Annotated in this window: 40 protein-coding genes, 1 tRNA gene and 1 pseudogene; 20 read left to right on the top strand and 22 right to left on the bottom strand. The window is 40.0% G+C overall.

Annotated elements, in window-relative coordinates:
- From ACTH6U_RS15265 to ACTH6U_RS15240, 6 genes are all read left to right on the top strand, one after another.
- A partial coding sequence (locus tag ACTH6U_RS15265) for a hypothetical protein (RefSeq protein WP_441832549.1) occupies positions 1 to 209 on the top strand: 209 nt, incomplete at its 5' end.
- Between the two features lie 36 nt (positions 210 to 245).
- Positions 246 to 2,120 (top strand): molecular chaperone HtpG, encoded by a 1,875-nt coding sequence (gene htpG, locus ACTH6U_RS15260; protein ID WP_294104850.1) that lies wholly within the window; start codon positions 246 to 248, stop codon positions 2,118 to 2,120.
- A 191-nt stretch (positions 2,121 to 2,311) separates the two neighbouring features.
- A complete protein-coding gene (gene adk / locus ACTH6U_RS15255) occupies positions 2,312 to 2,956 on the top strand; it encodes an adenylate kinase (protein WP_294104849.1) in 645 nt (214 codons plus the stop codon).
- A 125-nt stretch (positions 2,957 to 3,081) separates the two neighbouring features.
- The gene (gene hemH / locus ACTH6U_RS15250) at positions 3,082 to 4,047 is read left to right on the top strand and encodes a ferrochelatase (RefSeq protein ID WP_294104847.1); all 966 of its coding nucleotides are present in this window, start codon (positions 3,082 to 3,084) and stop codon (positions 4,045 to 4,047) included.
- 120 nt (positions 4,048 to 4,167) lie between these two features.
- A complete protein-coding gene (gene wzz(fepE), locus ACTH6U_RS15245) occupies positions 4,168 to 5,289 on the top strand; it encodes an LPS O-antigen length regulator Wzz(fepE) (RefSeq protein ID WP_441832548.1) in 1,122 nt (373 codons plus the stop codon).
- Between the two features lie 108 nt (positions 5,290 to 5,397).
- The gene (locus ACTH6U_RS15240; protein WP_434719541.1) at positions 5,398 to 6,711 is read left to right on the top strand and encodes an inosine/guanosine kinase; all 1,314 of its coding nucleotides are present in this window, start codon (positions 5,398 to 5,400) and stop codon (positions 6,709 to 6,711) included.
- 471 nt (positions 6,712 to 7,182) lie between these two features.
- Here the strand turns inward: ACTH6U_RS15240 and ybaL are convergent, their stop codons facing one another.
- Both ybaL and ACTH6U_RS15230 read right to left on the bottom strand, forming a co-directional pair.
- A complete protein-coding gene (gene ybaL / locus ACTH6U_RS15235) occupies positions 7,183 to 8,934 on the bottom strand; it encodes a YbaL family putative K(+) efflux transporter (protein ID WP_441832547.1) in 1,752 nt (583 codons plus the stop codon).
- 295 nt (positions 8,935 to 9,229) lie between these two features.
- Entirely contained in the window at positions 9,230 to 10,453 is a 1,224-nt protein-coding gene (locus ACTH6U_RS15230; protein ID WP_294104825.1) for an MFS transporter, read from the bottom strand.
- Positions 10,454 to 10,783: 330 nt separating this feature from the next.
- On the opposite strand from ACTH6U_RS15230, the gene ushA reads away from it, so the two are divergent.
- A complete protein-coding gene (gene ushA, locus ACTH6U_RS15225) occupies positions 10,784 to 12,454 on the top strand; it encodes a bifunctional UDP-sugar hydrolase/5'-nucleotidase UshA (RefSeq protein WP_294104823.1) in 1,671 nt (556 codons plus the stop codon).
- Between the two features lie 53 nt (positions 12,455 to 12,507).
- Here ushA and ybaK read toward each other — a convergent pair whose 3' ends face one another.
- From ybaK to ACTH6U_RS15210, 3 genes are all read right to left on the bottom strand, one after another.
- Positions 12,508 to 12,984, bottom strand: coding sequence for a Cys-tRNA(Pro)/Cys-tRNA(Cys) deacylase YbaK (gene ybaK / locus ACTH6U_RS15220; protein ID WP_294104821.1), 477 nt, complete (start codon positions 12,982 to 12,984; stop codon positions 12,508 to 12,510).
- Between the two features lie 26 nt (positions 12,985 to 13,010).
- Positions 13,011 to 13,811 carry a TraB/GumN family protein gene (locus tag ACTH6U_RS15215; protein ID WP_294104819.1) on the bottom strand — a complete coding sequence of 267 codons (801 nt, stop codon included), beginning with the start codon at positions 13,809 to 13,811 and terminating at the stop codon, positions 13,011 to 13,013.
- Positions 13,812 to 13,924: 113 nt separating this feature from the next.
- Positions 13,925 to 14,800, bottom strand: coding sequence for a hypothetical protein (locus tag ACTH6U_RS15210; protein ID WP_336429616.1), 876 nt, complete (start codon positions 14,798 to 14,800; stop codon positions 13,925 to 13,927).
- A 215-nt stretch (positions 14,801 to 15,015) separates the two neighbouring features.
- Here ACTH6U_RS15210 and celB point away from each other — a divergent pair, with 215 nt between their 5' ends.
- The 5 genes from celB to ACTH6U_RS15185 are packed head-to-tail and all read left to right on the top strand — an operon-like array spanning position 15,016 to position 19,400.
- Positions 15,016 to 16,299 (top strand): PTS cellobiose transporter subunit IIC, encoded by a 1,284-nt coding sequence (gene celB / locus ACTH6U_RS15205; RefSeq protein ID WP_294104815.1) that lies wholly within the window; start codon positions 15,016 to 15,018, stop codon positions 16,297 to 16,299.
- Between the two features lie 33 nt (positions 16,300 to 16,332).
- Complete coding sequence (locus tag ACTH6U_RS15200) at positions 16,333 to 17,301, top strand: N(4)-(beta-N-acetylglucosaminyl)-L-asparaginase (RefSeq protein WP_441832546.1); 969 nt, start codon at positions 16,333 to 16,335, stop codon at positions 17,299 to 17,301.
- On the top strand, positions 17,294 to 18,766 hold the full coding sequence (locus tag ACTH6U_RS15195; RefSeq protein ID WP_441832555.1) for a leucyl aminopeptidase family protein: 1,473 nt from the start codon (positions 17,294 to 17,296) through the stop codon (positions 18,764 to 18,766). The genes ACTH6U_RS15200 and ACTH6U_RS15195 overlap by 8 nt, the downstream gene beginning before the upstream one ends.
- 1 nt (position 18,767) lies before the next feature.
- A complete protein-coding gene (locus ACTH6U_RS15190; protein ID WP_294104808.1) occupies positions 18,768 to 19,073 on the top strand; it encodes a PTS sugar transporter subunit IIB in 306 nt (101 codons plus the stop codon).
- A gap of 9 nt (positions 19,074 to 19,082) precedes the next feature.
- Positions 19,083 to 19,400: a PTS lactose/cellobiose transporter subunit IIA gene (locus ACTH6U_RS15185; RefSeq protein ID WP_434719531.1), complete on the top strand. Its 318-nt coding sequence runs from the start codon at positions 19,083 to 19,085 to the stop codon at positions 19,398 to 19,400.
- Between the two features lie 108 nt (positions 19,401 to 19,508).
- Here ACTH6U_RS15185 and ACTH6U_RS15180 read toward each other — a convergent pair.
- Positions 19,509 to 19,892 (bottom strand): annotated as a pseudogene (locus ACTH6U_RS15180) (cation transporter); the annotation flags it as partial.
- 362 nt (positions 19,893 to 20,254) lie between these two features.
- On the opposite strand from ACTH6U_RS15180, the gene cueR reads away from it, so the two are divergent.
- Positions 20,255 to 20,665: a Cu(I)-responsive transcriptional regulator gene (cueR, locus tag ACTH6U_RS15175; RefSeq protein WP_294104803.1), complete on the top strand. Its 411-nt coding sequence runs from the start codon at positions 20,255 to 20,257 to the stop codon at positions 20,663 to 20,665.
- Here cueR and ACTH6U_RS15170 read toward each other — a convergent pair.
- The 5 genes from ACTH6U_RS15170 to tesA form a co-directional block, all read right to left on the bottom strand.
- Positions 20,619 to 21,098: an NfeD family protein gene (locus tag ACTH6U_RS15170; RefSeq protein WP_434719530.1), complete on the bottom strand. Its 480-nt coding sequence runs from the start codon at positions 21,096 to 21,098 to the stop codon at positions 20,619 to 20,621. The two genes, cueR and ACTH6U_RS15170, sit on opposite strands and share 47 nt — an antisense overlap.
- On the bottom strand, positions 21,095 to 22,039 hold the full coding sequence (locus ACTH6U_RS15165; protein ID WP_336429610.1) for an SPFH domain-containing protein: 945 nt from the start codon (positions 22,037 to 22,039) through the stop codon (positions 21,095 to 21,097). The genes ACTH6U_RS15170 and ACTH6U_RS15165 overlap by 4 nt, the downstream gene beginning before the upstream one ends.
- Positions 22,040 to 22,052: 13 nt before the next feature.
- Positions 22,053 to 22,910: a co-chaperone YbbN gene (locus ACTH6U_RS15160; protein WP_294104798.1), complete on the bottom strand. Its 858-nt coding sequence runs from the start codon at positions 22,908 to 22,910 to the stop codon at positions 22,053 to 22,055.
- Between the two features lie 71 nt (positions 22,911 to 22,981).
- On the bottom strand, positions 22,982 to 23,767 hold the full coding sequence (locus ACTH6U_RS15155) for an SDR family oxidoreductase (RefSeq protein ID WP_441832545.1): 786 nt from the start codon (positions 23,765 to 23,767) through the stop codon (positions 22,982 to 22,984).
- 192 nt (positions 23,768 to 23,959) lie between these two features.
- Entirely contained in the window at positions 23,960 to 24,598 is a 639-nt protein-coding gene (gene tesA / locus ACTH6U_RS15150) for a multifunctional acyl-CoA thioesterase I/protease I/lysophospholipase L1 (protein WP_336429606.1), read from the bottom strand.
- Between tesA and ybbA the strand changes: the two genes are divergently transcribed.
- The 3 genes from ybbA (at position 24,569) to ACTH6U_RS15135 (ending at position 29,248) form a co-directional block, all read left to right on the top strand.
- Positions 24,569 to 25,255 carry a putative ABC transporter ATP-binding protein YbbA gene (gene ybbA, locus ACTH6U_RS15145; RefSeq protein ID WP_434719528.1) on the top strand — a complete coding sequence of 229 codons (687 nt, stop codon included), beginning with the start codon at positions 24,569 to 24,571 and terminating at the stop codon, positions 25,253 to 25,255. The genes tesA and ybbA overlap by 30 nt on opposite strands.
- A complete protein-coding gene (gene ybbP, locus ACTH6U_RS15140; protein WP_434719527.1) occupies positions 25,252 to 27,699 on the top strand; it encodes a putative ABC transporter permease subunit YbbP in 2,448 nt (815 codons plus the stop codon). Before ybbA ends, ybbP begins: the two co-directional genes overlap by 4 nt.
- A gap of 190 nt (positions 27,700 to 27,889) precedes the next feature.
- Positions 27,890 to 29,248: an esterase-like activity of phytase family protein gene (locus tag ACTH6U_RS15135; RefSeq protein ID WP_294104788.1), complete on the top strand. Its 1,359-nt coding sequence runs from the start codon at positions 27,890 to 27,892 to the stop codon at positions 29,246 to 29,248.
- A 256-nt stretch (positions 29,249 to 29,504) separates the two neighbouring features.
- Here the strand turns inward: ACTH6U_RS15135 and ACTH6U_RS15130 are convergent, their stop codons facing one another.
- The 5 genes from ACTH6U_RS15130 to ppiB all read right to left on the bottom strand — a co-directional run bounded on the left by ACTH6U_RS15130 (position 29,505) and on the right by ppiB (position 33,866).
- Complete coding sequence (locus ACTH6U_RS15130) at positions 29,505 to 30,761, bottom strand: MFS transporter (protein WP_441828801.1); 1,257 nt, start codon at positions 30,759 to 30,761, stop codon at positions 29,505 to 29,507.
- 123 nt (positions 30,762 to 30,884) lie between these two features.
- Positions 30,885 to 31,967, bottom strand: coding sequence for a 5-(carboxyamino)imidazole ribonucleotide synthase (purK, locus tag ACTH6U_RS15125; RefSeq protein ID WP_441832544.1), 1,083 nt, complete (start codon positions 31,965 to 31,967; stop codon positions 30,885 to 30,887).
- Entirely contained in the window at positions 31,967 to 32,482 is a 516-nt protein-coding gene (gene purE, locus ACTH6U_RS15120; RefSeq protein ID WP_441832543.1) for a 5-(carboxyamino)imidazole ribonucleotide mutase, read from the bottom strand. The genes purK and purE overlap by 1 nt, the downstream gene beginning before the upstream one ends.
- A gap of 155 nt (positions 32,483 to 32,637) precedes the next feature.
- Entirely contained in the window at positions 32,638 to 33,360 is a 723-nt protein-coding gene (gene lpxH, locus ACTH6U_RS15115) for a UDP-2,3-diacylglucosamine diphosphatase (protein ID WP_336429595.1), read from the bottom strand.
- A gap of 11 nt (positions 33,361 to 33,371) precedes the next feature.
- Complete coding sequence (ppiB, locus tag ACTH6U_RS15110; RefSeq protein ID WP_294104757.1) at positions 33,372 to 33,866, bottom strand: peptidylprolyl isomerase B; 495 nt, start codon at positions 33,864 to 33,866, stop codon at positions 33,372 to 33,374.
- 374 nt (positions 33,867 to 34,240) lie between these two features.
- On the opposite strand from ppiB, the gene cysS reads away from it, so the two are divergent.
- The 3 genes from cysS (at position 34,241) to ACTH6U_RS15095 (ending at position 38,521) form a co-directional block, all read left to right on the top strand.
- On the top strand, positions 34,241 to 35,629 hold the full coding sequence (cysS, locus tag ACTH6U_RS15105; protein WP_294104756.1) for a cysteine--tRNA ligase: 1,389 nt from the start codon (positions 34,241 to 34,243) through the stop codon (positions 35,627 to 35,629).
- A 561-nt stretch (positions 35,630 to 36,190) separates the two neighbouring features.
- Positions 36,191 to 37,057 carry a hypothetical protein gene (locus ACTH6U_RS15100; protein ID WP_441832542.1) on the top strand — a complete coding sequence of 289 codons (867 nt, stop codon included), beginning with the start codon at positions 36,191 to 36,193 and terminating at the stop codon, positions 37,055 to 37,057.
- A 252-nt stretch (positions 37,058 to 37,309) separates the two neighbouring features.
- Positions 37,310 to 38,521: a protein-tyrosine phosphatase family protein gene (locus ACTH6U_RS15095; RefSeq protein ID WP_441832541.1), complete on the top strand. Its 1,212-nt coding sequence runs from the start codon at positions 37,310 to 37,312 to the stop codon at positions 38,519 to 38,521.
- Between the two features lie 69 nt (positions 38,522 to 38,590).
- Here ACTH6U_RS15095 and fruA read toward each other — a convergent pair whose 3' ends face one another.
- The 5 genes from fruA to folD form a co-directional block, all read right to left on the bottom strand.
- The gene (gene fruA / locus ACTH6U_RS15090) at positions 38,591 to 40,282 is read right to left on the bottom strand and encodes a PTS fructose transporter subunit IIBC (protein WP_434719522.1); all 1,692 of its coding nucleotides are present in this window, start codon (positions 40,280 to 40,282) and stop codon (positions 38,591 to 38,593) included.
- Between the two features lie 14 nt (positions 40,283 to 40,296).
- On the bottom strand, positions 40,297 to 41,238 hold the full coding sequence (fruK, locus tag ACTH6U_RS15085; RefSeq protein WP_294104749.1) for a 1-phosphofructokinase: 942 nt from the start codon (positions 41,236 to 41,238) through the stop codon (positions 40,297 to 40,299).
- Positions 41,235 to 42,389: a fused PTS fructose transporter subunit IIA/HPr protein gene (gene fruB, locus ACTH6U_RS15080; RefSeq protein ID WP_441832540.1), complete on the bottom strand. Its 1,155-nt coding sequence runs from the start codon at positions 42,387 to 42,389 to the stop codon at positions 41,235 to 41,237. The genes fruK and fruB overlap by 4 nt, the downstream gene beginning before the upstream one ends.
- A gap of 526 nt (positions 42,390 to 42,915) precedes the next feature.
- Positions 42,916 to 43,128: a ribosome-associated protein YbcJ gene (gene ybcJ / locus ACTH6U_RS15075; protein WP_294104745.1), complete on the bottom strand. Its 213-nt coding sequence runs from the start codon at positions 43,126 to 43,128 to the stop codon at positions 42,916 to 42,918.
- Between the two features lie 17 nt (positions 43,129 to 43,145).
- A complete protein-coding gene (gene folD / locus ACTH6U_RS15070) occupies positions 43,146 to 44,003 on the bottom strand; it encodes a bifunctional methylenetetrahydrofolate dehydrogenase/methenyltetrahydrofolate cyclohydrolase FolD (RefSeq protein ID WP_294104743.1) in 858 nt (285 codons plus the stop codon).
- A gap of 187 nt (positions 44,004 to 44,190) precedes the next feature.
- Here folD and ACTH6U_RS15065 point away from each other — a divergent pair.
- Positions 44,191 to 44,267 (top strand) — tRNA-Arg (locus ACTH6U_RS15065).
- A gap of 21 nt (positions 44,268 to 44,288) precedes the next feature.
- Here ACTH6U_RS15065 and ACTH6U_RS15060 read toward each other — a convergent pair.
- Positions 44,289 to 45,446 carry a tyrosine-type recombinase/integrase gene (locus ACTH6U_RS15060; protein ID WP_441832539.1) on the bottom strand — a complete coding sequence of 386 codons (1,158 nt, stop codon included), beginning with the start codon at positions 45,444 to 45,446 and terminating at the stop codon, positions 44,289 to 44,291.
- Positions 45,447 to 45,745: the final 299 nt, after the last annotated feature.

Raw genomic sequence — 45,745 nt, 5'->3', positions numbered from 1 at the left:
TTCAAAAATTTCAAAAATTTCAAAAATTTCAAAAATTTCAAAAATTTCAAAAATTTCAAAAATTTCAAAAACATCAAAATTTTAAAAACCGTCAAAGCTTATCTTGTTATTTTAGCTCTCTGCTTTTTATTGTGATTTGTATGATTTTTTATATGGTGAGCTTGAATTCTCATTTTATGCCCCCAACTATTGGACTATCGATAAGTTAAAACTCTTCAATTAGATTAAAGATATAGAGGCCATTAATGAGTATGAAAGGACAGGAAACTCGCGGTTTCCAATCAGAAGTTAAACAACTGCTGCAATTGATGATCCACTCGCTTTATTCAAATAAAGAAATCTTTTTGCGTGAGCTTATATCAAATGCGTCAGACGCCGCAGATAAGCTGCGTTTTCGTGCACTTTCAAAACCTGAACTGTATGAAAATGATGGTGAATTGCATGTGCGCATCAGTGCCGATAAAGATAAAGGAACGTTAACAATCAGTGATAACGGTATCGGGATGAGCCGTGAAGAGGTGATTGATAATTTAGGGACTATTGCAAAATCGGGTACTAAATCATTTTTAGAATCATTAGGTAGTGACCAAGCCAAAGATAGCCAAATGATTGGGCAGTTTGGTGTTGGTTTCTATTCTGCGTTCATTGTGGCTGATAAAGTGACTGTACGCACCCGTGCGGCAGGTTCAGCCCCTGACCAAGGTGTTTTTTGGGAATCTGTTGGTGAAGGTGACTACACCATCGCTGATATCGAAAAAGAACAACGTGGTACAGAAATTACTTTGCATCTTCGAGAAGATGAAAAAGAATATTTAGATAACTGGCGCTTACGTTCAGTGATTAGCAAATATTCTGACCATATCGCATTGCCTGTTGAGATTGAAGATAAAAATGAAGAAGATGGTACAGTCACTTGGGAAAAAATTAACCAAGCAAAAGCACTGTGGACGCGTAATAAATCTGAAATTTCAGATGAGGAATATGTCGAATTCTATAAACATATTTCTCATGACTATGCTGACCCGTTGAGTTGGACCCATAATCGCGTTGAAGGTAAACAAGAATATACCAGCTTGCTGTATATCCCATCGAAAGCGCCATTTGATTTATGGAATCGTGACCAACAGCATGGCTTAAAACTGTATGTACAGCGTGTCTTTATTATGGATGATGCTGAACAGTTTATGCCTAATTACCTACGTTTTGTACGCGGTGTGCTTGACTCGAACGATTTGCCACTGAATGTCTCTCGCGAAATTTTGCAAGATAGCGCACTAACACGTAATTTACGTAGCGCGTTGACTAAACGTGTCTTGCAAATGTTAGAGAAAATGGCAAAAAATGATCCTGAAAAATACCAAGCTTTCTGGCAACAATTTGGCTTAGTCATGAAAGAAGGGCCTGCGGAAGATACAAGCAATGGTGAAGCGATTGCTAAACTTCTGCGCTTTGCGACAACGCACTCAGAAAGTAGTGTGCAAAATGTCTCTTTGGAAGACTATATAAGCCGTATGGTTGAAGGGCAGGACAAAATATACTTTATTACTGCTGATAGTTACGCTGCTGCGAAAGGAAGTCCACATTTAGAGTTATTCCGTAATAAAGGAATTGAGGTTCTGCTGCTATCTGATCGTATTGATGAATGGATGATGAATTACCTATCTGAATTTGATGGTAAACAGTTCCAGTCAGTTAGTAAAGCTGATGAGTCATTAGATAAATTAGCCGATGAAAATAAAGCAGAGTTAGAAGAAGCGGATAAACAATTAGCACCATTTGTAGAGCGTGTAAAAACCTTTTTAGGTGAACGCGTTAATGATGTGAAACTAACTCATCGTTTAACTGATACGCCAGCAATTGTAACGACTAATGCAGATGAAATGAGTACGCAGATGGCCAAACTATTTGCGGCAGCAGGGCAAGCAGCGCCTGAAGTTAAATATAACTTCGAGTTAAACCCAGCACATCCATTAGTTAAAAAGGCATCAGAAGTGACTGATGAATCTGTTTTCTCTGATTGGGTTGATGTACTTTTGGATCAAGCACTACTTGCTGAACGTGGCACGTTAGAAGATCCAAACTTATTCATTCGCAAAATCAATGAATTACTTTTGAAATAATTAAGTGACTCATTTTCGTTTTTGAACATAAACCACGTTTTAGCTTGTGCTTTAGCGTGGTTTTTTTCTTTTGCGAAGAAAGTTAAATGCGAAAACGTTTACGTGTCTTCTTGAGTCGAGCGCTATGCTAATGGTATGGTAGCTTGTTTTCTTTTCAAATTATAAAAAACTAAAAGCAAGGGGTTTACGCAATGCGTATCATTCTGCTCGGCGCTCCAGGCGCAGGCAAGGGCACTCAAGCTCAATTTATTATGGAGAAATTTGGGATCCCACAAATTTCAACTGGTGACATGTTACGTGCCGCTGTTAAATCAGGAAGCGAGTTAGGTAAACAAGCTAAAGATCTGATGGATAACGGCAAGTTAGTAACTGATGAATTAGTTATCGCGTTGGTTAAAGAGCGTATCAAACAAGATGACTGTCGTAACGGCTTCTTGTTGGATGGGTTCCCACGTACAATTCCTCAAGCTGATGCAATGAAAGAAGCAGGTATCACGGTTGATAGCGTTCTGGAATTTGCTGTACCTGATGATATTATTGTTGAACGCATTATAGGTCGTCGTGTACATGCACCATCAGGTCGTGTTTATCATGTTAATTTCAACCCACCAAAAGTTGAGAATAAAGATGATGTTACCGGTGAAGAATTAACAATTCGTAAAGATGACCAAGAAGATACCGTACGTAAGCGTTTAGTTGAGTATCATGATTTGACCGCACCTTTAATTGCTTATTATCAAAAAGAAGCCAAAGCGGGTAATACTCAATACTTTAAATTAGATGGCACGCGTAAAGTTTCAGAAGTGAGCGAAGAATTAGCTAAAATTCTCGGTTAATTTTAGAATTGATTATTAATAAAGGCAGCGATAACCGCTGCCTTTATTTTTGTGCCACTTGGTGTCAAAAATAGTTATTTATCTGTGATAAAGTTGGGAATGATTATCAATTAGGAGTAATTATAATGTTAGAAAAAAAAACCGGAATTCTGTTAGTTAATTTAGGCACTCCAGATGCCCCAACAACATCCGCAGTTAAACGTTATTTGGCCGAATTTTTGAGTGATATTCGTGTTATTGATCTTCCTCGCATTATTTGGAAACCCATTTTGCATGGTGCAATTTTACCTTTGCGTTCGTCTAAAGTGGCGAAACTATATCAATCAATTTGGCAAGAAGAGGGTTCTCCTTTATTAGTTTACTCTTTGCGTCAGAAAGAAAAATTAGCGCAATGTTTTCCTGAGATACCGGTTGAATTAGGCATGAGTTATGGTTCACCTTCAGTGAAAAGTGCGATAGATAATTTAATGAGCCAAAATGTTACTGATTTAATCGTATTACCGTTATATCCTCAGTATTCATGTACTACAACAGCGGCCGTCTATGATGCTGTGACGAAAGTATTTCAGAGGATGAGGACTATCCCATCTCTACAGTTTATTCGTAGCTATGCGACGCATCCTGCGTATATTCAAGCATTGGTTTCTTCTATTGAAAGCAGTTTTTCTGAACATGGTGAGCCTGATAGATTAGTGCTGTCTTTTCATGGCATCCCTCAGCGTTATTGTGATACAGGCGATATTTATCAGCAAGAATGTGAAAAAACGGCACAATTACTGAGAGAAGCTTTAGATTTTCCAAGTGAAAAAGTGTTATTAACTTATCAGTCTCGTTTTGGTCGTGAGCCATGGTTAACGCCTTATATGGATAAAACTATGCAGCAATTACCCGCAAAAGGCGTAAAATCCGTTCAGGTAATTTGTCCAGGATTTTCAGTGGATTGCTTAGAGACATTAGAGGAAATCAGCGAGCAAAATAAAGAATTTTTTATCAATAACGGCGGTACTAATTATCATTACATTCCTGCGTTAAATGATAGTCAAAATAGTATTGACATGCTTAAATTAATTATAAAAGGTGTAATTAAATAATCTATGGCTTAAATTAATACAATAATCTGCTGTTATCGATATATCAAAAATTTCAAAATTGACTATAATACTTATCTATAACTTAATTATATAAAATATTATATGTCATTTGGAATTAATATGAGCAATGGTAAAGAATCACAAGGTGGCTTAAAACAGGCACTAGTGCAAAGTCCGCAATTCAATATGCAACCAAGTGATGAAATTGACTTAATGGCATTATTAGCAGTTTTGCTGAGGCATAAATTTCTAATAATTGCTTTTACAGTTGTAATGACAATTATAAGTATTGTTGTCGTCAGTTATTTACCACAAAAGTGGACGAGCACAGCCGTTGTGATCCCTCCAACGTCTGAAGAGATTCAAGAGATTAGTTCAATTGGCGCACAATTGAGTGTATTAGATATTAATATTGATTTAGGCGCACAACGTATATTCAATGTTTTCATTGATCAGTTTCGTTCGAAAGTAAATCAAGAAGCCTATGTGAGAAGTACTGATTATTATAAAAAGCTTTCACAAAAAATAGATTCAAAAGAAGAAGTGCTTAGCCAGCAAAGATTGGTTAATCAAATCATTGAGAATGGTATTCAACTTAAAGATAAATCAAAAGAGAAAAACAGTGATTCTACTGATATTGTTTTAACTTTTACTGCCCCTCAACCTATTGAAGCTCAAGACTTACTTGAAGGCTATGTTCGTTATACGGCTTCAAAAGTCAGAACGCAAATCAAAATAGAAATTGAAAATGCCATTGCTCGCCAATTGGTATATGCAACGGAATCTTTCAAGCAGGAAATTACTAAAATTCGTACTAAGTATGATGTTAAAGTTGAAAGATTAAAACGCGCTATTGATATTGCGAAAGCAGCGGGCGTGACAAAACCGATTTCGAGTGAAGCGGCTTCTATTATTGATGATCCTGATTATCCAATTGCATTGGGAACTGAAGCGCTAGAGCAAAAATTACTGATTGAAACACAAAGTCGAGATATTGAATTAATGAGTGAAGACTTACAAAATCGTCAACACTATATTAATAATTTGAATGAGTTAACGAGCCAAGAATTAAATTTTACACCAGTGAAATTTATTCTAACGCCAGATTTACCGCTACGTAAAGACTCACCTAAATCTTCATTGATTGTTGCATTGAGTGCAATACTTGGATTTATTCTTAGCTGTGCTTTTGTGTTAAGTCGTGAATTGTTTCGTGATTACAACAAACAAAATACACATTAAGTAAATTGCTAAATAATTAATAATGAAGCCAGCACCTTGAGACAAGGGTGCTGGTTTTCTTTTATCGTGCTAGAATAGACCAATGTTCCTTTTCTGATTTTTTTCATTATGAAATTCCCCGGTCAACGCAAATCAAAACACTATTTCCCTGTCAGCCTCAGAGATCCTCTTTTGCAACCAATTAAAGAGAGAATGAGCGAAGACGAAAATTGTAAATCTTATATTGTTGGTATCGATCAAACATTAGTGGATATAGAAGCTAAAGTTGATGATGAATTTATTCAGCGTTATCAATTAAGTAAAGGTCATTCATTAGTTATTGAAGACGATTCAGCTGAATCGCTTTATAAAGAGCTTACAGACAACGCATTGATTACTCATGAGTTTGCCGGTGGCACTATTGGTAATACACTACATAACTATTCTGTACTGGCTGATGATAAATCTGTATTGCTTGGAACTATGTGTAATAACATAGGGATAGGTAGTTATTCATATCGTTATTTGTGCCATACCTCTAGCCGCGTTAATCTTAACTATTTACAAGGTGTTGATGGACCTATTGGCCGCTGTTTTACGTTAATAACAGAAAATGGTGAGCGGACTTTTGCCATTAGCCCTGGTCATATGAATCGTTTGCACCCTGATAGTATTCCAGAAGATATTATCGCAAATGCATCTGCTTTGGTTTTAACAGCGTATTTAGTGCGTTGTAAGCCGGGTGAAACGATGCCTGAAGCCACAATGCAAGCAATCACCTATGCTAAAAAACATAATGTTCCTGTCGTGTTAACCTTGGGGACTAAGTTTGTTATTGCTCAAGATCCTCAATTTTGGCGTGACTTCCTAACAGAACATATATCTGTCGTGGCAATGAATGAGGACGAAGCATTAGAATTGACAGGCTTTAGTGACCCTTTGCTTGCTTCTAATATGGCATTAGATTGGGTTGACCTTGTTTTATGCACCGCGGGCCCTTCAGGGCTATATATGGCGGGTTATACTGAAGAAGCCGTCAAACGGGTGACTCAACATCCATTATTACCCGGTGCGATTGCTGAGTTTAATTTGTATGAGTTTAGCCGCGCTATGCGCCAGCAAGATTGCAAAGTCCCATTGAAAATCTTTTCTCATATTGAGCCTTATATGGGTGGGCCAGAGAAAATAATGAATACGAATGGTGCAGGGGATGGGGCTTTATCTGCATTGCTTCATGATATTACGGCGAACTCCTACCACCGCTCTAATGTGCCAAATTCAAGTAAGCATGAGCGCCAATACTTAACTTACTCATCATTAGCGCAAGTGTGCAAATATGCAAACCGTGTCAGTTATCAGGTTTTAACCCAACACTCGCCACGATTGACTCGTGGTTTACCTGAGAAAGAAGATAGCTTAGAAGAATCTTATTGGGAAAGATAAATTTATTATCGTGAGTGATTATTAGATGAGTAAATACTATTGAGTGTAATTGAATGCCCCAATGTTTAAATCAACATTGGGGCATTCAAGTTAATCACTATACTATTGCTACTAGATTAGGTATTAACAAAAATACTTATTTGAAGGCTAAAATAGCCACTTAAGTTAGTTGAAATTAAATTAATCAAAAAAACCGTATTATTGTTGAATAATTTTTAGTCATATTTGGATGGTGATATCAAATATGAGTGTTTATAAAAATTGATTATAAAATTTAACTTTAATGCGCCTATTTTTGATAATTAAAATTCGAGCATATTATTTATAGTTGATAAGTATTATTAATGTATTTAATTTTGTTTAGTGAGTAATTGTGGTTTAAGAAGACTGAGTGAATTTCAAGATAAAAAAAGGAAGCCAAATGGCTTCCTTTTTTGTATTTTACTGTTTGTTTTTTAAACCAAGAAGTAATTAATGAGATGGTTTTAGATACTCATCTAAATTTTTTCCTTCATTTTTTCCATCATGGTTACTATCCGAATTGTCATCAATTGAGCAGCCAAATTCTTCGACATCGTTACACATGAAGGTTGCCATTGATTTAGCAATTTCATGTTCACCGATAATAATATGGTCCGCTCCACGTTCTTTTATGAAGCTAACTTCATCATCGTAGTGAGCACGGACAATCACGATAACATTAGGGTTTAGTTCTTTAGCTGTTGCCACAATTTCACCAGCTTCATAACCATTAGGAATGGTCACAAGTAAGGTCTTCGCACATTCAATACGCGCTAAGCTAATGGTTTCTTTGTTTGCTCCATTACCTAAGATTGCGCTAAATCCATTTTCGGCAAGACCTTCAAATCTAGCTCGAGTGTCCTCAACGACAACCAGTGGGATATTTTTTCTACGTAGTTTGTCCGCTAGCATCCCACCGACACGTCCATAACCAACAATAATGGCGTGACCACAGATATCGACAGGAACTTGAGTTTCATCTTCTAAGGTTTCTTCAAGAAGCTGCTCTTCGATAGTTTCTGTTCTTTCAAGATACTTATCTAATAAGGTAAATAAGATAGGGTTAAGCATGATAGAGACAATTGCACCTGCTAATACAAGGTTTTGAGCGTCTTTATCCATCACACCGAGTGCTAATCCCATACCTGCTAAGATAAAGGCAAACTCACCGATTTGTGCAAGACTGACTGATATGGTTAGTGCTGTTCGCCGTGAATGACCAAACATGCGTACAAGCACCAATGCTGCGGCTGACTTACCGATAATGATAATCGCAAGTACACCTAAAATACCCAGCGGTTGCTGTAATAGTACCATTGGGTCAAATAGCATACCGACAGAAACGAAAAACAGTACGGCAAATGCATCGCGTAGCGGTAAGGTATCTTGAGCAGCACGATGGCTAAGCTCAGATTCATTCAATACCATTCCGGCAAAGAAAGCACCAAGGGCAAATGAGGCATCAAATATTGCCACCGCCGCATAAGCTATACCTAATGCAAGAACAAGGACGGCTAAGGTAAAGAGCTCGCGGGAACCCGTTGAAGCAGTGCGCGATAAAATCCATGGGATCACTTTACGGCCAATAACAACCATAAGAACAATAAAGGCAACAACTTTACCAACTGTCCAAGCAAGTCCGAGGATAAGCTCGCTAAAGCTTGCGTCATCGGTATTCATGATGGCAGCAGCAGCAGGTAATAGTACAAGAGCTAGCACCATGGCTAAATCTTCAACTATTAACCAACCAATGGCAATTTGTCCGCGCTGACTTTCTATTAGTTGTCGTTCTTCTAAGGCTCGAAGTAGTACAACGGTACTGGCGGTAGACAAACAGAGTCCAAAAACAATACCAGTAAATATTCCCCAGCCAAATAACATGGAAAGGCCGAGGCCTAATATCGTTGCGACCGCTATTTGTGCCACTGCGCCGGGGATGGCAATCGCTTTAACTGCGAGCAAATCTTTAAGTGAAAAGTGAAGGCCAACCCCAAACATTAATAGGATAACACCTATTTCAGCGAGCTCTGGTGCCAGGGTGGTGTCGGCGACGAATCCAGGTGTAAAAGGACCGGCTAGTACACCAGCCGCTAAATAACCAACTAAAGGGGAAATTTTTAATCGTTGAGCTATCATTCCTAACAAATATGCAAGGGCGAGACCACCAACAATGGTTGTAATTAAGGGCGTTGAATGCTCCATTTAGTCTCCTCTGGGTCGTGAATAAAAAAGGTGGGTACATGCCTTTGACTTTTAAAATGACGGTGATGCATTGACTATCATTTTGAAATACAAATTTCATGTTTAGGTATTTTATCTTTTTTTGAGATAAATTGCCTTAAAAAAATGCAATGTTTTTAAAAAAAAAGCGGACTAGAGGTGATAAATAGTTTAAAGGTTTTAGTTTTTGAGATTTAGGGCTGATATTTGAGTCAAATATAGCTGTAGTAACCCATACTTATGTTTTGATAAGTATGGGTAAAATAAGAAAATAAAACTATTTATTACCAATATTTGGTAGTAACACTGTGAAAATACCAAGTAATGGTAGAAAGGCGCAATATTGATAAACTTGTTCAATACTGGTTTGGTCTGCAACATATCCGAGTACTGCTGCGCCAACACCACCCATGCCAAAGGCTAGTCCAAAAAAGAGGCCTGAAACCATTCCTGTTTTACCGGGGATCAGGTCTTGGGCATAAACTAGGATCGCTGAAAAAGCAGATGCTAATATCAAGCCAATGATCACAGTGAGTACGCCTGTCCAATAGAGCGATACGTGAGGTAAAATTAAGGTAAATGGCGCAACACCAAGTATAGAAAACCAAATAACATACTTACGACCAATTTTGTCACCGATAGGGCCACCAATCATAGTGCCTGCAGCAACAGCAAATAAAAATACAAAGAGGTGAATTTGGGCATTTTGAACCGAAACACCGAATTTATCGATTAAATAGAATGTGTAATAGCTGCTAATGCTCGCTAAATAAAAGTATTTAGAAAAGATTAATACCAGCAGGACAGCCAAAGAGCCGATTACTGCCTTGCGCGGTAAAACTTTAATATTAGCGTCATAAGTGCTCTTTTTATTTGCTGTGCGGTGTTGTTGCTTATACCAGCTACTAACCTGTAATAGAATGACAATCGCCAGTAGTGCGGCAAGCGAAAACCAACCAATATTGCCTTTGCCGTAAGGTTCAATAATCAGCGCTGCAAGTAATGGGCCTAATGAAGCCCCTAAATTTCCCCCAACTTGAAAAAACGACTGGGCAAGACCGTGACGTCCACCAGATGCCATACGTGCGACGCGAGACGATTCAGGGTGAAATACGGATGATCCAGTTCCCACTAGCGCCGCCGCTAATAAAATCATGGGGAAAGTTTCAGCCATCGCTAGTAGTATTAATCCTGAAAGGGTGAAGGTCATGCCAATAGGTAAGGAATAGGGCTGTGGGTGCTTATCCGTGTAATAACCAATTATTGGCTGTAGTAATGATGCCGTAATTTGATAAGTTAGGGTTATCATTCCTATTTGAACAAAACTCAGCGAGAAATCAGCTTGCAACAATGGATAAATCGCTAGGATTAGCGATTGGATCATGTCATTTAACAGGTGAGAAAAACTGATTGCGGTGAGAATACTAAAAACAGTTTTCCCTGTTTTGCTCGACGGTTTCGGTGGACTGATGTTGTTTGGTGTTGTGGTCTGCTCACTCATAATTATCAACTTATTATTGTGTTATATAATTGTTATCAATATATCCGATATTCTTGGCATACTTCAAGTTAGTGGTTATATTCAATCTCGATCATCTACAGCTTGTCTATAATTCGCCGTATTTCACCTATATTTAAATGAAGAAATAAGAAGTTTCAAAAAGCATAACAATGAATTATTTGAAGTAGATCTCATTTTTATGAAACGAATTTCTTATTATGCAAGAGGTATCAAATCTTGCTCAAATTTTTATGCTATAAAACAGAACTCGATTACTCACTATAATCTACACACACTGTAGAAAATTCCTATATCAGCAGGGAGAAATGTATGAAGTTTACATTTAAGGCATCAGTATGTGCGTTAACTGTGTCTTTGGCGCTATTACCAGCGGCATTGGCAAACGCATGGGAAAAAGATAAAGCCTATAATATTACTATTTTACATACGAATGACCATCACGGGCACTTTTGGCACAATGATAATGGAGAGTATGGTTTAGCGGCACAAAAAACGGTTGTTGATGAAATCCGTGATGAAGTTGCTAAACAAGGCGGCAGTGTATTACTGCTATCTGGTGGTGATATTAATACAGGTGTCCCTGAGTCTGATCTGCAAGATGCAGAACCTGACTTTAAAGGGATGAATTTAGTGGGTTATGATGCAATGGCACTGGGCAACCATGAATTTGATAATCCACTTGAAATATTGCGCCAACAAGAAAAATGGGCTACTTTCCCATTCCTTTCCGCTAATATTTATCAAACTAGTACCGGTAAACGTCTATTTAAGCCTTATCAAATTTTTGATAAGCAAGGTGTGAAAATTGCGGTGATGGGGCTGACAACGGATGATACTGTTCGAATTGGTAATCCGGCTAATTTCCCTGATGTTGAATTTCGTGTTCCAGCAGAAGAAGCCAAAAAAGTTGTTGATGAGCTTCGTGAAACTGAAAAACCAGATATTATCATTGCGGCAACCCATATGGGACATTATGACAATGGTAATCACGGTTCAAATGCACCCGGTGATGTGGAAATGGCGCGTAGTTTACCTGCGGGCTATTTAGATATGATTGTGGGTGGACACTCACAAGATCCTGTTTGTATGTCAAAAGAAAATAAAGATTACAAACAAGCTGATTATGTACCGGGAACACCTTGTGCACCTGATAACCAAAATGGCACTTGGATTGTTCAAGCCCATGAATGGGGTAAATATGTAGGCCGTGCTGATTTTGAATTTAAAAATGGCAAATTCACACTAAAACATTATCAATTGATCCCTGTAAATTTAAAGAAAAAAGTTACTAAAGAAGATGGGACGACTGAGCGCGTCTATTACACTCAAGAAATTGCACATAATCCTGAAATGACTAAATTGTTGACGCCTTATCAAGAAAAAGGTGACACACAACTTGGCGTGAAAGTAGGTTCAGTTGACGGTAAATTAGAAGGTGATCGTAGTAAAGTTCGTTTTGTCCAAACTAACATGGGTCATTTGTTGTTAGCGGCACAAAAAGAGCGTGCGGGTGCTGACTTTGCCATTATGAGCGGTGGTGGTGTTCGTGATTCAATTGAAGCCGGTGAGATAACATATAAAGATGTGCTGAAAGTTCAGCCATTTGCCAATGAATTGGTGTATGTTGATTTTAAAGGTGATGAAGTCATTCCTTATCTGCAAGCGGTTGCCAATATGAAACCTGACGCGGGCGCTTATGGACAATTTTATAATGTTAATCTGACATTAAATGCAGATGGCACTATTAGCGATGTTAAAATTGATGGTAAACCTGTAGATACATCAAAAACTTATCGCATGGCGACATTGAACTTTAATGCTATCGGTGGCGATGGTTACCCTAAAATTGATAATCATCCAAACTATGTAAATACCGGTTTTGTTGATGCAGAAGTGCTTAAAGGCTACATTGAGAAACATTCTCCATTGAAAGCTTCTGATTATGAGCCGAAAGGTGAGATTGTTTATAAAAATAAATAATCAGCAGTAATAGATTGATATTCAAAGCCCCAGAGATGGGGCTTTTTGCTAGGTTAGTCTTTTTTTATCTCCGCAAAAGTCGCGTTTAATACCTCAGCAAGGGCATTTGGCGCTAATTCAATGTCAAGTCCGCGTTTTCCACCTGAAATAAACATCGTGTCATATTGTTTGGCCTGGCTATCAATAACGGTAGGCAGACGTTTTTTCTGACCAAGAGGGCTGATCCCACCGAGTAAATAGCCCGTTGTTTTTTGTGCTATTTGCGGGTCGGCCATTTCGACTTTTTTTACTTTGAAGACTTTAGCTACCAGTTTTAAGTCCAATTGGCCAGAAACCGGTGTGACTGCGACTGCCAGCGTTTTTTGATCGCCATTTAATGCCACTAACAAGGTTTTAAATACCTGTTTAGCATCTAACCCTAATTTATTGACGGCCTCATCACCAAAGTTATGCTCATTTGGGTCATGGTCGTAAGGGTGTAAGATAAATTGAATTTTATGTTTTTCGAGTAATTTTACTGCGGGTGTCATATTTATACCTGCTATTTTCTAATCAACTACTTACGTAAATAATCAACAAGGCTGCCTTCACCAAATAGGTGCAAAGCACCAACAGCCACCACATAGTTTCCATCTGGTAGTGCTTTTAATTTTTCACTCCAAGCTTGGTTGCGCTTAACCATTAAGGCTTGGTAAACATCTTCACTGAAGGTATTGGGCAATGTCGCACAATGATTAGGTTGATAATCAAGCCACCAGCTAATCATGGTTTGCAAAGAGCGTGCATTCGCTCGCCAATGGACAAGGGAGTCTTGTAATAGCGCTAAACCTTGATTAGGTAGCTTGAGCAGTAGCTCAATTTGCGAATCAGTTCCTTCAAGTTCAATCATTTCTTTTTGTTGCGATTGAGCGCTGCGTAAGAGTTGATAGTCAATGCCATAGTAACCCCTTAAACCCAGTTCTTGAGCTTGAGTCGCCTGCAAAATTAGTGCAATTTGCCAAGCGGGCAGTCTATCGAATTGGCTTGGTTCTTGGCGAATTTCCTGACAATACTGTAAAAACAACGCATACTCTTCTTTGGTAAGTCGTTCTTCTACCTTCACCTGTGCTGCGGCTTGTGAGGGGAAGGGGGAATAATTATCGGTAATATCTGCTTCTACAATCAACGCATCCGCTTGGTTGAGTTTTTCTAAAAGTACCGCAGATAAAGGAAACATGTTTTCTGTTCCCATATGAATACTACCGACAATATGCAGTTTTAGTTTTTTTGATAAACGAATATCAGCAGCAGGATAGGGATATACTGGTGCGACTTCAGTATGTAGCCAATTTTTCAAATTTTCGAGTAGCTTTCCCATGTGTAACCCACCGACTTTAAGTTTCAGTTGCTTAGGTTAAACAATCTTGGGTGGATTTGCGAATAACTCAAGGGATTATTTCCTTTCTTTACGTGTTGTTCTGTTTACTATAATCATAAGTGGCTATTTTGACGCCAGAACTCTGCTGGTGTTAAACCGCCCAATTTCTTTTGAGGCCAGTGCGCGTTATGGTGAAGGATAACGCTTGATAAAAACTCGGCTACCGTTAGGTTTTGTGCCGCAGGTATTAGCGTAGAAAATGGTATTTCAAGTCGTATTGATGCCTCATTTTCAACATCAAAATAACTTAAGTTGAGATTCTGTTGGCTACACCATTGTTGCAATGGGTGCTCTTCAAATACAGATTCTAAAAATAGCGTTTTATTTTCAGTCTCAAGACTTTGTATAGCAGCCGGTAAGCTGGGTTGTATTTCATTTAACCAATTGACGACGAGTTGTGCAGATATTCCTTGAAAGATTGCGATGCACAAATAGCCGCTGACCTGTTCTTCTAACCAGAGTAAATGAAGTTGCCCATCATCTTGAGGTAGTAAATTCAATCGACGATAGCGTAATTTCAATGTTCCGCAATGCAGGCCACTGTTCAAGGCTTTTTTCCCTTTTAAAACTCGGGTGCCAAGAATATTCATATGAACCATATTCCCCTTTTTCAGCATCCTATCTAAACTTGCCCGTGAAATAGCTTGTCCCATGCCATCATTAACATAAGTGATGAGCTCATCCAGAGGTAAAACAAAGTGTGTTCTTAGCCAAAGGGCTAGATTAATTTGTTCTTGTCTCATTACCTTGTGTACATTTCGTGGGGTGGATTTCTGATCCTCAACATCTTGCCTTATGCGCCAACGTCGTACGGTAGAAACCGAAATACCTAGTTCTTTAGCAAGCTCGCGGTCACTTTTGTCTGACTGTTGCAGGTAGCGGCGAACTCGAGGTGTCGTTGTCGCGTTAGCATGTAATTTTATTTCCATCTCAAACTCCTCTTCTAAATGAGGTTGTATTCAATCTTATGAGACTAGTTTATTTGGTACTAAATACTGTGACGTATCGCAACTTTATTTAAATTGCCTTAGGCAATAATCAAAACGCTGGCAAATAGACAGATAATTAACCAAAACAACGTAACTAAAATGCTCAATAACTTTCGTCTGTTATATCCAATATCGCCTTTTATGGGAGATTTACCATGAGTAAGGTACTTGATTACTTAGAAGCTAAGCTGATGCCGTTAGCTGCAAAAGCTGCATCACAACGGCATTTATGCGCAATTCGCGGGGCTTATGTCTCTTTTATGCCATTTATCATCGTCGGCTCGGTGATGCTAATTATTTCGTCCTTTCCGAATCAGGCCTATCAACAATTTATGAGTGGTATTTTTGGCGAGAGCTGGACCAGTATTGTTGAAATCCCTTTTAATGCCGTATTTTCGACTATGTCGTTATTTATCAGCTTTATGGTCGCGTACCGTTTAGCTGAGCATTATGAGGAAGACCAAGTTTCTTGTGGAATTTTGGGTTTGATCTGTTTTTTAATTTTGACCCCTTTTTTAAAAGCAGAATCATTAGGGAATGTCACTGTAATCTCGACTGAATGGATTGGTAGTAAAGGTCTGTTTGTAGCGATGATTGGTTCATTAATATGGACTGAACTTTTTTGCTATATCAAACGCAAAAAATGGGTGATCAAAATGCCAGAAGGCGTTCCACCTGCTGTTCAAGAATCTTTTGCGGCACTGATCCCTGCATTATTGGTGGTGATTTTAGTGTTAGCAATCCGTACTTTAGTTGCCCAAACCAGCTATGAAACAGTTCATCAGTTTATTTATCAAACGCTTGCAACACCGATGCGCCACTTTGGGACTTCATATTTTGGTGCGCTGTTAACTGGGTTGAGTATTACTTTGTTATGGTCTGTAGGAATAAATTCAGGATCGATGGTCAACGGTATTATTCGTCCACTTTGGATGGAAAATCAGACAGACAATATTGCCGCTATTCAAGCTGGTGTAACACCTCCTCATGTTATTACAGAACAATTTTTTGACATGGTTTGGATGGGCGGGGCAGGAGCGACCTTATCTTTAGTGATTGCAATGCTGATTTTTGCGCGTAGTAAAAGTATTCGTGAAGTTGGACGAATAGGGGCTGGCGCTTCAATTTTCAACATTAATGAGCCGATCCTCTTCGGGCTACCTATCATTATGAACCCGATTATGTTGATCCCATTCAATCTCGTCCCACTTGTGCTCATCACGACGCAATATATCGCAATGAGCCTAGGAGCCGTGGCTTCGACGACCGGGGTGTTTATTCCATGGACATTGCCACCGGTAATTAGTGGTTTCATTGTCACGGGGCATATAAGCGGCAGTATTATGCAAATTATTAATTTATTGATTGGCGCGATGATCTATTTACCCTTCTTGCGCATCATTGATAAACAGTATTTAGCCACTGAACAGAAAGTATAATTTGTTGTTTTATTAGAAATTCAAGGAGCTGTTATGTGGGGAATTATAGCAACATGGCGTATGGCCTTAGAAGGTGTCACTCGAGCGACAGGCATGTTGAACCATGGTGAAAGCGCATCCCACGCTGTCGTAGAGGCAGTCTCTGATGTTGAGGATTTTCCTTTATATAAATCGGTCGGTTATGGCGGATTACCCAGTGAAAACTGTGAAGTTGAGTTAGATGCAGCTTTTATGGATGGCGATTCTCTCGCATTTGGTGCAGTCGGTAATTTGATCGATATTGCGAATCCCGTACGTGTCGCACATGCATTAAGTCGAGAACGATTTAATTCGCTATTAGTTGGACGTGGAGCCAGAGAGTGGGCTATCGAGCAAGGTTTTGCGCAGAAAAAAATGCTAACGCAAAGATCAATTGCACATTATAAAAAGCGTTGTAGAGAGACCATTGATAAAGGATTGAGCCCATATGATGGCCACGATACTGTCGGTATGGTCGGGTTAGATTTACAAGGCAGTATGAGCGTAGCAACTTCTACTAGTGGGCTATTTATGAAACGTAGAGGCCGAGTCGGGGATTCACCAATAATTGGTTCTGGTTTTTATTGTGATAGCGAAATTGGCGGTGCTACCGCAACGGGTGTTGGTGAAGATCTAATGAAAGGCTGTACGAGCTATGAGATTGTTCGACGTATGGCTGCCGGTTTAACTCCACAACAGGCCGCGGATTCAGTGGTACTTGAGCTAGAAGATAAATTAATGAAGCGATTTGGCCGTTGTGGTGATTTATCTGTGGTGTGTATGAATGCACTGGGTGAATTTGGCGTGGCTACGAATATCAAAACTTTCTCATTTGTTGTGGCGACCGCCAATATGTCACCAACCGTTTATTTAGCGGATCGCCATGATGAGCACACGACCTATAGGCTAGCCGATAGCGATTGGTTACAAGATTATGAAACGCGGATCAGAGAGCCTATCGATGGAGCGTTACATTATGATTAATTATCAAATTATTATTGAGAGCAAAGCGTTTACTCAGGCACTTTCTACGACACAAGTTATTACTTATCCGCAAAGTGACTTGTTAAAACAATTAGGTCTCCGTAGTCCATTAGTGGAACAGCTTAATAATTACAGCGCGAATGGACAAATTGCCGATTGCCAATTTGGCTGTGAGCCCGTGGGGCGTTTGACGCTAATTCCTGAAAATCATTGGTTATCATGGCCTGAAGGGCAATTACTTACAGATATTCGTTCTTTGGTTAAAGCGCCACTAGCCAATGTATGCGTAGATTGTCGGTTATTTGACCTTAGCCAAGCGAAACATCGTGGTGCCTGCCAGCAGCTATTGATTTTACTATTTAATCAAAGTTATAGCCTTGATGATCAACAATTTAAAACCACTCAAACTGTGACTCAGAAAATTAAAAATTTGATTTTTTATAGTCATGTTGAGCAAGTAGATGAGTTAAATAAATTAGCACAACACGCCTTTTGTGTGAGTAAAGGTATGATTGATGCACGGCAATTAGCGGATATCCCGAGTGATATTTGTACGCCTGCTTTTGTGGCAGACACAGTGACTTCTGTGATTGCTAACTATCCTTCACTTTCTGCCTCAATCTTAGATGAAAAAGAAGTCAAAGCCCAAGGATTTGGTTTGCTTCATGCTGTTGGTAAGGGCGCTAAGAATCCGCCTCGCATTGTTATTATTCGTTATCAAGGTAGCGATGATGCTAATAATCGTTGCCGTGCATATGTCGGGAAAGGTGTGACCTATGATACTGGTGGTTATTGGTTAAAAAGTGGTGATGGCATGTATACCATGAAATATGACATGTGCGGTGCTGCTAACGTTTTTGGTTTACTCGTTGCCGCAGCAGAAATGAAATTGCCAGTTAATCTTGTTGGGATCTTGATGCTGGCGGAGAACATGATAGGCCCAGAGGCTATGCGTCCGAGTGAAATTGCGACGAGTTACTCAGGTTTAACCGTAGAAATTAATAATACAGATGCAGAAGGTCGACTGGTATTGGCTGATGGGATTGCTTACGCCAGCACATTACAGCCAAAATATATTATTGACGTGGCGACGTTAACCGGAGCCGTTGTGAAAGCATTGGGTTATGACTTAACCGGACTCATGTCCTCAGATATGGCATTGAGTGCCGATTTGCATCAGGCAGGTCTGGATAGTCGTGATGAGATTTGGGCATTGCCCTTGGATAAACGTCTTGCAGGACAGGTGAAAAGTCATATTGCGGATGCGTGTAATACACCGAGTAACAATGCGGCAATCAGTGCATCAGCTGCTTACTTTTTAAGTCTATTTTGCCCCACCGATTTACCTTGGGCACATTTAGATGTTAGTGGAACAGCATTATGGCGTGAGAATGGTTATAGCACAGCATCTGGTCGACCGATTCCGCTTTTAATTCAGCATATTATGAATGACTTGGAGAAATAATATGAAAAAGATTTTATTGATTTGTGATTTAGGAATGTCCACAAGTCTGATGGTTAAAAAAATGCAAGAAGCGGCTAAAACACGTGGTATTGACGCTGAAATTACGGCAAAGTCGGTGCGTGATTATAAAGCCTGTGTAAATGATTTTGATGTTGCGCTTTTAGGCCCACAAATTCGTTACAAACTAGCAGAATGTCAAAAAATTGCCGACGCAGCAGGTAAAAAAGTTGAGTGCATCGATATGATGGCCTATGGAACCCTGAAAGGGGATAAAGTATTAGACCAAGCATTAGCGCTGATTGATTAAGGAGTCAGTATGGATCTCGAAAATGAAGTCATGGAGCTGATTACTAATGCAGGTTATGCACGAAGCTTAGTTTTTCAAGCCATTGCGGTTGCACGTGAAGATAATGATTTTGCTGAAGCGGAAAGTTTAATGCAACAGGCTCAAGATGCATTATCCATTGCGCATCACACTCAAACACGATTAATTGAAATGGATGAAGGAACTGGTAAAGTTCCCGTTCATATCATCATGGTTCATGCTCAAGACCACCTAATGAATGCGATTATGTTGACTGAATTAGGGCGTGAAATCATCATGTTGCATAAAAAAGTGGCAGAGAAAAACTAAAGAGTAAAAATTTGATTCTAAATTGAAAATAGCCCGATATCGAACTAGGGCTATTTTCATTTAATATTGGCGTACTTTAATGCAAAACAACAATATTTAGATTGCGTTCGCTTGATAACCCGCTTGCTCAACCGCTTTAATCAAGCTGTCAGTTGAAGCTTTGCCATAAATTTTAGCGCGTTCAGTATCAACAATAGCGCCAGCAACGCCTTCAACAGCCTCAAGTGCTTGTTGCGTTTTACCCGCACATTTCATACAACTCAAACCTGACAATTGCAACTCAACATCCGGCGTTGTAGCAACAGCCGCCTGATATCCATCTTGTTCAATAGTTGCAATTAATGCATCAGCACTAGCACTACCCTCAACAACAGCATACTCAAGAGTGACTTTAGCACTTTCAACATCATCACGAGCTTGTAGTACTTTAGTCACGGAGCCCACACAGTGGCTGCAAGTGAGTCCTTGTAGGGAAAGTATTATCTTATTCATTTTATTCTCCATTTTACCCGTCATTCTTCGAGCTACAGGGGTGTTGGCTGCGTTCAACTCCCCGAATCACATACTTGTGTATGTTCATCGGGATAGTTTCACTTGCCGCCTACCTGTAACTCGAATAATTTAGGGTAAATTTCAAGTATACATTGCGGTATACATTGGATTTCCTGTCATTCTTCGAGCTACAGGGGTGTTGGCTGTGTAAAACTTTCAGTCATAGCCATAAAACTTTGGCTTTACCGACAACCTATCTGCATTCGAATGGTTTAGGGTGTATAATTAGGCATCAACTTAATCTATCATTTAACTATTAGTAGAGGTTAAACCTTCCTTCAAGGTTAAGGTCAAGGAAAATTATGAATATTAGTGAAATTGCGAAAAAAACAGGTTTGACCGCAAAAGCGATTCGCTTTTATGAAGATAAAGGCTTAATTACTCCTCCTTTACGCGGTGATAATAGTTATCGCTATTATCAAGATAGACACTTTGATGAGCTGGTGTTATTAAAACAAGCTAAAGATGTTGGGTTTACCCTCGATGAATGCGGTGAATTACTGGGATTATTTCGAAATCCAACCAGACATAGCTCGGATGTGAAAACGACGACTATTGCGAAAGTGCAAGAAATAGAGCAGACAATGGTGAAATTGTCTGCCATACGAGATACGTTGCAAAAATTAGTGGATGAATGTCCCGGTGATGATGGTGCAGACTGCCCGATTATTGACCATCTTGCTCGTGGTTGCTGTCATCAGAGTAAGGCTTAACTTTTAACGTGATACCGTCGACAGCAATAACAACCACTTCGGTATCCGCTAAAAGTGGGATATCTGAATAGATACGCCAGCTTCCGTCGGCCAAACGTACACGGCTGAAACCTTCTTCGGTATCCGTAAGTAAACGTGCCTTAATACCTATTAGCTGGTGGCTAATTTGGTTTACATCGTCAGCTTTAGTGTTTTGCCGCCCACTAAGCCATTTTCGCCATAACACAGCAGAAACAATGGTAAAAATAGCGAACAAAATACCTTGCCATTCCCAACCGAGAAATGGCAATACGAGGGCGATAAAACCGACCAGCACGGCAGCAATACCGGTCCATAATAGGTAGCCGCCAGTCCCAATGAGTTCACCAATCAGCAATAAACCACCGAGACATAGCCAAAACCATGCGGGCTGAGTGCTGATGAGTTCTATCATTTGTTTACCTGCTTCTTATCAGCTCTAGCTTTAGTACTGTCGCCAATAAGTTCAGTGATACCACCGATTGCTCCCATTAAACTACTTGCCTCTAGTGGCATCATGATCACTTTACTATTTTCAGCAGAACCAATACTAATTAGAGCATCGGTATATTTTTGTGCTACGAAATAGTTAATCGCTTGCATGTCACCAACTGCAATAGCTTCTGATACCATTTGAGTGGCTTTAGCCTCCGCTTCTGCCGCTCTTTCACGAGCTTCTGCTTGTAAAAATGCAGATTGGCGTTCACCTTCTGCTTTTAGAATTTGAGATTGCTTCTCACCTTCTGCTTTTAGGATGGCGGCTTGTCGAATACCTTCAGCTTCAAGAATATCGGCACGTTTAGTCCGCTCAGCTTTCATTTGAGCATTCATCGCGCTAATCAATTCTTTCGGGGGTTTTACATCACGAATTTCAATACGAGTAATCTTCACGCCCCAAGGGTTGGTCGCTTCATCAACAACATGCAGTAAGCGGTTATTGATGGAATCACGCTGGGAAAGCATTTCATCTAATTCCATTGAACCCAATACGGTACGAATATTGGTCATGGTTAAATTAAGTACAGATAACTCAAGATTACTGACTTCATAAGCAGCGCGAACCGGGTCAACCACTTGAATAAAGCACACAGCATCAATAGTGACGTTGGCGTTATCTCGTGAAATGACTTCTTGGGATGGAATATCAAGGACTTGTTCCATCACATTGATGCGACGGCCTATTTTATCCATAAATGGAACGATAAAATGCAAACCCGGTTGTAACGTTCGAGTGTAACGACCAAAACGTTCAACAGTCCATTGGAATCCTTGCGGCACTGTTTTTACACAGGTAAAAACAATAACAATGGCGAAAAAGATAATAATCGGTATAGCACCAAACGCGAACAAGTCCATATTAAGCCCTTAATTAGTAAAGTAATGAATAAACTTGTCTGCGGTATTTACTGGCTAATGAATCGCCGGTACCCATTGCTGACATGATATCCATCATTGTTTTCTTAACTGCACCGTCTCCGGCATTTAAATCTTTTTTCAAGAATGCCAGTAGCAGTTCTAGTGCTTCTTCATTACGGTTTACTTCATGTAGTTTTAGGGCAAGCTGCACAGCAAGGGTGGTATCTGCTGGGTTTTGATTAAATTCTTGCTGCAATTGCTGAATTTCAGGCGTATCAGCAGCTTGCTTTAATAAATCGATTTGTGCAATTAACCCTTGATAGCGGCTATCTTTGTCTTGCATCGGTACAGTGGCAAGGGTGATTTGTGCATCATCAGTCAAATTCAAATTAATTTGTGTTTCTGCTAATAACAGCGTGATATCACTATTTTTAGGATTGATTTGATTAGCTTCTTTTAGCAGCGGCAGGGCTTCTTGAGCTTTACCTTCTGCGAGTAATTCAGCGGCTTGTGCAGCTTTTAGCTCTTCAGGGCTTGGCAGTACGCGAGAAAGCATTTCCAGCACAACCTCCTCTGGTTGCGGGCCTTCAAAGCCATCAACAGGACGACCATTTTGCAATATATAGACGGTTGGGATCGCTTTTAGGCCAAATTGGCTGGCGACCATTTGCTCTTCATCACAGTTAACTTTAGCTAAAATAAATAAGCCTGCATACTCATTGGCAATCTTATCAAGTGTTAATCCAAGATCTTGGCAATGTGGGCTGCGCGGAGACCAAAAATAAAACATGACAGGCAAAGTCATCGATTGTTCAATGACTTGATGTAAATTGGTTTCGTTAATATCAATAATTTGAGCGTTAGCTAACATAAGGTATCTCTTTGTAAATTGTTATTAATACTAAAATTGTTGTCTATAAAATGGGGGCGTTTTTTGATTTTTCAAGCTTTTTTGCCCTGATTAGACAGTATTTTATCCATTAACTTATCAGGCAGTATTCGTTTAAGTATACGCACAAATACCGTCAGTAGTGTGACAGAGTAGCGTATACGAGGATGTGGGCTTTCGAGCGCATGAATTAATTTTTCAACAACACGTTCTGGTGTTAAGGTGAAACGAGCCGCAATCCCTGGATTTTTAACGGGTTTATCTTTTTGGGTTTGTGCCACATTTTGTGTAAATGCGGTATGAATAGGACCGGGTTCAATCAAACTGATGTGAATACCACTGCCTTTTAATTCTAATCGCAAGGCGTCTGACCAGGCCTCTAATGCATATTTACTGGCCGCATAAGCACCACGCCCCGGTGTTGAAATAATTCCCATCACTGAGCTGGTCTGTACAATACGGCCTTCATTGTGCACAAGCATGGCGGGGAGCAAGCGGAAGGTTAATTGATGAACACCGAAAAAATTAGCGGAAAATTGCGCTTCAAGCTGCTGACGGCTGACAGTACTTAAGGCACCATAAACGCCAAATCCGGCATTATTAAATAATCCGAAAAGACGTCCATGGCATAATGACAGCACCGCGTCAGCCGCGGCATCTATGCTATCGTTATCATCAAGATCAAGAGCAACAGTGTCATAACCGAGATCTTTTAAGCGCAATATATCCGCTTCTTTGCGGCAGGCAGCAATGACATGGTAGCCGCGTTGGCGGAGAGTTTGTGCAGCACAAAAGCCTATGCCGCTTGAGGCGCCAGTGATTAGTACGGATTTTTTCATAACTTTACCTATGCTCGTCATTCTTTGCGCCGTAGTGTTCTCGTCATTCTTTGCGCTGTAGCGTTGTTGTCATTCTTTGCGCCGTAGCGTTGTTGTCATTCTTTGCGCCGTAGCGTTGTTGTTTTCATAACGTTATTTAAACAGAATGTTGATTATTCACTCTAATTTGAATTAATGTGTTAAGTATATATTTCACTTCTTAGGCGGTAAAATATAGAGAGAAAGCTGTTTTTCCATGAAATCTGTAATAGAAGGCTGAGCCTCTACTGTTGGATGAATACCATCTTGTTGTATCCATTCAGGCTTGGTTATCACAGTTTCCATATAAAATGGTAATAGTGGAATATTATTTTCTTGTGCTAATTTTGAATACACGCGTTCAAAGCTTGATGTATAGCGTTTTCCATAGTTTGGTGGAATACGAATTTGCATTAAAAGCGGTTTAGCACCAGATTGCTCTATTTTATCGATAATTTGTTGTAAATTAGTCTCTAACTGTTCTACAGCTAGCCCTTGTAAACCATCGTTTGCACCAAGCTCAATCAATACCCAATTAGGTTTATGTTGTTCAAGTAAGGTAGAAAGACGTTCCAGCCCTTGAGCTGAAGTGTTTCCACTGATACTGCCATTAATCACAGTTACAGGCGGTGACAATTTCTGCCAACGACTGGCGAGCAAAGAGGCCCAAGCCTGCTCTGCCGGTAAGCGATAACCTGCACTCAGGCTATCACCGAGGATCAATAGTTTTGTTGTTGCGAGTGCCTGTCCACTTGCAATCAATAACAGGAGAAAAACCAATATATGTCGGCGAAAAATATTCTTGAAGTTCATCATCTCATTAAACGTGTTGGCCAAGGTGAACATGAACTGACTATATTGCAAGGTGTTGAGCTAATTGTCGAGCCCGGTCAAACAATTGCTCTTATCGGCGAGTCGGGATCAGGTAAATCAACTCTTTTAGGGATCATTGCCGGACTTGATGACGGCACCAGTGGTAGTGTCAGTTTGCTGGGGCAAGAGTTAACGCAAATGGATGAAGAACAGCGGGCGCGTCTACGTGCACAAAGTGTGGGTTTTGTTTTTCAATCCTTTATGTTGATCCCCACACTGAATGCCATTGAAAACGTACAACTTCCCTCGTTATTACGGGGTGAATCAGAATCCAGCAGCCAGCAACATGCCGTTAGTTTATTAACTGAATTAGGTCTGGGTAATCGACTCAAACATATGCCAGCACAATTGTCAGGTGGTGAGCAACAGCGAGTTGCATTAGCCAGAGCTTTCAATGGCCGTCCTGAAATTTTGTTTGCAGATGAACCGACGGGGAATCTTGATCGTCAGACTGGGGATAAAATTGCTGATTTGCTTTTTTCAATGAATAAAGAGCATGGCACAACCTTGATCCTCGTTACTCATGACCATGAACTGGCAGCCCGCTGTCAACGCCGTTTAAGATTGGTCGATGGTCTATTAAGGGAAGAGGCATGATTTGGCGCTGGTTCTGGCGTGAGTGGAAAACGCCATCATTATTAATTGTTTGGTTGGCACTGACGCTAGCGGTTGCTTGCGTGTTAGCGTTAGGGCGTATTAGCGACCGTATTGAAAATAGCATGAGCTATCAGAGCCGCGAATTATTAGCGGGTGATTTAGTGTTGCGATCTTCTCAGCCGAGCGATCCGGCTTGGTTACAGGATGCTAAAAATAGTGGCTTGAAAGTGAGTCAGCAAATTTCATTTTCAACTATGGCCTACTCAACGGCAGATGAAGATGCTCGACCACAATTAGTGCTGATCAAAGCCGCCGATAGTGCCTATCCGTTATATGGTGGATTAGTCACTGAGCCTGCGGGGTTACAGCCAACAAAAGGGCAAATATTAGTCGCCCCTAGATTGCTTGAGCTATTAAACCTAAAGTTAGGCGATGATATTGATATTGGCGATGCTACATTAAAAGTTGCAGGTACTTTAGAGCAAGAACCGGATAGTGGTTTTAATCCTTTTCAAATCGCCCCAAGAGCACTTATTTCGATTGAAGATGCTGCATTGACCGGCGCTATTCAATTAGGAAGCCGATTAACGTATCGAGACATGTTCGCCGGAGATAGTGACGCTATTGAGGCTTTCCATGCAAAATTTGATAAAGATTTAAGAACTGATCAACGTTGGTATACCTTAAATGAAGATAATGGTGCGGTAGGAAAGACATTCCAACGTGCACAACAATTTCTTTTATTGTCTGTTTTATTGACGTTATTACTGGCAATTGCTGCTGTTGTTGTTTCAATGACCCATTATTGTCGTAGTCGACACCAGTTGATTGCGGTATTAAAAACCCTTGGAGCAGGGCGTAGTGCGCTGCGAAAATGGATTATTGGTCAGTGGTTGGTTATTTTAATTGCCGCTGCGCTATTAGGTTCATTGCTTGGGCTCGCCTTTGAAGGCATCTTGATGCAAATTCTAGGCGCAATGCTTCCAAAAGCATTACCTTCAGCAAGTTTATGGCCTTGGGTTTGGGCGATAGGCACATTATTTATCATCGCGATTATTGTGGGTATTCGTCCTTATTATCAATTAATGGCAACGCAACCTTCGCGAGTGTTACGTGAAGATGCACAATCACCCGTTTGGCCTTTGTATTACTATCTCCCCATAGTCACACTCATTGTCGTGGGAGGATTATTTTTATTTGCGGGTGTGAACCCTTTACTATGGTCAATCCTGATTGGCATCGTGGTTTTGGCAATTCTCCTAGCACTTATCGGTTGGATAGGGCTGTGGGGCTTACGTCATATTAAGTTTAAACAGTTAAGTTTACGGCTTTCGGTCAGCCGTTTATTGCGCCAACCAATGCAAACAATCACACAAATGAGCGCATTTTCGCTCTCGTTTATGTTGTTAGCATTATTAGTTTTGGTTCGAGGTGATTTGCTCGACCGTTGGCAGCAGCAGCTTCCAGCCGATAGTCCGAATTATTTCTTGATCAATATGACTCAAGAACAAATTAAGCCAGTAACAGAGCTTTTGGCGCAATATAAAGTCAAACCTACAGGCTTTAACCCTGTAGTATTGGCGCGTCTGGCGGAGATTAACGATAGATCAGCGATTGAATGGGCAGATGAACGCGATCCAAACAATAACACGGTACGACGTGAGCTGAGCCTGACTTGGGAATCCATTTTACCACCGGCCAATTTAATGGATAAAGGCACTTGGCCACCAAAAGCGGGTGAGGTGTCTATTGAACAGACCGTCGTGAAAGAGCTTGGAATAAAAATTGGCGATAAGCTAACGTTTAATTCTGGGGCACAAATTTTTTCTGCGACAGTGAGTAGTATTCGAACGGTAGATTGGGAAAGTTTACGACCTAATTTTTACTTTATTTTCTCTGAAGAAAGTTTATCTCAAATGCCAGCCACTTGGTTGAGTAGTTTCCATTATGACGGTGATGGCCAGTTATTGACGCAGCTTAGCCGTAACTATCCAACCATTAATGTGCTAGACACTGGCGCAATTATTACCCAAATCCAGCAAATTCTCCAACAAGTGAGTCAGGCTTTAGAAGTGATGGTAGTGTTAGTGATTTTATGCGGATTGTTGCTATTACTTGCTCAAGTCCAAGTCGGTATGAGTCAACGTGAACGCGAGTTAGTGGTTTACCGTACGCTAGGTGCCAGTAAAAAGCTGATGCGAAGAACACTTTGGAGTGAGTTTGCATTATTAGGTCTAATGGCCGGTTTTGCTGCGGCTTTTGGTGCAGAAATTGCTCTGTGGTTATTGCAAACTAAAGTGTTTGATTTTCCATGGCAACCTGAGTGGCGTATCTGGTTAATACTACCGCTAAGCGCTGCGTTGTTGCTATCAATATGCGGAGGTTGGTTAGGCTTGCGCTTATTAGGCACTGGTAATCAGCACCGACGTTTATCGAATGGTTGAGTTATAAAACTTCAGGTAGATATCAATGTATTAAATACCTTGATGTCTACCTATTTTTCTTCTGTGAAAAATAAATTCGCTACAATCTTTCAAGTAAAATAACTGTCTTGAATTCATCACTAAACTGTCATTTGCCGTAGTTATGATTCCGTCGTCGATTATTGAATAATCTAATAATAGGATCATAACAATGTTGCATCGTCGCATGATTGGCTCATTATCTTTACTTGCTACTTTAATTTCATTTAGCACCACAGGGTTTGCTCAACAACAAGTTCCGGCTTCATTGGCTGGACATGCTATTTTACCCGTGAATTCAAGTGTTCCTGCACCTGAAAATGCCCCTTCGGATCTACAAACTAGTGGTAAATTTACTACTGCTAAACGTGTTGATACCCTTGGGCAAATTGAAGGAAAATCCGCAGATCGTCCAACAGGTATGCATATCCCAATTAAAGGGCAGCCTTTACAAGGACATTCAGGTATTAAGCGGATGGCTGATGGGACTTATTGGGTACTGACGGACAATGGTTTTGGTAATAAAGTTAATTCTCCTGATTCAATGCTTTATCTAACCCAATACGATATCGATTTTAAAACAGGTAAAGCCAACCCGCTGAAAACTGTTTTCTTCCAAGATCCAAATAAAATTATTCCGTTCCATATCATTAATGAAAGTTCTCAAGAACGTTACCTAACTGGTAGTGATTTTGACCCGGAAAGCTTTCAATTTGCAGATGGTGCGTTATGGGTAGGGGATGAGTTTGGACCGTATTTAATCAAAATGGATTTAGACGGTAAAGTTTTAGCCTTATTTGAAACCCAAGTTGATGGCAAGAAAGTGGTTTCTCCAGATCACTACCAAGTTACTACACCGGGTAAACCTACTGATAAAGTTAGCTTTCAAGTTAATCGGTCAAAAGGTTTTGAAGGGATGGCTTCATCACCAGATGGTTCAAAATTGTACCCAATGTTAGAAGGGGCAGTTTGGAATGAAGACAAGCAAGATTATGAAAATGTTGATGGTAAACGCGCTGCACGCATTCTTGAATTTGATGTGAAGAAACAAGATTGGACAGGCCGTAGCTGGTTATATGTCTTTGAAGATAATCAAAATGCGATTGGTGATTTTAACTTAATTGATGCTACTCATGGGCTGATTATCGAACGTGATAACGGTGAAGGTACGGCTGATAAAGCTTGCGCACAAGGGGCAACAAATACAGAGAATTGCTTTAGCAATTTAGCTAAATTTAAACGCGTTTATCGTATTGAGTTTTCAGATAAAAACGTGGGATCTGCGGTAGATAAGCAAGCTTATATTGATTTGATGAATATCCAAGACCCAAATAGCTTAGCAAGAAAACCATTAAACGAGGGTGTTTTCACTTTTCCATTCTTCACTATCGAAAATGTTGATGTAGTTGATAGCGAACATATTATTGTTGGTAACGATAATAATTATCCGTTCTCATCGAGCCGTGAACCAAATAAAGCAGATGATAATGAGTTTATTTTACTCAAAGTACCAGAACTATTAGCACCTTAATAATCCGTTATATCTCGTGTTGTAGCATTGTTGGATAGCTACGACACGAATTATTTAGCTATTGATATTGTTCAAAATGCCGAGTTTTTGAATCCTTAATTTCCCTTGGTTTTAGTATTAGCCTGAGTGTGTTTTCAGGCTTTTTTTTATTTATACTCGTCATACTTCAAGCCGCAGGGGTGTTGACTGCGCTCAGCTACCCGAATCACATACTATGTATGCTCATCGGGATATCGCTAACTATTTGAATTATATATTATGAGTGATTTAAAGTTGGGGGCTTCATTCGTAATGTTAGTAACAAAATCACAATAACCGGCGCTGCAATAATCAAAAATGCAGGCGTGAAACTGCCAGTATAATCTTTTACTGCACCAGCAATGAAAGGGGCTAAACAGGCAATCGTGGAAAATAAATTAACGATGGAAAAAAGTTCTAAATAAGGGCCACGACCGAAATAGTTGGACAATAAGACACTGGATGCTAAAAAGGTCATGCCATAGCCAATACCAACAAAAATAACAAATAAAATCAACCAGAACCAAGAAGTAGCAATACTTAAGAAAACCACACCCAATACCATAATAATTAAACTACCAATCAGTAACTTTTTAGGTTCTAGCCATTCGCCAGCGGCGCCACCAATAAATCGAGAAAATGCATTTACGAAAGCCATGGTGCTGAGTAATGACACCGCTACCGTCATACTAAACCCTCGTTCTTCAATATGCGCGACTGCAAAGCTATTGACGGTAATACCACACCATAAAAATGAAGTGTAAGTTGCGGCAATTAAATAAAATTGCCAAGTACGTAGCGCTCGGCCTACGGTCCAAACCTGATTTGTTCGATAAACAGGTTTGTTGGCATTGCTGACTTGTTTTTGCATCACCATTTTGGCGTGAGCTTGTTCTTTTTTACCTTCACGCAGCATCAAGATGGTGACTAATGTAATGACACTCAAGTAAATCGCACACAGTACCCAATGCATCCGCCAAGAGCCGAGTTGATTAGAGGCATAAAAATAGATCCAAGGCCCTGCCACGCCGCCTAAACCACCAATCGTAAAATAAAGACCGAATGCTAAAGATTGTTTTTCAAATAAGCGGGAAAGTACATAGGTGCCTGGCACCGTGGCAAGTAAGGTAAAACCTACCCCAATTAAGGCGGTACCAAGAAAGTAAGTGCTGATGATTTCGGTAGAATAGAGATTATAGAAACCGGCAACAAAGAATAACGTGCCTAGCAATAATGTTAAGCGGACACCCACCTTACGAATGAGTAAAGAAGGCAAGAAACTGGCTAGCCCACAGGTTAATCCAAGCAAAGTAAAACCAAACCCTGCTTCCGTCCAGCTCCATTTTAGTTCTTCTATCATCCCGGGCAATACCACGCCTAAAGAGGTGAATGTGGTCGCAGTAGCTAAAAAATAAACCATCCCTAATAGAACTAAAATGCTCCATTGATAGAAAGGGCTAAAAGTTGGAGAGGGTGCGGCTTGTACGTCTGGCATGTCGGCTCCAGTAAAACCGTATGCCTTTATATTTTGATATTTATCATCAACAGGAGTACGGCAAAAATAACAAAATGCCCGAAATTAAATACTCGGGCATCGAATAGGGGCTATTTTCGCTATTTATTGGCGAGAGTACCAGTCTAATTTTACTTTTGCCCACTCAATGCCACTTTTATACTCATTTGGCAGCAAAGTTGTTAGTGCATCAAGTGTTGAAGTGAGTTTGTCGCAATCATGGTGAGACAGGTTTAAATGTCCCACTTTGCGTACTGGGCGTACTTCTTTTTCATACCAGTGTAGATGAACTAATGGCAAGCTTAGCCAGTCAGTATTTACGTCGGTTCCAATTAAATTGACCATTACCGCTGGGCTCTCGACTTCAGGGGAGGGCATGGGTAAATCTAAAATAGCGCGTAAATGTAACTCAAATTGGCTGATAGATGCGCCATTTTGTGTCCAGTGGCCGCTATTATGCACTCGTGGTGCAATCTCATTAATGAGTAATTTATCGCCGACGACAAAACATTCCATTGCCATCACGCCAGTATAATCAAGTTCATCCATGACAGCGCTCAACATCGATTGTGCTTGTTGCTGGTGGGCATTGCTTGATTTAGGGAAGGCGACACTGGTGCGTAAAATACCTTCTTGATGAAGATTATGTGTAATTGGGTAAAAAACAGATTTTCCGACTCGGTTTCGAGCACCAATAATAGAGACTTCGGCATCAAATGGAATGCCTTGTTCGACAATACATTCACCATAAATTTCAGCAGGTAAATCAGTTTCATCGCCGGGTCTTACACGCCACTGCCCACGGCCGTCATAGCCACCAGTGCGGCGTTTTACAATCAGAAAGTCACCTAATGTGGCAAATAATTCAGGCCATTGATCAGGGGATTCAAGTAAAGCCCAAGGGGCGGTGGCAAGTTGCAATGAATCATATAAGTTTTTTTGTGGGGATCTGTCTGCTAAACGTGGAAAAATATCACGGTTAATAAACGCATTATGACGGGCTAATTCTTTGGTTAAGGGGGTTTCTGGCCAACGTTCAATTTCTGCGGTGATCACGCTTTGTTGATAAGGAACGGCTTCTGGTTCCGCATCTAAGCCTACTGGAAAGACAGCTATTCCCAGCGGTTCACCGGCTTGACGCAACATACGACCAAGCTGACCATTTCCTAAGACACAAACTGGTTTCATTATGCCTCCCGTGGATCTGGGTTATTTAGCACATCTTGAGTTTGTGTTTCACGCCATGCTGATAAGCGTTTAAAAATATCCGGATTGGTTATCGCCAAAATTTGTGCCGCTAATAGTGCGGCGTTTGCGGCTCCAGCTTTCCCTATTGCTAAGGTGCCAACAGGAATGCCCTTTGGCATTTGCACGATAGAATACAGGCTATCAACTCCACTAAGTGCAGCACTTTGTACAGGAACGCCTAGAATAGGCACGAGGGTTTTCGCTGCTAACATACCGGGTAAATGTGCCGCTCCACCTGCACCTGCAATGATCACATCAAAGCCGTTTTTTTTAGCCTGTTCTGCAAATGAAAACAGTTTATCGGGCGTGCGATGAGCGGAGACAATTTCAACATGAAAAGGCAGTTGCAGTTCAGTCAACACATCAGCAGCATTCTGCATGGTTGTCCAATCACTTTTAGAACCCATAACAATGGCGATTTTTGCCGCAGATTGAGCAGGAACTTGGGCAGTCATTTAGTGCTTCCCTGTATTTAAAAAATATCACCGGTAAGGTGGGAAATGGAATTAAGTCGATCATATCATGGTAATGCGGTAAGGAAAACGTTTGCGTGGTTGTTTTTTGAGCTAACAGTAGGCGTAAACGATAAAAATAATGAGAGATAAATTAATCAGAATGGGAAAAAAATGAGCTCAATACCTTGTTCATTAATCACAAATGCAGAGCCTTCTTGATGCCATGCGCCGAGCACACCTCGATAATGTGGTTTGTCATTAATGGCAATTTCATGGATAGCAGGACGGTGGGTGTGTCCGTGGATCATCCAGTCAGCATGATATTTTTGCATCTCAGTAATGACGGCTTGTGGATTAACATCCATGATTGACTCAGATTTCATACTGCTCGCGTGCTGGCTATCACTGCGCATTTTTTGTGCAATTCGGCGGCGAATAAACAAGGGTAGAGTGAGAAAGAGCTTTTGTATCCAAGGTGTATGTACTTTTTTACGGTAGTTTTGGTACGCTGCATCATCAATGCACAAGGTATCGCCGTGTAAAATTAATATCCGTTTGCCATACAGTTCTAACAATGTTTCTTGAGGTAAGATAGTCATACCGCACTGTTTAGCATAACGTTGACCAATTAAAAAATCACGATTTCCATGAATGAAATAGCAAGGGATACCGCGCTCAGTCAGTTGTTTTAGCGCTTGAGCTACCTGTAGGTGAAGCGGATTATCGTCATCATCGCCAATCCAATAATTGAAAAAATCACCGAGTATGTATAAGCGCTCAGCGTGGATAGCTTGCTGCTGAATAAAATGGATAAAACCGGCGGTGATCGCCGGTTCATCTTCACTCAGATGTAAATCTGCAATGATGTAAGTGGACATATCTTCTGAGATTACTCGCTGATAGTCACTTTTTCGATCAGAACGTCTTCGCGTGGTACGTCTTGGTGGTGACCACTACGACCCGTTGCTACGCCTTTGATCTTGTCAACAACGTCCATACCTTCAACAACTTCAGCGAATACACAGTAACCCCAACCATCAGGGCGCTCTGAACGGAAGTTCAAGAAGTCATTGTCTGCAACGTTAATAAAAAATTGTGCAGTTGCAGAGTGTGGATCATTAGTACGTGCCATCGCCAATGTACCACGGGTATTTTTTAAACCGTTGTTGGCTTCATTTTTAATCATGGCTTTCGTGTCTTTTTGTTTCATGCCAGGCTCAAAACCACCGCCCTGAACCATGAAACCGTTAATAACACGGTGGAAAATGGTATTATTGTAAAAGCCTTCGCGGCAGTAAGCTAAGAAGTTTTCGACAGTTACTGGTGCTTCGTCGTTAAAAGTTTTAATAACAATGTCACCGTGATTTGTATGAAATGTAACCATAATAGCTATCCTGAATAATTGTTTTTTATGCGCTCTCTGATGAAAGCGTTGAGATCAGAAAGTTTATATCACAGATGAAACCTGACTTGAAGCGACAGCGCATTTTGTAAAAATTTTATTGTGCGCAAAATAAGTCCAGTATCGGGGAATAAACCCTGTTCAATACCTTGCATTCTGGGGGTGATCGGGGTTCAATATCATGGTATTTTTATTCACAGATAGCTAATGTGGATATCGTGGTTATCGTTCAACTTTTCGCCTTGTGGCGATCCGAAGTATTTTAAGTCATGAGATATGATCGCTGCCTTAATCTGTGACATGTTTCAACTAAATGATAAATAACACATATTGTGCTAACAAATGGAAAAATTCAGATGCTACAAATTTACAACACACTAAGTCGTCAAAAAGAAGAATTTAAGCCCATCCACTCAGGGAAAATTGGGATGTACGTGTGTGGCATCACCATTTACGATCTGTGCCATATTGGTCACGGACGTACCTTTGTTGCTTTTGATGCAATTAGCCGTTATTTACGTTATTTAGGTTACGATTTAAATTATGTGCGTAATGTAACGGATATTGACGATAAAATTATTAAGCGTGCAGCAGAAAATAATGAAACTGTTGAAGCGTTAACGACACGTATGTTAGCTGAAATGCATAAAGATTTTGATGCATTAAATATTCTGCGTCCAGATAGTGAGCCTCGAGCGACAAGGCACATTGAAGAAATTATCGAATTAACCCAAAGTTTAATTCAGCGCGGTCACGCTTATGTTGCTGAAAATGGCGATGTGATGTTTGAAGTAAAAACCGACCCAGATTATGGGTTACTATCTCGCCAAGATTTAGACCAATTACAAGCAGGTGCGCGTGTTGAAGTCGCTGATGTAAAACGTAATCCAATGGATTTTGTATTATGGAAAATGTCGAAAGAAGGTGAACCAAGCTGGGAATCACCTTGGGGCTTAGGCCGTCCAGGTTGGCACATTGAATGTTCTGCAATGAATAGCAAATCCCTTGGTCATCATTTTGATATTCATGGTGGAGGTTCTGATTTAATGTTCCCACATCATGAAAATGAAATCGCTCAATCCACCTGTGCCCATGATGGTCCTTATGTTAATTATTGGATGCACTCGGGTATGGTGATGGTCGATAGAGAGAAAATGTCTAAATCTCTCGATAACTTTTTTACGATCCGTGATGTATTAGCGTATTACGATGCTGAAACAGTGCGTTATTTCTTATTATCTGGTCATTATCGCAGCCAGCTTAATTATACAGAAGAAAACTTAAAGCAAGCACGTACTGCGTTAGAGCGTCTGTATACGGCTTTACGCGGAACGGATAAAACAGCGACTCCTAAAGGTGGTGAGGAGTTTAAAGCACGTTTTTGTGCCGCAATGAATGACGATTTTAATACCCCAGAAGCTTATTCCGCACTGTTTGATATGGTACGTGAGATTAACCGCTTAAAAGCTGAAGATATGGCTGCGGCAAACGGTATGGCTGCTCAGTTGCGTGAGCTTTCGGGGGTATTAGGTCTTTTAGAGCAAGATCCGGAAACCTTTTTGAAAGGCGGCGCACAAACGGAAGATGACGCTGAAGTGGCTAAAATCGAAGCGTTAATTAAGCAACGTAATGATGCGCGTAAGAATAAAGAATGGGCATTAGCGGACGTGGCGCGTGATGAGCTAACTGCCATGGGGATTGTACTGGAAGATAGCACTGCTGGCACGATTTGGCGCCGTAAATAAAAATACTCATCATATTTCAATCTGTAGCAGCGTTGGTTTCACTCGGCTACCCGAATCACATACTTGTGTATGCTCATCGGGATAGCCTTGTTTACCGCCTTGCTACAACTCGAACTATTTTGAGTATTTAATGGATATAATTTATTAAAAGTCATTAATAGTTTTGTTAGTTCCATTTGGCTACCTGAATAATATACTTATGTATACCCTGAAATTCCCTTGCTTGCCGCCTACCCACAGTATGAATTATTTAGCGTATTCAATGGTCATAAATGATAAAAAATAGCTAATAGTTTTATAAAACCTTCAAACCTTCAAACCTTCAAACCTTCAAACCTTCAAGAACAAGAAATAATTATTTTCTTTTCAAATATTGTGTGTAAATAACATATCAGTTCTAGTGTCGTTGGTTTCACTCGTCTAACCGAATCATATACTTGTGTATGTTCATTGGGATAGCTTGGTTAGTTTCTAAATCTGCAAGAAATAATTATTTTGTTGTCAAATAATGTGTATGAATTACATACAATCTGCAATTATTTGACATAAGGGAACAAAGTTATGACAACAGCGGCCAGTTTATTAGGTAGATCTCCAGTTAATATGCCCCCACAAAATGAAAATCGACAAAATAGTGATACTCAGCAAAATATGAGTATAACATCGGTGAAAAATACCAATATTAATAGACCTTCTTGTTTTCGTGGATTAAAAAATCAGATGATTAATTTATGGCATCGATTTATTCATTGCATTATTAATAAACATGCTTCATCTATGACAACCTTAAAACCTAGTTTTATTAGCTATATTAAGGATGAAGGTAATGATTTCGCTAAAGATATTAGTGTTGTGAATAAAAAAGAAAATGGCCTATCCATTATAAACAAAGAAAATTTAATAAGAAAATCGAATGAGCTTTTAAGTGCGTCTAAATATACTGAACAATATTTAAAAATATTACTCAATGAGGCACCAAGTGCATTGATAATTTTAGCTACAAATACAGAACTTGAGGAAAAAACGTGTGATGATGCTCATACACCTATCTTTTTTCAAGGTGAAAAATTTAAAAAATATGGCGATATCAATATTCTTTCCGTTAAAACTTCAAATACTCAGAATATAGGCCGATTGGCTATCGATAACTACAATATTACACTTGGTGGTGACAAGGTGGTTACGTCAATACCCGTTATTCATGTTGTTAATTGGTTGGATGTTTCCTATTTAAATGAAGATGATAAACAAAACCTATTAGGCCACATAACGGAAACAATAAATAATCGGAAAAAACTATCTTTACCACAATCTGGTTATGAGAGGAAACTTCCAGAACCAAAAAAAGAGCTATTTGCACTTTCTTTTAAAAGTAATAAAGCTGATACTTTTTTTGAAAGTTTTAGTGTGATTAATAAAGTTATTTAATAATATTATAAGAATTAAAATTTAATGCTAAATTGATTTAGGCACGCTGGTTCGAAGGAGTAGGTGAAAATTTATTGATAATCCATCGTAATTTAAACTGAGATCGATTCTTGTCACTTTTGTATGGTCATAACTAATTTATGGCTAAATTTGAAAGAAACAATTATTCCTATAATGAATAATAAGATTAAGTAATAAACAAGTTAATTATTATTTGAATAACATTTTATTTATATAAGGGGATAGTTGATCGTGAATGTATTTAAAAAACAAGCTGTTATAGCACAAGTTACTTCTTTGCCTCATTCTACTGAATTTACAGATGATATTGCTGGTGTTAAAGAGCAAAAGACTGCACCTCCAACTTTATTGGCGAATATGAAGTCTGTTAAAAATACAACGATAAAAACACCATTTTTATCGAAAATACAAAGTGCCATTAACACATTAAAACAATGGAGCCATTCGATTATTGATAAGGTAATTGGAATCAGAAAACAACATGTACCAACTGATACTCAGAATATTAGGTCAACAGCATCCCAAAATTATGAAGCTATCGCTTTAACTCAAGGACCAAGTAATTCTCTTCTGGCACTAGATGAACAGCTAAGTTTTGAACAATTAAAGGCTATGACAAGCCAAAGGATTACCGATCAAAAAATTGTTTATGTAAATAAAAGTAATGGTGTTCTTGGCGCTCGGTATAGTGATATACCCACAGCTAAAAAAACTCAAGTACATATCATTGATGAACTAGATGAAAAAATAGGCTTACCGGCTAATCATTTGCAAATTAATGGTGAAAATATTGCTATTCGCTCTCAGTATCCTATAGAAGATAGTAAAAAATTAGAAAACCATATTCGAATGATTGTGGATAATAAAGTTCCCGCCATACTGATTTTAGCGTCAAAAAATGATATAACAAAAGGCAAACTCCCAGCCTATTTTATGGAAAATAAAAAAAGTGGAGCTTTTGAGGTAACTGTCACTCGCCCTAATAAACATATCACTATTAAGAAGGGGGAGTTAATCATTGAACGTTATAAAATGAAAATAAGTTATGCCCAAGATGGTATTAAAAAAAATCATTATATACCGGTGAGTCATGTCACTAATTGGGAAGATAAAACAACAGTAAAAGCAATGGATGTAGTCGCTTTAGCAAAAGAAGTTAATTTAATGACTAAAACAAAGTTAAATGGATGGGCCACAAGTAATAGAAACAAAGAGAATAACCCAAGAGAACAACTTCCTTTGATTCACTGTAAAGCTGGTGTTGGTCGTACAGGATTGGTTGTTGGTGCAATGCAATTAATGAAATCAGAAAATACATTATCAGCAACAGAAATTATCTTAGATTTACGTGAAAGTGGTACACCAACTATGGTTCAGACTAGAGAACAGCATCATACATTACAGGAAATTGAAAAAATCATGAAGACGGATAAGCTAGTTTAACAATAAACAGATATACCTATTAAAAATCCCCCAATTAAGGGGGAATCAAATATTTTTATTCACAATATATTAAGCGATACTTGCCATTTCTTGTTCCGCTTCTGGTGAGCTGGCTTTTTTAATCAAAGCATACAAAATACCTGAAACCAACGTACCGGCAATAATCGCGAATAAATACATCAGAACATGGTTAACCGCCTCGGGTATTAGCAGCACGAATAAACCACCATGTGGCGCCATTAATTGAATACCAAAGAACATGGATAACGCACCTGTTATCGCTCCACCGATAATACAAACTGGGAGCACACGGATGGGGTCTTTAGCGGCGAATGGAATTGCCCCCTCAGAAATAAAACATAAGCCTAAAACAAAGGATGCTTTACCCGCTTCTCGCTCAGCTTGCACAAATTTATGGCGAGCAAGTAATGTTGAGAGCCCCATTGCTAGTGGTGGTACCATACCTGCGGCCATAATGGCGGCCATTGGAGCATAGGTTTGCGAACTTAATAAACTCACACCAAAAGCATAAGCGGCTTTATTAATTGGTCCACCCATATCCGTACACATCATGGCACCTAAAATAGCCCCTAAAATAATGGCATTAGTACCTTGGATTGAGATCAACCATGTTGTTAGCTTAAGCATTAAAAATGCAGCGGGTTGACCGATGACATAGATCATCGCCAGTCCGGTAATTAATGTGGATAGTAACGGTATAATTAAAATTGGCTTTAATGCCGCCATTGACTGTGGCAATTTAATTTTTGTGCTAAGAAATAGTGCACAGTAACCAGCTAAAAATCCTGACACTATCCCGCCAAGAAAACCTGCACCTAAGGTGACGGCAAGGGCACCACCGACTAAACCAGGGGTTAAACCGGTTCTATCGGCTATTGAGTAAGCAATATAAGCGGAAAGCACTGGCACCATTAAGCCGAGAGCGGTATCACCACCGATAACTTTAAGCGCCCAAGCCAAAGTACCTTGTACTTGAGCCGAGTCTAAGCCGAAAGCGAATGACAGCGCAGTACAAAGACCCCCAGCGACCACCATCGGTAACATATAGGAAACGCCAGTCAGTAAATGCTTATAGACACCGCGTTTTTCACCTTGTGAATGTGTTTCAGAATTAGCAGTACTTTGAGCGCTAAATACCGTCGCCTCCTTCAGTGCTTTATCCATCTCTTGGGCGGTCTTCTTGAGTGCAGCGCTGGTGGAGGTGCGATACATGCGTTTGCCTGCAAACTTGTCGACATTCACTTCAATATCCGCAGCAACGATCACCAAATCAGCTTGGTCAATATCTTCTGCCGTGATCTCATTACCGACACCGACAGAACCGCGAGTTTCAACTTTGATTTTCCAGCCACGTTTTTTAGCTTCAGCTTCGAGCGCTTCAGCGGACATATAAGTATGAGCAACCCCTGTAGGGCAAGCGGTAACCGCAAGGACAGAAAGCGTTTTTGAATTTGTTTGTGCGGATGTTGTTGATTCTATTATTGTGGCTTCAGCGTTTGCTTTAGCTAAAAATTCGGTAGGCTGTCTGATGGCTTCATCAGGATGGCCAAAATAGATTTTTTTATCCAGAGCTTCAAAATTTTCAGGCAACTCGTCCCCAAAAATAATAACCACATCAGCATCTGCTGCTTTATCGGTAATCGACATATCTTGCGTGGAAAGCGCACTTTTTAGTGCATCAAAGGCAAGCTTTATCGCTGCGGGGCCTTGATGATTATTTGCAGTAATCCATAGTTTCATTATGTTTATCCTCACTACAACGTGAAAGGTTGCAAATCAATACGCGCCATCATGCGAGCTAGCTGCGTTCTATCTGTGATACCGACATTCGGTTGGGAAACGGCAAGAGCGGAAATTGCAGTTGCTAAGCGCAGCGTATGTTCACTGGTTTGTCGCATCATCAGACCATAAATTAGACCGCCAACCATTGAATCTCCGGCACCAACAGTACTGATAACCTCACAATGAGGTGGTTTAGCAAACCATGCGCCAGATGAATTTACCCACATTGCTCCTTCTGCACCTAAAGAGATAACAACATGGGCAATGCCTTGGCTGCGTAATTGATTTGCGGCTTCCACGACATCTTTATGTGTCGGTAGTGGTTTACCGGCCCAGATTTCTAATTCGCGGTGATTTGGTTTGACTAGCCAAGGTGAGGATTTTAAGCCAGCAACAAAAGATTCACGGCTACTATCAAAAATAACGCACATACATTCATTACGTAGGCGTAGCATCCATTTAGTGAAATCTTCGAGATCAACACCTTCAGGAATACTGCCGCTGACGCAAATCATATCGAATTGGCCAGCCCAACTGAGAGAGTCTGCGACAAAACGTTGCCAATCTGCTTTGGTGACTTTGAAGCCTGAAAAATTAAAGTCGGTCACATGACCGCTTTTTTCAGTTAACTTTACATTGATGCGTGTTCGACCTTCTACAATTTGAAAGCGATTGGCAATACCGGTTTCACTAAACACTTTTTGAAAGCCGTCTTGATTTTCTTTACCTAAAAAGCCGCCAACAGTGACATCAATACCAAGGTTTTTTAGAACCTTAGCCACATTAATACCTTTACCTGCCGCATGAAGTCCTGCGGTTTTAACCAGATTCACTTCACCAGTATCAATTTCAGGCAGTAAGCCAACCAAATCATAAGCCGGGTTTAAAGTGATGGTTGCAACTCTCCTGTTCATGCTATTTCCTCTCCAAGACCTGAATTAATGGCATTACCGATCGCGGATATCGCTTCTTGGGCGTCAGCACCTTCAGCATGAATACGCAGGCGGTGACCACATTTAGCGCCTAAACTGACGATTTTCATCAAGCTTCGTCCATTTACAGGGGTGGAGGTGCCATCGAGATTACTTACAGTGATTGCGCTTTTGAACTTTTTAATATTGCTGACTAGCATGGTACTAGGACGTGTGTGAAGTCCATGTGGATTATGAACAATAAACTCTTCTGTCACGGCATTTTGTTCTGATGTGTCGCTTTCTTGGTTATCATTTTTGGCACAAAAGAGTGAGATAAGGTTATCAACGTTATCTATTTTAAATAAATCATTTATTTTTTTATTTTGTAATAATTGATTGATTTTAAATAAAAAATCATCAACCTGACTATTTGCATAGGAAATAGTAATTAAACCTTTAACAGGGTTATTTTGATACGTGAATTCGTTTTTTACCGTTGATAACGCAATGGCACTGTGAATATTACCAGTGACACTATCACTCAACCAAATGCTCTGGCCTAAGTAATAGGGGGTTTCAGTTAATACTCGAGTGATAAAATCAGTGCTAATAGATTCTGAGTTTTGTAAGCTAATAATATTTTGCATTTTTAACGCATTGATATTATTAGTATCAATATTCAGGGTAACCATGGTGTCATCAAATTTAAGAGGCTGAATCTGACTTTCCCCCATAAGTAAGCTTCTTAACGTTTCCACGGAATTTGTTTTTGCCATTTCCTGGGCAATATTTTCATCGCTAATAATGTGTGTTAATTGACGCAATAGTGTTAAGTGCTCGTCAGATTGTGCGGCAATACCGATGACAATATAAGCGATTTGGCCTTCACCCCAGTCGATTCCTTGAGGAAACTGAAATACAGCAAAACCCGTTTTCAATACTTGAGAGCGCGTATCTACTGTGCCATGAGGGATAGCTATCCCATTACCTAAGAAAGTTGGCGCTTGGTTTTCTCTTTCTAACATGCCTTGAACATAACCGCTTTTAACATATCTGGCTTCAGCTAGTGCCGCTGCAATTTGTTCAATTGCATCTTGTTTGCTGTGCGCGGTGGCTGCAAGATGAATATCTTTAATTGACAGGTTAAACATGATTTCTCCTGATTATTCTTTTTAAGAACCAATTCAGACAAAACGTGCCAAATTGATTAGTTGTTATACGTGTTATCGTTAACAATATAGCTGAATCGATAAAGCTTGTCTATGAAGTAGGCGGATGAAAAATGAGATCTTGCTGGCAAAAAGAGATTTTTAGCGCAAATTTATATTTTTAAAAATTGGTTAATTGAAAAAGCTGAAGTCTGGCTGAAGTTTAGCTGAAATACTGATTTTGCTTTTTTAGGCGAGAATGTTGAATAATTAAAAGACTTAAATTGACTTACGCTAGGTGAGAAATAACCGATTTTATACAGGAAATACAGGGGGAGGAGGGAAGGTAAATAGGGGGTTAGTCAAAAGTTGAGTAAGCTGAATGACGCTTCAGCTTACTCTGGGACTAGTTTTTTCGAGTTTATTATTGCCAATGATAGCGTTTAATTAGTCAGTGAAAGATGATTTAAGCAATAACCAACCAAATAGATGCTAATACTAACGTTAAAAAAAGTAGTCCCTAGGTGAATTAGTCTTGGACTTTAATTTTTTCACTACCAAGTGAAACGATTTTGCCCGCTAAAATTTTGCAGCGTTTACGTGTTTCAATTACATCGTCAACTTTTACTTGGCCAGCCGCAATCATTGCTTTAGCCATTGCACCGCTTTCTGCCCATCCTTGAATTTTTAGCAAATCGCATAACTCAACATGCGGATGCCCATCAAGATTGAAAATTTCCATTGTTGCTCCAGATTTCATTAAATATCGTGATACTCTTCGCACGCTTGCAGCGTGTTTTGGATAAGGGTAGCGACGGTCATTGGCCCGACACCGCCTGGTACAGGGGTTATCCAAGAGGCGAATTTCGAGGCTTCATCAAAATCAATATCGCCAGTCACTTTGCCGTTGTCTAAGCGGTTAATGCCCACATCAACTACTATTGCACCCGGTTTTATCCACTCACCCGGTATAAAGTTAGGCTTACCAACAGCAACAACGAGTAAATCTGCGTTGCGAACATGTTGTTCTAAGTTTTGGGTAAACCGGTGAGTTACCGTTGTGGTGCAGCCCGCTAATAATAATTCAAGGCTCATTGGACGACCAACGATATTTGAAGCGCCAACAATTACCGCATTTAACCCATAGGTATTAATGTCATAACGTTCAAGCAGGGTGACGATACCTTTAGGTGTGCACGGGCGCAGGCGAGGGGCTCGTTGGCATAGTCGACCGACATTATAAGGGTGGAAACCATCGACATCTTTGTCAGGATGGATTCTTTCAATAACTTTGACGTTATCAATACCCGCAGGGAGTGGCAACTGAACTAAGATGCCATCAATTTGTGAGTCTTGGTTCAAGTCATCAATCAGTTTCAACAGTTCTGCTTCTGATGTCGTGTTGGGTAAATCATAAGAGCGAGATAAAAAACCGACTTCTTCACATGCACGACGTTTGCTGCCGACATAAATTTGTGAAGCTGGATTTGCGCCAACTAAAATCACAGCAAGTCCGGGCGCACGCTTACCTTTAGATAAACGTAACTGTACTTTTTGGGCAACTTCTTGCCTTATGGTCTGCGCAATCGTTTTCCCATCAATAATTTTTGCTAACATCTGTAACTTAATCCATATATGAGACTCGGGGATGCATCTATTTTGTCAGAACTTAGCATCAATGTCAGGTCAATCTGTAACATAAAATGAGCAGATAGTTATTTTAGTAGCGAAAAGCCATTGACTCGGCGCTCAGCAACCGTATAATCCAACGCCATCAGCTTAATAGGCTGTTCGCATTTACAATGCGCCCTTAGCTCAGTTGGATAGAGCAACGGCCTTCTAAGCCGTAGGCCGCAGGTTCGAATCCTGCAGGGCGCACCATTAGTTTTCAATCACTTACCTTCATTTGAAATTCTCCACTTTTGCTAACTGGGACGTATTTGGGACGCAAGTGCCAAAAATAGTGTCTATTTGCTTCGCATGTTCAGTTAAATGATTAGGTGCTAAGTGCGCATATCTTCTCACCATATCAACTGATTCCCAGCCGCCCATTTCTTGCAAAACTGAAAGTGGTACACCTGACTGAATTAACCAGCTCGCCCATGTATGCCGCAAGTCATGAAAGCGGAAATTTTCTATTCCAGCTCTTTTTAGTGCGGTTCTCCATGCTGTGTTAGAATCGACTCTCATTTTTCTAACGCTTGGCGTTAAAGTTCCATCCGGTCTTTTCTTCGGATCCGTATGAACGAATACCCACTTATGATGGTTCCCTATTTGAGCCTTAAGCACTTGGCAGGACGTATCATTTAAAGCAACCCCAATTGCCTGACCTGATTTACTGTCCTCTGGATTTATCCAAGCGACCTTTCTTTGCATATCAATTTGTCCCCATTCTAAATTGATAATATTGGAACGTCGCAAGCCAGTAGCAATAGCAAATGTAACTACGGATTTCAGTGGTTCAGGGCATTCACGGATCAGCCTTTGTGCTTCGTGATACTCTAACCACCGAACCCGTTTTTCTCTTACTGTTGGAACTTTAATAACGGGTGACTTTTCCAGCCACTTCCATTCTCTCTCTGCAGTGCGTAGCAATGACTTCATTATCGCCAAATGCTTTGCTTTCGTAGCTGTTGTTACTTGAGCTTCTGAGTAAGAAGGGATTTCCTTTCCCTTGCGCTTTGCTGCTTCCGCTTGCTTCTCCCATCGCTCTTTAACTTTTCGATTTCTCATCTTGCTTACAGCTGCATAAATTTTTGCTTCTGTAATATCTTTTAGCTTCACACCTTCAAAGTGATCTAACCAAAAGGAAAGCCGACCTTTATCATCATCCAATGATTTTTTATCAGCTTTCTCCTCAATCCAGCGAACAATAGCCTCTTCAAATGCAACCTCAGGGAAGTCACCAAGTTTTTCTATGCGCCACAGTTCAGACTTTCGTTTGTCGTGTAGCTCCTGTGCTTGCTTCTTGATCGTTGTGCCAAGAGACTCCTTGATACGTTTGCCGCTTGGCGTCGTGTAGTCCCCGTACCATATTTTTCCTCTTTGGAATATTGACATGATTTCCTTTCTCCTGTCTCACCAGTGTTCACTGGCATAGTGTGAATTGATTTGTTGGCCGCTGCAATACATGCAGCTCTGGTGAATAGGTAAGGTGAGTTTCTTTTAAGGGGATTTTTCTTTGTGAATGCAATCATTCCTTGCTTGCACCACTGGGACAAAGTGTTTTCTGATATACCTATAATTTCTGCGGCTTCTTTCCTAGAGATAGTTATTCCTATCATCATTAATCTCCTTATCTATCGTCATAACATAGTGATTGAACCACATGTTAGGTGTGTATTTTCTTTTCTTATCGG

It is taken from the genome of Providencia sp., from assembly GCF_052096715.1.
Classification (GTDB): Bacteria; Pseudomonadota; Gammaproteobacteria; order Enterobacterales; family Enterobacteriaceae; genus Providencia.
This window is presented reverse-complemented; position numbering and strand designations above follow the sequence as displayed.

Excerpts from the sequence above, each read along its gene's own strand:
- ACTH6U_RS15100 (WP_441832542.1), top strand. The coding sequence starts at position 36,191 with ATGACAACAGCGGCCAGTTTATTAGGTAGATCTCCAGTTAATATGCCC.
- fruB (WP_441832540.1), bottom strand. The coding sequence starts at position 42,389 with ATGTTTAACCTGTCAATTAAAGATATTCATCTTGCAGCCACCGCGCAC.
- tesA (WP_336429606.1), bottom strand. The coding sequence starts at position 24,598 with ATGAACTTCAAGAATATTTTTCGCCGACATATATTGGTTTTTCTCCTG.
- ppiB (WP_294104757.1), bottom strand. The coding sequence starts at position 33,866 with ATGGTTACATTTCATACAAATCACGGTGACATTGTTATTAAAACTTTT.
- ybaL (WP_441832547.1), bottom strand. The coding sequence starts at position 8,934 with ATGGAGCATTCAACGCCCTTAATTACAACCATTGTTGGTGGTCTCGCC.
- ACTH6U_RS15210 (WP_336429616.1), bottom strand. The coding sequence starts at position 14,800 with ATGGAAATAAAATTACATGCTAACGCGACAACGACACCTCGAGTTCGC.
- htpG (WP_294104850.1), top strand. The coding sequence starts at position 246 with ATGAGTATGAAAGGACAGGAAACTCGCGGTTTCCAATCAGAAGTTAAA.
- purK (WP_441832544.1), bottom strand. The coding sequence starts at position 31,967 with ATGAAACCAGTTTGTGTCTTAGGAAATGGTCAGCTTGGTCGTATGTTG.
- ybaK (WP_294104821.1), bottom strand. The coding sequence starts at position 12,984 with ATGACACCCGCAGTAAAATTACTCGAAAAACATAAAATTCAATTTATC.
- adk (WP_294104849.1), top strand. The coding sequence starts at position 2,312 with ATGCGTATCATTCTGCTCGGCGCTCCAGGCGCAGGCAAGGGCACTCAA.
- ybbP (WP_434719527.1), top strand. The coding sequence starts at position 25,252 with ATGATTTGGCGCTGGTTCTGGCGTGAGTGGAAAACGCCATCATTATTA.
- ACTH6U_RS15130 (WP_441828801.1), bottom strand. The coding sequence starts at position 30,761 with ATGCCAGACGTACAAGCCGCACCCTCTCCAACTTTTAGCCCTTTCTAT.
- ACTH6U_RS15160 (WP_294104798.1), bottom strand. The coding sequence starts at position 22,910 with ATGTTAGCTAACGCTCAAATTATTGATATTAACGAAACCAATTTACAT.
- ACTH6U_RS15155 (WP_441832545.1), bottom strand. The coding sequence starts at position 23,767 with ATGAAAAAATCCGTACTAATCACTGGCGCCTCAAGCGGCATAGGCTTT.
- fruK (WP_294104749.1), bottom strand. The coding sequence starts at position 41,238 with ATGAACAGGAGAGTTGCAACCATCACTTTAAACCCGGCTTATGATTTG.
- ACTH6U_RS15200 (WP_441832546.1), top strand. The coding sequence starts at position 16,333 with ATGTGGGGAATTATAGCAACATGGCGTATGGCCTTAGAAGGTGTCACT.
- ACTH6U_RS15135 (WP_294104788.1), top strand. The coding sequence starts at position 27,890 with ATGTTGCATCGTCGCATGATTGGCTCATTATCTTTACTTGCTACTTTA.
- cysS (WP_294104756.1), top strand. The coding sequence starts at position 34,241 with ATGCTACAAATTTACAACACACTAAGTCGTCAAAAAGAAGAATTTAAG.
- ACTH6U_RS15060 (WP_441832539.1), bottom strand. The coding sequence starts at position 45,446 with ATGTCAATATTCCAAAGAGGAAAAATATGGTACGGGGACTACACGACG.
- ushA (WP_294104823.1), top strand. The coding sequence starts at position 10,784 with ATGAAGTTTACATTTAAGGCATCAGTATGTGCGTTAACTGTGTCTTTG.
- ybcJ (WP_294104745.1), bottom strand. The coding sequence starts at position 43,128 with ATGGAAATTTTCAATCTTGATGGGCATCCGCATGTTGAGTTATGCGAT.
- ACTH6U_RS15165 (WP_336429610.1), bottom strand. The coding sequence starts at position 22,039 with ATGGACTTGTTCGCGTTTGGTGCTATACCGATTATTATCTTTTTCGCC.
- cueR (WP_294104803.1), top strand. The coding sequence starts at position 20,255 with ATGAATATTAGTGAAATTGCGAAAAAAACAGGTTTGACCGCAAAAGCG.
- ACTH6U_RS15190 (WP_294104808.1), top strand. The coding sequence starts at position 18,768 with ATGAAAAAGATTTTATTGATTTGTGATTTAGGAATGTCCACAAGTCTG.
- ybbA (WP_434719528.1), top strand. The coding sequence starts at position 24,569 with ATGTCGGCGAAAAATATTCTTGAAGTTCATCATCTCATTAAACGTGTT.
- folD (WP_294104743.1), bottom strand. The coding sequence starts at position 44,003 with ATGTTAGCAAAAATTATTGATGGGAAAACGATTGCGCAGACCATAAGG.
- ACTH6U_RS15185 (WP_434719531.1), top strand. The coding sequence starts at position 19,083 with ATGGATCTCGAAAATGAAGTCATGGAGCTGATTACTAATGCAGGTTAT.
- ACTH6U_RS15215 (WP_294104819.1), bottom strand. The coding sequence starts at position 13,811 with ATGGGAAAGCTACTCGAAAATTTGAAAAATTGGCTACATACTGAAGTC.
- hemH (WP_294104847.1), top strand. The coding sequence starts at position 3,082 with ATGTTAGAAAAAAAAACCGGAATTCTGTTAGTTAATTTAGGCACTCCA.
- ACTH6U_RS15230 (WP_294104825.1), bottom strand. The coding sequence starts at position 10,453 with ATGAGTGAGCAGACCACAACACCAAACAACATCAGTCCACCGAAACCG.
- celB (WP_294104815.1), top strand. The coding sequence starts at position 15,016 with ATGAGTAAGGTACTTGATTACTTAGAAGCTAAGCTGATGCCGTTAGCT.
- purE (WP_441832543.1), bottom strand. The coding sequence starts at position 32,482 with ATGACTGCCCAAGTTCCTGCTCAATCTGCGGCAAAAATCGCCATTGTT.
- ACTH6U_RS15170 (WP_434719530.1), bottom strand. The coding sequence starts at position 21,098 with ATGATAGAACTCATCAGCACTCAGCCCGCATGGTTTTGGCTATGTCTC.
- ACTH6U_RS15195 (WP_441832555.1), top strand. The coding sequence starts at position 17,294 with ATGATTAATTATCAAATTATTATTGAGAGCAAAGCGTTTACTCAGGCA.
- lpxH (WP_336429595.1), bottom strand. The coding sequence starts at position 33,360 with ATGTCCACTTACATCATTGCAGATTTACATCTGAGTGAAGATGAACCG.
- ACTH6U_RS15240 (WP_434719541.1), top strand. The coding sequence starts at position 5,398 with ATGAAATTCCCCGGTCAACGCAAATCAAAACACTATTTCCCTGTCAGC.
- fruA (WP_434719522.1), bottom strand. The coding sequence starts at position 40,282 with ATGAAACTATGGATTACTGCAAATAATCATCAAGGCCCCGCAGCGATA.